The following is a 55,324-nucleotide window of genomic DNA, read 5'->3' on the forward strand; positions in this document are numbered from 1 at the left end:
GCTATAAGCAGTGCTGTTATGGAGGATGCGGAAATAAATGCAAGATTTTTCATTGGATATGTGTGTCGTGAAAATTTGTGTTTTTACTTTAAACTTCATCGCTTCCGCGCTTAACGCTTCGGCGCTTAAATACTCGTCGCATAATAATGCCGAATAATATTGGCAACCTCACTCCTGGCGCGCAGCCATCGCCGACGCAATCTCGATCGAACTCAGTTTCCAGCCCCACACGCCATGGCGCAGCAGGACCAGCGCGCCTTCCTGCGCATTGCCGTCCTTGGCGCGCACGACGAAGGTGTTCACGCCGGCATAGCCTGCGGAATACGCGGCTTTGTTCGCTGCGCCGTCGGCGGGCGCGTCCGCACGCGTATCCGTATCCGCCTGCGGGCTGACGGCGCTCTTGTTGACCAGCGCCACCACGCCGGCGGGCGAGACCATGGCGTCGACCATCTTGCCCAGCATGGCGCTGGCGATCGACTGGCCAAGGACGGCCAGCGGGTTGTCGCTGCCGGCGGTCGCCGCGATGCTGCGCGCCATGCTCGCCTCCAGTTGCGTCTTGACGCTGGCGCGCAGGGCGGGGAAGTCCACGTGTTCGGCCAGGGCTTCGGCGTTGCGCTCGGCCAGGGCGGTCTTGATCTGGTGCAAGGCATAGTAGGGCGACGCATAGGCGGTGGCGGCGACGGCAATGGCGGCCACGGTGGCGGCGAGGGTGATTTTCTTCAAGTGATGCCTGTAAGGTAGAAGGTGGAAAACGGATGCCACGCAGCGTATCCGCTAAATGGAAATACGGCAATCGTATTTTCTTGCCATTATTTCTCCGCATGCACTCGGGTCTTCCTTGGCGGGCCGCTATAGAGTGATGAGGGTGGGTGCTGTATAATGGGAGAAAAGTACCTAACTAGCTGTTTTAACTGAATAAAGACCCAATATCACATGCTCTCTACAGCAAATATTACGATGCAGTTTGGCGCCAAGCCATTGTTTGAGAATATCTCCGTCAAGTTCGGCGACGGCAACCGCTATGGCTTGATCGGCGCCAACGGCTGCGGCAAGTCGACGTTCATGAAGATCCTCGGCGGCGACCTGGACCCGTCGGGCGGCAACGTCATGCTCGACACCAACGAGCGCCTGGGCAAGCTGCGCCAGGATCAGTTCGCGTTTGAAGACATGCGCGTGCTCGACGTCGTCATGATGGGCCACACGGAAATGTGGGCCGCCATCCAGCAACGCGACGCCATCTACGCGAACCCGGAAGCGACGGACGACGACTACATGCAGGCCGCCGAACTGGAAGGCAAAGTGTCCGAATACGACGGCTACACGGCCGAATCGCGCGCCGGTGAACTGCTGCTGGGCGCCGGTGTCGCCATCGAGCTGCATCAAGGCCCGATGAGCAATGTCTCGCCAGGCTGGAAGCTGCGCGTGCTGCTGGCGCAAGCGCTGTTCTCGAATCCGGACATCCTGCTGCTCGACGAGCCGACGAATAACCTGGACATCAACACGATTCGCTGGCTGGAAGACGTGCTCAACGAGCGCAACTCCACCATGATCATCATTTCCCATGATCGCCACTTCCTGAACCAGGTCTGCACCCACGTGGCCGACATGGATTACGGCACCTTGAAGATTTATCCGGGCAACTACGACGAATACATGTTCGCCTCGACCCAGGCGCGCAACCAGCAGCTGGCCAACAACGCGAAAGCGAAAGACAAGGTTGCCGAGCTGCAGGAATTCGTGCGCCGCTTCGCCGCGAATAAATCCAAGGCCCGCCAGGCGACGTCGCGCGCCAAGCAGATCGAAAAGATCAAGGTCGACGACATCAAGCCATCGTCGCGCGCCTATCCCTTCGTGCGTTTCGACGGCGAAAAGAAATTGCACCGCCTGGCCGTGGAAGTCGAGAATATCTCGAAAGGTTTTGATCGCCAGCTGTTCAAGAACTTCAGCATCATGGTCGAAGCGGGCGAGCGCATCGCCATCATCGGCGCCAACGGCGCCGGCAAGACCACCATGCTGCGCTGCATCGCGGGCGACATCGCCGGCCTGCAGCCTGACCAGGGCCGCGTGAAGTGGGCGGAAAACGCCAACGTGGGCTACATGCCGCAAGATCCGACGGAAGATTTCGCCAAGGACACGAACCTGACCGACTGGATCGGCCAGTGGACGAAAGAGGGCGACGACGACCAGGCAGTGCGCTCCATCCTGGGCCGCTTGCTGTTCGGCGGCGACGATGTGAAAAAGGCCGTCAAGGTGCTGTCCGGTGGTGAAAAGGGCCGCATGATGTACGGCAAGCTGATGCTGGGTCGCCACAACGTGCTGATGCTCGATGAACCGACCAACCACATGGACATGGAATCGATCGAATCCTTGAACATCGCGCTGGAAAAATACGCGGGCACCCTGATCTTCGTGTCGCATGACCGCGAATTCGTGTCTTCGCTGGCCAACCGCATCATCGAGATCAAGGAAGATGAAGTGGTCGATTACCGCGGCAATTACGAGGATTACCTCAAGAGCCAGGGTATCGATTAATTGGTACGCTAACGTTGCGTCGGATTACGCGCTGTGCGCTAATCCGACCTACGTCAGGGTGAGTTACCCGGGGTGGTCGCGTAGGTCGGATTTGCGGGGCCGCCGAGGCGCAGCGTAATCCGACATGACAAGGCAAACCACCCAGCACCACACCGACGCGCCGCGGTCCATTCGTTCCGGCGCACCTGCTTCATTGCAATCGTGCCGGTCTATCCCGTTTTTGTTTGACACAGCCATGCAAACTTTAGCCATCAAATCCGTCGAGTACGAACACCCGCAAGACGGAGCCAGCTGCACTGCCCACGCCTGGGCACGCACGCCAGCGACGCCTTCCCCGGCTGAAAAAGCCGAACTGATCACGCGCATCAAGCGCCTGCTGATCGAGCGCGAAGCCGTGCTCGTTGCCCACTATTACGTAGATGCCGACCTGCAAGACCTGGCGGAAGCCACGGGCGGCTGCGTCTCCGACTCGCTGGAAATGGCCCGCTTCGGGCGCGACCATCCGGCCAAGACCCTGGTCGTGGCCGGCGTGCGCTTCATGGGCGAAACGGCGAAGATCCTCAGTCCCGAAAAAACCGTCCTGATGCCCGACCTCGACGCGACCTGTTCGCTCGATCTGGGCTGCCCGGTGGATGAATTCACGGCCTTCTGCGACGCCCATCCGGACCGCACGGTCGTGGTCTATGCCAACACCAGCGCGGCAGTCAAGGCGCGCGCGGACTGGATGGTGACCTCGTCGATCGGCCTCGACATCGTTGCCCACCTGCATGCGCAGGGCAAGAAAATCCTGTGGGCGCCCGACAAGCACCTGGGTTCCTACATCCAGAAGCAGACGGGCGCCGACATGCTGCTGTGGCAGGGCAGCTGCCTCGTGCACGACGAATTCAAGGGCATCGAACTCGATTTGCTCAAGGAAGAATACCCGCAAGCCAAGGTGCTCGTGCATCCGGAGTCGCCCGCCAACGTGGTGGCCCTGGCAGACATGGTCGGTTCCACGTCGCAAATGATCGCGGCAGCGCAAACCATGGACACGGATACTTTTATTGTCGCCACCGACAACGGCATCCTGCACAAGATGCGGGCGGCTGCGCCGGGCAAGCGTTTCATCGAAGCGCCCACGGCCGGCAACAGCGCCACCTGTAAAAGCTGCGCGCATTGCCCGTGGATGGCCATGAACGGCTTGCTGAACCTGGCGCAAACGTTGGAAAACATGCACAACGAAATCCACGTCGATCCCGCCGTCGGCCAGTTGGCCGTGCGTTCGATCAATCGCATGCTCGACTTCGCCGCCGCCAAGAAGGCGGGCCTCAAGCCGGGCGCGGACCTGGCTAAAGAAACCACATTGTTCCAAGGAATCGGTCCAGCATGAGTACCCTCGTTAATTCTTTCGCTCCCTTCGACCCGGCCCTGGCGCGCGCCTTCGAAGGCAATCTGCTGGCCGCCTTGCTGGAAGACGTGGGCCAGTGCGACCTGACGGGCGAGCTGGTGCCGCCCGACCACATCGTCACGGCCCGTGTCATCGTGCGCGAAGCGGCCGTGCTGTGCGGCGCGCCATGGTTCGAAGGCATCATGAAAAGCCTGGACCGCAGCATCGATATCGTCTGGCATTACGCCGAAGGCGACATGATGACGGCCGACAGCGTCGTCTGCACGATCCAGGCGCCGGCGCGCGCCTTGCTCACGGCCGAGCGCAGTGCCCTCAACTTCCTGCAACTGCTGTCGGCCGTGGCCACGGCCACGCGCCGCTATGTCGACGTGGTGGCCGGCACCAACGCGTCCATCCTGGACACGCGCAAGACCTTGCCTGGGCTGCGCCTGGCGCAAAAGTATGCGGTGCGCGTGGGCGGCGGCAAGAATCAGCGCCTGGCCCTGTACGACGGCATCCTGATCAAGGAAAACCATATCGCGGCGGCCGGCGGCGTCAGCCAGGCCCTGGAAAACGCGCGCAACCTCGACGCGGGCGTGCCCGTGCAGATCGAGGTGGAAACCCTGGCGCAATTGCAGGAAGCGCTCGATGCGGGCGCCGTCTCCGTCTTGCTCGATAACTTCAGCAACGACATGCTGCGCGAGGCCGTGGCATTGACGCATGGCCGCGCCTTGCTCGAAGCGTCGGGCGGCATCAATGCCGACACCGTGCGGGCCATTGCCGAAACGGGCGTGGACCGCATCTCGATCGGCAGCCTGACGAAGGACGTGCGGGCCACCGATTACTCCTTGCGCATCGTCGGCTGATGAGGAGAGCAGGGCGGCGCTTGCTGGCCTTGGCGCTGCTATGGCCGGCCCTAGTTGTGCCATCGCAGGCCCCAGCCCGGGAACTGCTGGCCGTGGGCGCGCAGTTCGAGCGCGTGTTCGAATACCAGGACGGCGGCGAGTATGGCGGCCTGGGCGCGGAACTGCTGCGCCTGATGGCGGCGCGCACGGGTAACACCGTGCGTTTCCGCATGGTGCCGTGGGCGCGCGCGCAAGCCATGCTGGTGCAGGGGCAGGCCGATATCCTGATCGGCCCCTACAAGACGCCCGAGCGCATCGCCAGCATGGCGTTTTCCGACAAGCCCTTCTATCAGGACCAGATGGTCTTTTATACGCGCCAGGACGCCAGCTTCGGCTGGGATGGCGACTACGCGGCGCTGAAGAACCGCCGGGTGGTGCTGCTCAATGGCTGGGCCTATGGCGCCGAGTGGGAACGCGTGCGGCCCGGTTTGCAGGTCAGCGTGGCCAACACGGTGGAAAATGGCTTGAAGATGCTGGTGCACAACCACGTCGACGTGTTCATCAGCAACCGCCGCAATACCGATCCCGTCGTCGCCCGTCTCGGCTATGGCCGCCAGGTGAAACCGCTGCCCAAGGTCATCGAAGTGCAGAATGGCTATTTCGCCTATCCCCGCTCGCCCGCGTTCGACAAGCTGCGCCTGCAGTTCGACCAGGAATTGAATAGCCTGATCGAGACGGGCGAACTGAAACGGCTGGGCAAACGCTACGACGTCGGCATACCCTGACACTGGCTATCTTTGCCGCGTTTGACGCGCCTCAAGCATGCTGCATGGCCGGGTTCTACCCTGAAAGCAGGCGGTGCCACACCGCCATCACGCCGAGGGGAATGCCATGGATACGCGGCGCATCAAGCAACTGATCTGCACCGTTTTCGCCATCTCGCTGGCCGCGGCCCTGTTTGCCTGCGGCGGCGGCCATCATCACCACCCACCGGCCGCGAGCGCCTATGCGGCCACCAGCCTGGTGTCGGACACGCCCGCCTTGCCGGCCGCGCACACGGACCCCAACCTCGTCAACGCCTGGGGCGTGGCCTTCAATCCACGCGGATTCGTCTGGGTGGCCGCGAATGGCACGGCGAAGTCCACCTTGTACGATGGCAATGGCGTGCCGCAATCGCTGGTGGTCAGCACGCCAGCAGGCCCGACGGGCATCGTATTCAACGGCACGCAAGACTTCAAACTGAGCCAGAACGGCGTGACGGCGCCCAGCCCGTTCATCTTCGCCAGTGAAAGCGGGACTATTTCCGCCTGGTCGCCCACGGTCAGCCCGACGACGGCCCTGGTCGTGTTCGACGGCAGCGCGGGCGGCAGCGTCTACAAGGGCCTGGCCATTTCACGCTATGCGGGCGCCAATTACCTGTATGCGGCCGATTTCCACAACGGTCGCGTCGACGTCTTCGATGCCAATTTCGCCAGGGTCGCCCTGCCTGGCGCATTCAGCGATCTCGGCTTGCCGGCCGGCTATGCGCCGTTCGGCATCCAGGCCATTGGCGAGCGCATCTATGTCGCGTACGCGAAGCGGGAAGCCAGCGGCGACGATGAAGAGGCCGGCGCCGGCCTCGGCATCGTGAATGTATATGATACGGGCGGCAACTTGCTCAAACGGCTGGTGAGCGGTGGCGCCCTGAATGCGCCCTGGGGCATGGCGCTGGCGCCCGCCGATTTCGGCACGGCAAGCAATATGTTGTTGATAGGGAATTTTGGCGATGGCAAGATCAATGCCTATGACCCCGACACGGGCACCGCCGCTGGTGCGCTGCGCAAGACCGATGGCACGCCGCTGGCGATCGATGGCTTGTGGGGCATCGCCTTCGGCAATGGCCTCAACAGCCAGCCCGTCAATACGCTGTTCTATGCGGCCGGGCCAGATGACGAGACGCATGGGCAATACGGGCGCATCGATTTGAAGTAGGTGGAACGTCCCCGTGCGCCCGCAAGGGCGGCACGGGGCTGGCCATGCTTACAGCTGGCGCGCCTCGAACGTGTTGCACTGGGCAATCTGGCCGCTTTCGATGCCCTTGCTGAACCAGCGCACGCGCTGTTCCGAGGTGCCATGCGTAAACGAGTCGGGCACGACATGGCCTTGCGACTGGCGCTGCAGCGCATCGTCGCCGATGGCCGTGGCCGCTTTCAGGGCCGCTTCCACGTCGCCCTGTTCCAGGATCTTGCGGTCCTGGTTCGCATGAAATGCCCACACGCCGGCAAAGCAGTCGGCCTGCAATTCCAGGCGCACGGACATGGCGTTGGCCTGGCGCTCCGATTGCGTGCGGCGCGCCTTGTCGACCTTCTCGGACAAGCCCAGCAGGTTCTGCACGTGGTGGCCCACTTCATGGGCGATCACATACGCTTCCGCGAATTCGCCCGAGACCTTGAAGCGCTGCTGCATCAGCTTGAAGAAATCGAGGTCCAGGTAGACTTTCTGGTCGCCGGGGCAATAGAAGGGCCCGCTGGCGCTCTGGCCCGTGCCGCAGGCCGTCGGCGTGCTGCCGGAAAACAGCACCAGCGTGGGCTTCACATAGCTGCCGCCTTCGGCCTTGAACAGGGCGCCCCATGTGTCTTCCGTATCGGCCAGCACGGTTTTCACGAAGCGGGCCATCTCGTCCGATTCGGGCGGCTGGCGCGCGGGGGACTGGCTTTGCTGGGTACTGATCTGGCCGCCGCCACCGCCGCTGAGCAGGTTGAGCAGGGTCAGGGGATTGACGCCCAGCACATACGAGCCGACGAGGGCGATGACGATGGTGCCGATGCCGATCGAGCGCCCGCCAAAACCGAAGCCGCCCCCACCGCCGCCCCCGCCGCCGTCTTCGCCACGGCGGTCTTCCACATTGTCGCTTTCGCGATTGCCTTCCCATTTCATGATATTTACTCCTGCTGTGCTTGTGCGATTGCGCTATACGGTTGATGGATGACGCCTGAATATGTTTCTTGCGACGAATCTTGTTATTATCGCAGTAAACAACGCCGCGACAGAGGCGACAATGTTACCCTTTGCAACTTTTCACCCACTCCACAACAGGTACACGCATGGCGCTTGCCAACGATACACGCATTTCGCCCACGGCGGTGGTCCAGGCCCAACTGGACGCCTACAATGCCCACGACGTGGCGGCCTTGCTGGCCATCTATGCTGATGACGCACAGCAATTCCAGCACCCCGATACCTTGCTGGCCACGGGCAGCGCGCAGATCGGCCCCCGCTTCACGGCCCGTTTCGCCGCCAGCCAGCCGCAGGCGCAGTTGCTCAACCGTATCGCCTGCGGCAAGCTGGTGATCGACCATGAAATCGTCCATGGCGACACGTCGGACGGTGTTTCCGCGCAGGAATTAGTGGCCACCTACGAGGTGGAGCAGGGACGCATCCGCCGTGCCTGGTTCAGCTTTGGCGCCTCGACCTGCCTGCGTGTGGCGTTGCCGGCCGACGTGCCTGCCATGAATGCGCTGATCGCCCGTTCCGGGGTGGCGCTGAGCGCGGGATTCTATACGTCGGAACAGGCCGAGGCCGTGACGCGCCACGTGTTCGGCGTCGATACGCAGCTCGTTGCCGACCGCACGTATTTCGTCATCGAACGCGATGGCGCCATGCTGGCCTGCGGCGGCTGGAGCCGGCGCGCCACCCTGTATGGCGCCGACCGCGCCAAGAGCGGGCCGGACCCGCTGCTCGACCCGGCCAGCCAGCCGGGCCGCATCCGCGCCTTCTTCGTGGAACCGGCCGCGGCGCGCCAGGGCCTGGGCAGCATGCTGATGCGCCATTGCGAACGGCAGGCGCGGGCCGCCGGTTTTACGGCACTGGAACTGGCCGCCACCTTGCCCGGTGTGCCGCTGTACCTGGCCAGCGGCTTTGCCGTGACGGAAGATTTTCACCTGGACTTGCCGGGCGAAATACAACTGCCGCTGGCGCGCATGCACAAGCGGCTGTAAGGCCGCCTACCAGGGCAGCGGCGCCTTTTCGCCATTGGCGTGCTCGCCGTAGTACAGCGACGGCAAAAAGCGCGACAGATAGGTAAATTCGCTGTAGCAATGGCGCAGCAAATTCAGGCCCAGCACGTCGGGCACGTCGCGCACGGGATTGAGGCTGTTGCGGCCCAGCAAGAAGCGGCTGCGCAGCACGCAGCCCGTCGGCGTGTCGCGCGTCAGGTGCAGCATTTCGCCATCGAGCGGATCGCCGTACGGGTCGAGCACGACGTAATCGCCAAAGCCGATGCGGGCGCAGACGGCGGCCGACAGGGCGCCGCTGTCCCTTGCCTGCTGCAGCTGCACCGGGTCAAAGACTTCCTTCGGATCATGGAACTTCAGCTTGGCTTTCACTGGCGGAATATCGCCCAGCGACTCCACCGCCTCGATCGAGGCGCCGTAATAGCTTTCTCCCTTTTTCCATGCATTGTTCCAGCCGTGATGGGCCACGTGGTCGTGCGGATGCCACCACTTGATGTGCTGCGTCGTCTCGAAAAATGTAAACCACCAGTCCAGCATGCGCCCGCTGCAGCCGTGCAGCTCGGTGCGCGCCGCTACCAGCAGGCAACCATCGTCGAGGCGCGTGATGCCCGTTTCCAGGTGCAGGGGAAACGGGTCGAGCAAGTCGCCCGTGCCGGTGATGCTCCATGGGAATGCATTGTGCGTGTAGCTCGTCATGTCGTTCTCCTTTGTTGGGGTGAGCCAATTATATATTAAAGAAACATGTAGCGTTTCCTAAATGTGTTTCAGTGTAAAATTGCCCATCGATCAAGCTTGGAGCCGGCATGCAGGAAGAAGAGAGCAAGGCAGAGAGCAAGGCTGTGCGTGGACGAGGCCGTCCGGCGCGTCCGCCCGAGGAGGCGCGCGATGCGGCCGTGCAGGCGGCCACCTGGCTGCTGCTGAATGAAGGTTATGCCGCCACGACCATGGAAGCGGTGGCGCGCCACGCGGGCATGGCCAAGAAGTCGCTGTATCAGTATGCGGCCAACCGCGAGGAACTCGTGGCGCTGGTGGTGCGCGGCTGGACGGACGCCTTTTTACCGGCGATGGCGCACGATGCGGCCGCGCCCGGTGAAGTGCTGCCATTACTAAAAGAGATATTGCAGGCGATGGCGGCGCGCGTGTTGACGGCGGACGCCGTGGGCCTGTTCCGCCTGCTGTGCACGGAGTTTCCCGCCCGCGCGGACTTGCTGGCCGTGTATCAGCGCAACGGCATCGAGCGGGGCACGGCCTTGCTGACCGAGTGGTTGCAGCGCCAAGCCGCGCGCGGCCACCTGGCGTTGCAGAATGGGCCAGAGTTGGCTGGCTTGCTGCTGGCGATGGTGATCGCCGAGCCGCTGCGGCAGATGGCGCTGGGCTTGCTGGCGCCCATGCCGGCCTGGGATGCGGCACCGCGCATCGACGCGGCGCTGCGATTGCTGGGCGGCCAGTCGTTCAAGGTGGCTGATGCTTCAGTGCTTCGCGGTAGCTGAGCGGCGATAGTTGCTGGCGGTGCGCGCAGGCAAACGCCGTCACGGCCTCGGGTGCGTGGCGCGCGTAATCGCGCAGGGCCCAGCCGATGGCCTTGCGGATGAAAAACTCGTCTTCGGGCGCCAGCGCCAGCGCCGCGCCGAACAGCCAGCCGGCATCCGTGTCGGCGCGCCAGCCCAGCTGGTGCAGCATGGCGATGCGGCGCAGCCAGAAATCCGCGTGCCGCAAGGCGCCATCCATGTGCGCGTGGCCATCGCCGCCGCGCTGGTGCTCCGCCTGCAGCACGTCGCCCACGATGCCCGCCATGCCGTCGACGCTGTCCCACCACGCGCGCTGGCGCGCCAGGCCGAGCAGGGCGGGGAGGTGTTCGGCGCCCAGTTGCCGCCGGTGCAAGGCCAGCATGTCGAGCGCCACGTGCTGGTACTCGCGCTCGGGCTGCTGCCACAGCAGTTGCGCATGTGCCAGCAGCGTATCGGCATCGATGCCCTTCAGGCCCGCCAGCAAGTCCCTGGCGGCCATCCGCCGCTGCGGCGCGGCCACGCCCAGGAATATGAACTGGTCGCGCATGTAGGCCTGCATGGGCGCCGCACGGCCCGGTTCGGCGGCCGCCTCCAGCGCGGCTTTCAATTCTGCATGTAGATTCATGGCATCTCCAGGCGTAAAAAAAGCGCTCCAGGGAGCGCTCTTGTCCAGCTAGCCAAACGGCTGATAGAAGCGTAGCGAGCGGCAGCGATTTGTGGCCGAGAAGCGCAACCGTACGAAGGTACGGTGAGCATCGCAGGCCGCAAAGCGCGACGCGCAGTAGCTTATATCAGGCGTTTTTATTGGATTTTGGCTTTTTTCATCAACTCATCGCGGTAGGCGGCGAGTTTTTTCTGTTGCAGCGACTCAGCTACCTGGCCCTTGACTTCTTCCAGTGCCGGCAGCTTCGTCGGACGGGTTTCTTCCAGCTTGATCACGTGGAAGCCGAATTGCGACTGCACGGGCGTTTGCGTGACCTGGCCTGGTTTCAGGGCCACCATGGCGTCGGAGAATGGCTTCACGTAGGAAGCCGGGCTGGCCCAGTCCAGGTCGCCGCCATTGGCTGCGGAACCGTCTTTCGATACTTTCGCCAGTTCTTCGAACTTGGCGCCGCCTTTCAGCTTGGCGATGATGTCTTTCGCTTCCGCTTCGGTGGCCACCAGGATGTGGCGTGCGTGGTATTCCTTGTCGCCGGCCTGGGCCTTGAACTTGTCGTACTCGGCCTTGATTTCAGCGTCCTTGACAGGGTTCTTCTTGACGTAGTCGGCCAGCAGGGCGTTAATGATGATGCTTTGACGGGCATTGTCGATCTGCGACTTGACTTCCGGACGCGTGCCGTAGCCTTGCTTGTCGGCTTCCTGGATCAGCACTTCGCGGCCGATCAGGTCTTTCTTGATGGCTTCGCGCAGTTGCGGCGAATCGGCTTGCTTGCCTTGGGCGACGACTTGCTTGACGACCTGGTCGACGCGCGACGATGGGATGGCCTTGCCATTCACGGTGGCGACGTTTTGTGCGAACGCAGGGATCGCGACGACGGCGACCAGGGCTAAGATCAGGCGGGCTGGCTTCAAAATCATGTTCATTCCTAATAAATATACTAAAAATCGATATGCGCGACTGTCGCGCAGTGCGCATTCAGGCGCAGAATACACGACCGGCGCCGAAAAGGGCGCCGGGGAGGTCAGTTCTTACTGAACTTTCGCTTTTTTGATCATTTCTTCCTGATACGCTTGCAATTTCTTTTGCTGCAGCGCTTCGGCGATCTGTGGCTTGACTTCTTCCAGGGTCGGCAGTTTTGCCGCGCGGGTGTCGTCCAGCTTGATCACGTGGAAACCGTTAGGCGTTTGCACCGGCGTTTCCGTGACCTGGCCTTTTTGCAGTTTCACGAAGGCGTCCGAGAACACTTTCGGGAACGACGATGGGGCTGCCCAGTCCAGGTCGCCGCCGTTGTCGGCCGAGCCCGCATCTTTCGATTGCTTGGCCAGGTCTTCGAACTTGGCGCCGCCTTTCAGCTTGGCGATGATGTCTTTCGCTTCCGCTTCGGTGGCCACCAGGATGTGGCGCACGTGGTATTCCTTGTCGCCCGTCTGCGCCACGAAGCGGTCGTACTCGGCCTTGATTTCAGCGTCGTTGACGGGGTTCTTTTTCAGGTAGTCGCCGACCAGGGCGTTGATGACGATGGCCTGGCGCGCGTTCTCGATTTGCTGCTTGACGGCTGCATCTTTACCGAAACCTTTGTTTTCCGCTTCTTGCATCAGCACTTCACGGCCGATCAAGTCCTTCTTGATCATTTCGCGCAATTGCGGCGAATCCGGTTGCTGGCCTTGGGCGACGACTTGCTTGACGACTGCATCAACGCGCGACGATGGGATAGGCTTGCCATTAACAACGGCAACATTTTGCGCAAAAACAGGTACCGCGACAACGGCGAGTAGTGCGATCAGCAAGCGGGCTGGCTTAAAAGTCATTATTAAATCCTGTTAGGGAAAGTTTCGTAAAAAACGCATGGGAAGAAATCCATCACATGGCTCGGGTACGCCAAAACGCCATCCTTACACTACTTCGGACGGCGCCAGGGCCACAATCGCCAATGCATGTATCTCATTATGCATCATATCGTGCACGGAATCATACACCAGTCGATGGCGCATGACGAGCCTGAGCCCCTCAAATCGGCTAGAAATAATGCGCAGATTGTAATGGCCTCCGCCCGAGGCGGCGCCCGCATGGCCCCGGTGGCGCGCCGAGTCGTCTTCCAGCACGCATTCCAGAGGGGAAAGTGCCGTTTCCAGGCGGGTACGGATGCGCTGCATGCGCGTTTCCGGCGAGGTATTCTCGGTGGTGGTATGCATCATGCGTCTTCCTTGATATGTTTGGCCAGGAACAGGGTTTGCGCCACGATGAAGGCAAAGAAGATGCCCGTCGCGCCAAACGCTTTAAAACTGACCCAGGCGGCCATGTCGCCCTTGTACAGCACGAAGGCGACAAACAGGTTCAGCGCGCCGATGGCGCCGAAGAAGATGATCCAGGCGGCCAGCAGCTGGTTCCATACGGCATCGGGCAATTGCACTTGCGCTTCCATGGTCTTGCGGATCAGGTTTTTCTTGAAACCCACGTGGGCGATCAGCAGGGCCAGGCCGGACAGCCAGTAGATCAGGGTCGGCTTCCATTTCAGGAAGAAATCGTCATGCAGGTAAATGCTGGCGCCGCCGAACACGACAAAGATGAACAGCGACAGCCACAGCATGCCGTCCACTTTGCGCCCGCGCAGCAGCAGATAGCTGACCTGGCAAGCGGTGGCGACGATGCCGACGAGGGTGGCGAGTATCCACGGCGCCTGGTCGGCCTTGATCAGGCCGCCTGACACGAAGCCGGACAAATATTGCTGCACGAAATCGTGCGTGGCCGCTTCATACATGCCGCCCAGTTTGAAGGCGGCGAAGAAGGCGATCAGGGGGAAGAGGTCGAATAGAAATTTCATGGCGAGACTTTACACTGGTCTTATTAAAATCATCTTAGGAATGGCTTAGGAGCAACCGAGTTGCTCCCAGGCGATCCCGTGTCTCACGGCTGCGGATCGAAGCGCAAGGAGGCCGAATTGATGCAATAGCGCAAACCGGTCGGCGGCGGGCCGTCCGGGAAGACGTGGCCCAAGTGGGCGTCGCAGACGGCGCAGACGATTTCCGTGCGCAGCATGCCGTGGCTGCGGTCGACGATTTCCGTGACATTCGCCGGGTCGAGCGCCTGGAAATAGCTGGGCCAGCCGCAGCCCGAGTCGAACTTGGTGTCCGACGCGAACAGGGGCGTGTTGCAGCAGACGCAGGTGTAGATGCCGTGTTCATGGTGGTCCCAGAACTTGCCCGTGAAGGCCCGTTCCGTGGCGGCGTGGCGCGTGACTTCGTATTGCATCGAATCGAGCATGGCGCGCCATTCGGCGTCGGTTTTCTTGACTTTATTCGTGGTCATAATGACTCCTTAGGATGAGCAGCTGACTTCAAGGTGGCTGGCCCAGTCGGGCGGCAGGGCCGCATAGTGCTGGTGTTCGGGCTGTTCGTCAAATGGCTTTTGCAAAACTTCCAGCAATGTCGCCACTTCCGTGTAGTCCTGCTGCTGGGCTTTCTCGATGGCCACTTGCGCCAGGTAGTTGCGCAGCACGTATTTCGGGTTGACGCCGTTCATGGCCGCTTGCCGTTCGGCATCGATGCTATTCTCAAGCAACAGGCGCGCCCGGTACGTCGCCGCCCACGCATCGAAGGCGGCGCGGTCGATGAACATGTCGCGCAGCATGGTGTCGTGTTCGGGCGCCGCCATCTGCAGTGTAGACAAGGCGCGGAAGAAATTCGTGAAATCCACATGATTGGCTTGCATCAGCGCAAACATGTTGTCGAACAGGGCCGTATCCTCGTCCTGGCTCGTTTGCAAGCCCAGCTTGGCGCGCAGCAAGCTATTCATCTTCTCGGCGAAGGCGGGTTGGTAGCTGTCCAGCGCCGCCTGCGCCAGTTCCACTTCGCCGATCAGCGGCAGCAGCGCCTGGCCCAGCGCATAGCAGTTCCAGTGGCCCACCTGCGGCTGGTTCGCATAGGAATAGCGGCCCTGCTGGTCCGTATGGTTGCAGATGTGTTCGGCGTCAAACGCTTCCATGAAGCCGAACGGGCCGTAATCGAGCGTCAGGCCCAGGATCGACATATTGTCTGTATTCATCACGCCATGCATGAAGCCGACGGCTTGCCATTGCGCGATCATGTGCGCCGTGCGCATGCAGACTTCGGCCAGCAAGGCCTGGTATGGATTTGCTGCGGCGCGCAAATCGGGATAGAAACCGTCGATGACGTAATCGGCGAGGATTTTCAGCTCGTCCGGCTTCTTGCGGTAAAACCAGTGCTCGAACGAGCCGAAGCGCACAAACGTGGGCGCCATGCGTGTGACGACGGCCGCCGTTTCCACCGTTTCGCGCATGATGCCTTGCTGCGAACCCATGATGGACAGCGCGCGCGAGGTGGGAATGCCCAGCGCCGCCATGGCTTCCGAGCACAGGAATTCGCGGATGGACGAGCGCAGCACGGCACGCCCGTCCCCCATGCGCGAATACGGCGTGGCGCCAGCACCTTTCAGCTGCAGTTCCATCGGACCGCTTGCCGTGGCGATATCGCCCAGCAGGATGGCGCGGCCGTCGCCCAGCTGGCCGGCCCAGACGCCGAACTGATGGCCCGAATACACGGCCGACAGGGGCTGCGAGCGCTCGGCCACGGCATTGCCGGCCAGCAGCGCCACGTAGTCGGGCTCGGCAAGGCGCGCCGCATCGAGGCCCACCAGGCTGGCAGCCGGCGCGCTGGCGGCGACAAAGTAGGGCGAGGGCAGGGGCGTAGGCATCAGGCGCGTATAGAACGCGGGCGGCAGGGCCGCAAAGCCGTTATCCAGTGGTAAGGTATGAGCGGTGATGGCAGTTCCATTCAAATAAGATGTGGCGGCGGGAAGCGCCAGCCTGGGGTGCGATTTTACCGCACGGCGCCAGGGCGTGCGGCGCTTGCCCATGCGGCTGGAAACGGAATCAAAAATTCCATGCTGCAATGCAATATCGAAATGCGTTGACGATTTCCGCACGACCGTACGAAACTAGGAAAAATCTTTAAATTCCAACAATAACCGAGTATCCACCCCAGGAGACACGATGTCGGCATTTCCCTTGAGTCCAGTGATGGGCCAGATGATGAATCAGCCCCTGCTGATTTCCAGCATTATCGAGTTTGCAGCGCGTCATTATGGCGGCAGCGAAATCATTTCGCGGCGGGTGGAAGGCGATATGCACCGCTACACCTACCGCGATTGCCACCAGCGCGCGCGCCGGCTGGCCAATGCCCTGCATGGCCTCGGCGTCGGCATGGGCGACCGGGTCGCCACCCTGGCCTGGAATGGTTATCGCCACCTGGAAGCCTACTATGCCGTGTCCGGCTCGGGTGCCGTCTTGCACACCATCAATCCGCGCCTGTTTCCCGACCAGATCGCCTATATTTCGAATCACGCGCAAGACCAGGTCTTGCTGTTCGACCTGACCTTCCTCCCCGTGGTGGAGAAAATCGCCGCCGACTGCACCTTTGTCCGCCATTTCGTGCTGATGTGCGATCGCGAGCGCATGCCCGCCAGCAGCACCATCCCCGACCTGCTGTGCTATGAAGACCTGATCGCCACGCATTCGGACGATTACGCATGGCCCTTGTTCGACGAGAACGCGGCCGCCACCCTGTGCTACACGTCGGGCACGACTGGCAATCCCAAGGGCGCCCTGTATTCGCACCGTTCGACCGTGCTGCACGCGTATGCGTCGGCCATGCCCAGCGCCCTGAACGTGCGCGCCTCGGACACGGTGCTGCCCGTCGTGCCCATGTTCCACGTGAATGCCTGGGGCTTGCCGTATTCCGTGCCCCTGTCCGGCGCGCGCATGGTGTTTCCCGGCGCGGCGCTGGACGGCAAGTCGCTGTACGAGCTGTTCGAGGCGGAAAAAGTGACGTTCTCGGCCGGCGTGCCCACTGTCTGGTTGGGTTTGCTGAACCATGCGCTGCAGAATGACTTGACATTCTCCACCTTCCGCCGCACCGTGATCGGCGGCGCGGCGTGCCCGCCGGCCATGATGGATACCCTGATCGACAAGTTCGACATCGAGGTCATCCACGCCTGGGGCATGACGGAAATGTCGCCGCTGGGCACGGCCGGTGGCTTGCAGACCAAGCACCTGGACTTGCCGAAGGACGAGCAGCGCAAGATCCTGCAAAAGCAGGGCCATGCCATCTACGGCGTGGACATGAAGATCGTCGACGACGATGGCAAGGAATTGCCGTGGGATGGCGTGGCGTACGGGCATCTGCTGGTGAAGGGGCCGTGGATCATCTCCTCGTACTACAAGAACGAGGGCGGCGAGGTGCTGCAGGATGGCTGGTTCCCCACGGGCGACGTGGCCACCATCGACGCGGACGGCTACATGCAGATCACGGACCGCAGCAAGGACGTGATCAAGTCGGGCGGCGAGTGGATCGGCACCATCGACCTGGAAAACCTGGCCATGGCGCACCCGGCCGTGCTGCAGGCGGCCTGCATCGGCGTGTTCCACCCGAAATGGGACGAGCGTCCCGTGCTGGTGGTGGTGCTGCGTCCCGGCATGGAGGTCACGCGCGACGCCTTGCTGCAGTTCTTTGAAGGCAAGATCGCCAAGTGGTGGACGCCCGACGACGTGCTGTTCATCGACGCCTTGCCCATGGGCGCCACGGGCAAGATCCAGAAGAACAAGCTGCGCGAGCAGTTCAAGGGGCACCGGCTGCCCGGGATGTAAGGCAAGCTAGGCCGCTTGCGGCAGCGCCGTCTCCAGTTTTTCCAGCAGATGATCGCACTGGAAGACGGACAGGGTCTGGCGCTGCGCATCCGTGCCGATGTCGATCATTTCATCCATTTCGCTGCGCAAGTCGTCGTGCGCGCCCGTGCGGATGATTTGCGGCGCCGCAAAGCGCTGGCTGTCGGAAATGGTCATGATGTTGTCGACGTGGTCGACGAGGAAGCCATAGCGCTCGGCACCCCGTTCCACGATCAAGATCTTGCCGCTGCTGGCGTCCGGCAAGGGCGGCATCGCGTACAGCTGGCGCAAGTCGATGATGCTGATCATTTGCTGGCGCAAGTTGAGCATGCCGCGCATGCAGGGCGGCATGCCCGGCGGCGTCGTGATGGCGTGGCTGAAATCGATGATTTCGCGCACTTGCCCGATTTCCACGGCGAAGCGGGTTTCCACCGTAAATGTGATGTAGACGCGGCGCTGCGCCTTGTGCGTGGCGGCGCCGGCCGTTTCCGTATCGACCGGGTACAGGCGCGCGTGGCCGTCGCGCATCTCGACGATCTCCGCTTGCGACAGGATTTCTTTGTGGTCGAGGAAAATGATGTCGCCCAGGCCCTCTTTCGTGATGCAGCCTGCAAACATGGCGGCGCGCGCCTTGCTCAGCAGGGGAATCGGCAGCACTTCGTCGCCAAAGAAATGCACGATGCTGTCGACGGAGTCGACGAGGAAGCCCACGGTCGTATCATTCAGGCGCACGACGATGACGCGCTGGTCCGGCGTGGTTTCCTTGGCCGCCGTGCCGGACCCTGCCGCTTGCAGCAGGGTGCCGAAGTCGACGACGGCCACCTGGTTGCCGCGAAAATGCATGCGGCCAAGGCACAGCGCGCTATTCAGCAGGGAGCTGTGCAGTTCCGGCACCTTGATGATTTCCTGGATGGCCAGCATTTCGAAGGCGAACGTGGCGCCGGCCGCATGGAAGCTGACACACTGGCGGCGTTCGCTTTGCGTATGGTAGCGAGCCGTGCTCAGCTTGGCGCCCGTCGCCTGCAGGGCCAGCACATGGGGCACGTTTTCGATGCGCAGCAGGGCGTGCGGGTCGAGTATCTGCAGCAGGCGCGCGCCGCCGTCGAGCAAAATCGTGCCGGCGATGACGGCGTGGCTGTCGCCGGCCGCATATTGCAGGGCGCTGCGCGCGCTGGCGGGCACGCGCAGGATTTCGCCCGTATCCTGGAAGACGATGCCGATCAGCACTTGCTGGAAATCGAGGATGGCGATCTTGTCGGTGGCGACGGCGCGCGGCGCATCGGCGCGGAACAAGCGGCCCAGGTTGACCACCGGAATGACGCTGCCGCGCAAGGTGAACATGCCTTCCAGATAGGCGGGCGACAAGGGCAGGGCCGTGACTTTCGCGGGATAATTGACGACTTCGCGGATGCAGCTGGCGGGCAGGGCGAACTCATCGTCGCCCAGGTGGAATGAACCGAACAGTTCGGTGGCCGTGTCGCTTGCGCCCTGCGCCTGCAAACCCGTCGCTTCATGCATATCCATATGCGCCTTCCTTGCGTGGAATCAATTCGGGTGGCGCCACCACATCGGTGACGGCGTAGCTGTGCCGGGCGCAATCGATCAGCAGCTGGCGCCCGTGGCGCCCGCCCAGCGCGCAAAAACTGACGTGCAAGCCGCACTGGTGCAGGTATTTTTGCGCCGCTTCCGCGTTTTGCCGGCCCACCTGCAGGCGACCATGGACGTGGGCGGGGCCGAACATGCTGGCGCCGCCCGCCAGCACCACCTCGATATCGGCGTAATCGGACTGGCGCACGCCCATCAGGCGCAGCAGCGAGGGCACAGCCTGGCTGACATAACGCGCGCCAAGGGCATGCTCGGCCCCGGGCGCCTCCGGCAGCAGGCAGTGGGCCAGGCCGCAGCAGGGGCCATTCTTCCAGATGAAGCCGATGCCGATGCAGGAGCCGAGCAGCGCTTGCAGCTGCTCGCCATGCGTGCCCACGCTAAGTTGCCCCATACCAACATGGTGCGGCGGCAGGCCATGTTCGATGATGATGCTCATGCGCTACCCGCCTTGTAAATCATGGGAAATTCGAATTGATAGCCGGTGCCGAGGCGGGCGATGGTTTCCGACTCGCCCAGGATCAGCCTGCCCTCATCCTTGAGGCTCAGGCGCGCCTGGCGCAGCACGGTTTCCTGGTGCTCGGCATCGAAATAAATCAGTACATTGCGCAGGAACACGAGGTCGAACTGCCGCGCCGGGCGCAGTGCTTCGAGCAAGTTATGCTGGGCAAAGCTCACGTGTTGCCGCAGCTCTTCGTTGACCTTGACGCCATACGGCGAGGGTGTGAAATATCTGCGCAGCAAGTCCGGGTGCGACAACCGGATGCGTTCGACGGAGCGCCCGCTGTACTGGCCGGCCCGCGCCGCACCGAGGATCTGCCGCGAAATGTCGCTGGCCAGGATCTGGTAGCGGAAAGCGGGCGTTTGCAGCCTGAATTGCTCGCACAGCATGGCGATCGAATACAGCTCCTCGCCGCTGGCGGCCGCGGCCGACCAGATGCTCAGGCAGCCATCGGGATGGGCGCGCGCCCAGGCGGGCAGGTAGCGGTCGCGGAAGTAATCCCAGACCTGCGGCGTGCGGAAGAACAGGGTATCGTTGGTGGTCACCAGGTCGATGAAATGGGCCACCTCGTCGCGGTCGCTGGCCACCCGGTCCAGATAAGCCTGGTAGCTGTGCAGGGACAGCGCCCGCAGCCGTGGCTGCAAGCGCCGTTCCAGCAAGACACTCTTGCGCGCGGTCATGGCGATGCCCGTATGCTGGCGCACCAGCGCGATCAGGTTCGTCAGCACTTCGGGCGTCAAGGTGGCCGCGTGGCTCATGGCCTACACCACGAAGCCGGAGACAGTCTGGTTCAGGCTGCCCGCGCGCTCGTTCAAGCCATCCGTCGAACGGGCGATGCTGTCGCAGTTGGCGGCCGACTTTTCCGTTTCCTCGGCGATGTACTGGATCGCCGTCGACACTTCGCGCGCCGTCAGCAGTTGCTCGTTGGCCGCCTTCGAGATATCGGAAATGGCCAGCGTGGTCTTGGCCACGCCCGAGACGATCTTGTCGAAGGCATCGCTGGCCTGGCGCGAAATCTCGCTGCCCGTCGAGACGCGCTTGACGGATTCGTTGATCAGCTTGGAGATTTCCTTGGTGGCTTGCGAGGAACGCTCGGCCAGCTTGCGCACCTCGTCGGCGACGACGGAAAAGCCCAGGCCGTGCTCGCCCGCGCGCGCCGCCTCGATGGCCGCATTGAAGGCCAGCATATTCGTCTGGTTGGCGATCTCGCTGATGACCTTGACGATTTCGCCGATGTCTTCCGACGAGCGGTTGATCAGGTCCATCGCCTCGATCGACTTGGCGACGGCGCGCGCGCCCGCTTCCGCTTCCTGCTGCGTGGCTTTTGCCAGGAAGTCGGCGTTCGAGGTGTTTTCCGCAATGGAATTGATGGAAAACGTCAAGCCGTCGATGGAAGCGTTCATTTCTTCCACCGTCGCGCCCAGGGCCTGCGTGCCCACGGCCACGCCCGTGGCCCGTTCCGCGATCGTGTGCGAGGCGTCGGCAAAGCCGTTCGCCGCCGACACCACGTTGCCGATCACGCCGCGCAAGTCGACGATCATCTTGCTGATGCCGCCGGCCAGCAGGTCGATCGGCTCGTCGCCTTCGGGCACGATATTGCAGGTCAGGTCGCCTTGCGCCGCGCGCGCCACCGAGCCGAGCAGGGCGTCGACCTTGCGGCTGTCGTTGGCGGCCTTGGCCTGGATGCTGTTTTCCAGGTTCACCTGGTCCGTGATGTCGATGGCGAACTTGACCACTTTATACGGCTTGCCGTTCAGGTCCAGGATGGGATTGTAGGTCGCCTGTATCCAGACCACCTTGCCATGGTTGCCCAGGCGCTTGTAGCGGCCCGCGTCGAATTCGCCCCGGTTGAGCTTTTGCCAGAATTTCTTGTACTCGGCGCTGCTGGCATACTCGGGTTCGCAGAACATGCGGTGGTGCTCGCCCTGGATATCGCTCAAGTCGTAGTCCATGACGGCGAGGAAATTGTCGTTCGCGTCCAGTACATTGCCCTGCATGTCGAATTCGATCACGGCCTGCGCCTTGCCGATGGCGCTGACCTTGCCTTCGTATTCGGCATTGCGCTTTTTCAGGGCCGTCACGTCGCTGGCGAACTTGACCACCTTGAAGGGCCGGCCTTCCGCGTCGAAAATGGGGTTGTACGAGGCATTGAGCCAGATTTCGCGGCCGTCCTTGGTGACGCGCTTGTATTCGCCCGAGTCGAACTGGCCTTGTCCCAGCTTCTGCCAGAACTGCGCGTATTCCTCGCTCTTGGCGTACTCGGGCAGGCAAAACATGCGGTGGTGCTTGCCCTTGATCTCGTCGAGCGTGTAGCCGACGGACTTGAGGAAATTGTCGTTGGCGTCGAGGATGGTGCCGTCGAGCCGGAACTCGATTACGGCCTGGGCCTTGCTGATGGCGTCGATCTTGCCTTCGTAATCGGCGTTGCGGCGCTTGCTGGCCGTGATGTCGGTGGCAAACTTGATGACTTTATACGGCTTGCCGTCCGCGTCGAGGATGGGGTTGTAGGACGCGTTGATCCACACTTCGCGCCCATCCTTGGCGCGGCGCTTGTACTCGCCATGGTCGAACTCGCCGCGTCCCAGCTTGGCCCAGAAGTCGGCGTATTCGGCCGTTTTCACATACTCGGGGTCGCAGAAGATGGCATGGTGCTTGCCTTGCACTTCGGCCAGGGTATAGCCGACGACGCGCAGGAAATTGTCATTCGCATGCAGGATGGTGCCGTCGAGTTCGAATTCGATGACGGCCTGGACACGGTTCAATGCAGTATTTATCGCTTGTAAGTCCAGATCCTGGGAGTGGCTGACATGGCTGGCTGCGTCCATAGTATTTCCTTCGGGGTGAGAAGAGGAATGGGAGCGATAGGCTGCTGTTATTATTTTTTCTGCTATTTATATCGGACAGGGATGTTATTGCAGCGGCCGGCCTCTGGTGATAATCGGTGAGAATGTGCGTGACGAACGGCCGCCAGTGTTTACCCTGCGGTTTGCCTTATAGTCGATAAATTGTAGAGTATTGATTTGAATCAATAATTTTATTATTCCCCAGCGTCCGGCGAAAAACAAGGGGCGGGAATAAATAATGTAAGAATTGTCGCAATTGGCTCATGCCGGCATATAAAAAATGCCTTCTTTCGCAGAATAAAACGCCGTTATTAATATTGCTGTTTTATTATTTAAATGAATATCCAAGTGATAGCTTCTACCGCAGCCTGCTGCTTGCAGCAGAATCTTTCCGCAAACGATGTTGTACCATGGCGTACCATGCTGGCGGCCGCGCGCACGCGACAAAAATAATACGAGCGTTCTTTTATGCGGTATAGTGAAGCTTCATCCCTTGCAACCACCTCATACGTTGAGCAAAACCAATAAGGAAGAGACATGAGTGCTGAATATCAAGTGAACGGCGCCGTTGCCGTCATTACCCTGGCCAATCCGCCCGTCAATGGCCTGGGCCTGGCGACGCGCACGGCCGCCGTGGCCGGCATCCGCCAGGCGCTGGCGGATGAGGCCGTCAAAGCCATCGTCATCACGGGCGCCGGCAAGGCATTCTCCGGCGGCGCCGATATCAAGGAATTCAATTCGCCCAAGGCGCTCACGGAACCGACCCTGCACACCTTGATCAACGTCGTCGAACAGTCGACCAAGCCCGTCGTGGCAGCCATCCACAGCGTCTGCATGGGCGGCGGCCTGGAGCTGGCGCTGGGCTGCAGCTACCGCGTGGCCGCGCCCGGCGCGCAGATGGCCTTGCCTGAAGTCAAGCTGGGCATCTTGCCGGGCGCGGGCGGCACGCAGCGCCTGCCCAGGGTGCTGGGCCTGGAAATGGCCCTCAACATGATCGTCTCGGGCACGCCCGTCGCGTCCGAAAAACTGGCTGGCACGGCCCTGTTCGATGAAGTCATCGCTCCCGGCGCCGACTTGCTGGCCGCCGCCGTGGCCTTCTCGACGAAGATAGCCGACGTGCGCCCGCTGCCGAAAGTGCGCGAGCGCAAGGTCGATTACCCGAACCATGAAGCGTTCCTGCAGTTTTCGCGCAATACCGTCAAAGCCATGTCCGGCCCGTTCCCTGCGCCGCTGAAATGCGTCGACGCCGTGGCGGCCGCCGTGACGATGAAATTCGACGACGGCTTGAAGTACGAGCGCGAGTTGTTCATGCAGCTGGTGCAGTCGCCGGAATCGAAAGCCCTGCGCCACGCCTTCTTTGCCGAAAGGGTCGCCAGCAAGGTGCCCGACGTGCCGTCCGACACGCCCGTGCGCGCGATCGCCAAGGCGGCCATCGTGGGCGCCGGCACCATGGGCGGCGGCATCGCCATGAATTTCGCCAACGCGGGCATCCCCGTGCTGCTGCTGGAAACGAAGCAGGAAGCGCTGGACAAGGGCTTGGCCACCATCCGCAAGAATTACGAAAATACGGTGAAGAAGGGCAAGCTGACGCAAGAGAAGGCCGAGCAGCGCATCGCGCTGGTCAGCGGCACGTTGGCGTATGCCGACATCGCGCAGGCGGACATCGTCATCGAAGCCGTCTTCGAAGAGCTGGGCGTGAAGGAAACCGTGTTCAAACAGCTCGACGCCGTCATGAAGCCAGGCGCCATCCTCGCCTCGAACACGTCCACTTTAGACCTGGATAAGATCGCCGCGTTCACGCAGCGTCCGCAAGACGTGATCGGCACGCATTTCTTCAGCCCCGCGAACGTCATGAAACTGCTGGAAATCGTTCGCGGCAAGGAAACGGGCAAGGACGTGCTGGCCACGGCGCTGGCGCTGTCGAAAAAGCTGAAGAAGACGGGTGTCGTCTCGGGCGTGTGCGACGGTTTCATCGGCAACCGCATGATCGAGCAGTACAGCCGCCAAGCCGGTTTCCTGCTGGAGGAAGGCTGCTTGCCGGAGCAGGTCGACAAGGCCGTCGAGAAGTTCGGTTTTGCCATGGGGCCGTTCCGTATGGGCGACCTGGCCGGCAACGACATCGGCTGGGCCATCCGCAAGCGCCGCTACGTGGAAAAGCCGGACGTCACGTATTCGAAGACGGCCGACCTGCTGTGCGAACTGGGACGCTACGGCCAGAAGACGGGCGCCGGCTGGTATGACTACAAGGCGGGCGACCGCAAGGCGTATCCGTCGGAACAGGTCAACGCGATGATCGTTCAGCATTGCGCCGACATCGGCGTGGCGCGGCGCAAGATCAGCGACCAGGAAATCGTCGAACGCCTCGTGTATGCGCTGGTCAACGAAGGCGCGCGCATCCTGGAAGAGGGCATCGCCCTGCGCGCCTCGGATATCGACATGGTGTATTTGACGGGCTACGGCTTCCCCCTGTTCCGCGGCGGCCCGATGTTCTACGCGGACACGGTGGGCTTGCCGAACGTGCTCGATACGATCAATGGCTACGCGAAAGGCCGCCACGGCGAAGCGTGGACGCCGGCGCCCCTGCTGGTGAAACTGGCGGGCGAGGGCAAGGGTTTCAATAGCTAAAACGGCGCTACCGTTGACGCCCGCTGTTGTCGGATTACGCGCGGCTTCGCCACGCTAATCCGACCTACTGAGTAAGTCGGCGTAGGTCGGATTAGCGGCGGCACGCCGCGTAATCCGACGCCGCCACGGACGCCAGCAAGTATGTTTACTTCTTCTTCGCCACCATCTTGACCGCCTCGTTGACGATGACGGGGTTGTCTTTCTGGATGTAGTAGCCGGCGCCCGTGATGCGCTCGATGGCCGGCGCGCCGGACAGGCGCTGCCAATCCTTTTCCTGCGCCCGCACGACGTTCTCGAACGAGCCCATTTCCTCGATGCCGAACTTGTCGCGCACCAGCAGCATGGCGGGCACGCGCAGCGGGCTGTTCATGTCGACGTGCTGCAGGCATTGCGTCTGGGCATCGAATTCGGTCGATTCCGTACTGTTGAACATGAGTTTGCGCCGCGTCTTCACGAGCATGGCGTAGGTGGACGCGTCCGTCTGCAGGCGGTTCCACTGCTGCGGGTGCGTGGGGTCGAGCAGGACCAGGCCGGCCACGTCCTGCGGGTACAGCCTGGCATACACATACTGGTACAGTCCGCCCAAGCCGTGGCCCACCAGCACATACGGCGGCTTCAGGCCCGCCTGCGCCAGCAGGGCGCGCTGCTGGGCGGCGATGGTGCAGGGATCGCGCGGCGTGGTGGTCTTCTGGCTGTCGCCGTAGCCGGGACGGTCGTAGACGAGCACGCGGTGCTGCCGGGCCACTTCGGGCACCACCTTGGCCCATACATCCTTGCCGTCGCCCATGGCCGACTGGAACACGACGGGCAATCCGCCCTGGCCGCTCAGGGTATACGCGATGCTGGCGTCGGGCAGGGCGGCCGTGGCCGGCACGCCTGGCGTGGCCGGGGTCGATGGCAACAGGGAGCAGCCGGAAAAACAGCCTGCCAGCAGCAAGCCGGCGCTGGAGAGGAGCATGGTGCGCGCGGGGCGGCCGACGAATAGATGATGCATGAATCTCCTTCTTGATGCGGGGACCGGGGACCAGTATGGCGTGCCAGCCATTATAGGCAAAACCATATAGAAGTGGAAATGCCGAACAGAAGCGGATTTCCCCGCCTGTCAGCCGGCGTCGGCCTGGTGGCAGACGGCTTCGATGCGGTTGCCGTCCGGATCGAACAGAAAGGCCGCGTAATAGCTGGCGTGGTAGTGGCGCAGGCCGGGCGCGCCCAGGTCGATGCCGCCATGCGCCAGGCCCGCGTGCCAGAACGCTTCCACGGCCGCGCGCGAGGGGGCCTTGAAGCAGCAGTGGCGGCGCGGCGCGTCGTCGGGGTGCGGGCCCAGGCGCACGGAAAAATAGCTGCGTTCGGGGTGCTCCGCATCGCTGCGCTGGCCATAGCCTATCCAGGCGTTGGCATGGTCGCTGCCCACCTTGGGCACGTCCAGCGCGGCGAAGATGGCGTCGTAGAAGCGCTCGGCGCGTTCCAGGTCGCTGACGGTGAGGGAGACGTGATCGAGCATGGGCACTCCGCTGTAAAAACAAGGACGGCCATAGCATAGCCCGGATCAGGGCGGCCGTGGGCGGGAGTGACCGAGTGACACCGGCGGCGGCCGACTGCCGGTTAAGGGCGGCTGGCGAGGCGCGCCACGATGCCGCGGCTCATCAGCTGCACGCGGGGCGCGAACAGCATCACGGCGCAGAAGGCCACGGGCCAGGCGGCCAGGAAGGCATGGCGCCAGCGGGGCAGGAAGTCCGCCTGCAGGCCGATATTGAGCCAGGTGACCCAGGCGCTCATCAGCAGGGTCATGACCAGCGACATCAGGAAGGCAAATACGCAGCGCAAACGCAGGGCATCGGACATGGGGCACTTTCGAAAAATGAAGGATATGGCAGCGTAACGACTTGCAGCAATCTATACTAGAGCCATATTTTTAATTTCAAATTCCGAAAATGCAATCATGCTTGACGAATCATGCTCGATGACCTAGCCCTGTTTGTCGCCATCGTGGAGGCGGGCAGCCTGCATGCGGCCGCCGTCAAGGAAGACTTGCCCGCCGCCACCGTCACGCGCCGGCTGCAGAAGCTGGAAAGCCAGCTGGGCTACCGTTTGCTGAACCGCAGCGCGCGCCGCCTGCAGCCGACGGCGGAAGGCTGGCAATACTACGAGCAGTGCCGTCCCCTGGTCCACGCCTTGCGGCAGGCGACGCAGCAGCTCGACGCCAGCCTGTCGGCCGTCTCGGGCAGCATCCGCGTGCTGGCGCCCGTCAACTTCGCCAGCGGCTTGCTGACGCCCGCCTGGGTCAGTTTCATGCAGAAATACCCGGACATCCGCCTGGAGCTGGAACTGTCGAATTTGCTGCAAGACCTGGTGGGCAGCGGCGCCGACCTGGCCATCCGCGTGGGCGCGCTCGACGATTCTTCGCTGATGCAGCGCCGTCTGGGCAGCGCCGCACTGGTGATGGTGGCCGCGCCCGGCTACCTGGCGCGCGCCGGCGTGCCGCGCGACTTGCAGGAACTGGAAAAGCACGAGCTGATCGTGGCCGAACCGCTGCGCAGCTGGCGCTTGCGGCGGCCCGGCGACGGCGCCGAAATGCTGATCGAACCGCAGGCGCGCCTGCGCGTCAATGAAATGCGCCTGGCCGTGGAAATGGCCGACGCGGGCATCGGCATCCTGCTGTGCCCGCTTTTGCAGTGCCGCGACGAGGTGGCGCGCGGTTCGCTGGTGCGCGTGCTGCCCGACTGGATGCCGCAGCCGCGCCACGTCTATGCCGTGTGGACGCAGCGGCGCTACCTGCCGGCCCGCGTGCGCGTGCTGCTCGAGCACCTGGCGGCGTTTGCGGCGGCCAATCCGCTGTTGAATGAGGGTGCCGGTGCCGATGAGGTGGCTGCACTGGCGCGCGGCGCGCCGGGAATCCTTTCTATTTAGTAATACCGAGCGCTTGTACTTTTCGCCAGGATCGCGTTAAGATAAAGCTGCACGCTTATCCGGCGGGCAATCTGGTGTTTTTTCGCGCAATCCGTCCCTATCCATGAGAGTAGCAATGAAATATCTGATCGTTCCCTTCTTGCTGGCGATGACCGGCTGCGAAGTACTGTATGACGCGAACCGGGACAAGATCGGCGAGTACTGCAATAGCCTGAACAATTTCGACGACCGCAATGCCTGCCGCAAGCGCAACCAGACCAGCTACCAGGAATACGTGCAGCAGCGCGACCAGGTAAAAAAGGGCAAGAGCGACAAATAAGCCTGCCGCCGCCTGCGCCGCATACGCTGCTTAAAAAACAAACGCCGCTGACCAGTCAGCGGCGTTTTGCTTTGCGGGCCCCGGCCTTGCGGCCAGGGCTTGCAACGGATCAATCGTCGGCGTAGATATTGTTGTCCTTGGTTTCCTTGACGAACAGGGTGCCGATCACGACAGTCGCCAGAGCGACGACGATCGGATACCACAGGCCGTAATAAATGTCGCCCTTGAAGGCCACCAGCGCGAAGGCCGTGGTCGGCAGCAAGCCGCCGAACCAGCCGTTACCGATATGGTAGGGCAGCGACATCGAGGTGTAACGGATACGCGTCGGGAACATTTCCACCAGCATGGCGGCGATCGGGCCATACACCATGGTCACGTACAGCACCAGGATGAACAGCAGCAAGACCACCATCGGCTTGTTGATCTGGTCCGGATCGGCTTTCGCAGGGTAGCCCGCTTCCTTGATGCCGGCACCCAGTTCTTTCTTCAGCGCCGCTTCGTGGGCCTTGCTTTCCGCATCGAAGTTCAGGCCATCGGCCGTCATGACGGCGTTAAACGACGTGAATTCCTTCGTGCCGATGCGTACCTTGGCGATTGAGCCGGCCGGTGCGTCTTCCTTCGTGTAGTTCACCGAGCTGTTCGACAGGAAGCCCGTGGCGATGTCGCACGACGATGGGAATTTCTTCGTGCCCGTCATGTTGAACTGGAAGTGGCAGGAAGCAGGATCGGCGACCACCACCACTGGCGAGTTCTTCAGTGCCGCTTCCAGCTGGGGATTGGCGAAGTGGGTCAGGCCGTTGAAGATCGGGAAATAGGTGGCCGCGGCGATCAGGCAGCCGCCGAGGATGATGTACTTGCGGCCGATGCGGTCGGACAGGCTGCCGAAGAACAGGAAGAATGGCGTGGCCAGCAGCAGGGCGATGGCGACGAGCACGTTGGCCGTGGCCAGGTCCACTTTCAGGGTCTGGATCATGAAGAACAGGGCATAGAACTGGCCCGTGTACCAGACGACGGCCTGGCCGGCGGTCAGGCCGATCAGGGCCAGGATGACGATCTTCAGGTTTTTCCACTTGCCGAACGCTTCCGTCAGCGGGGCTTTCGAAGTCTTGCCCTCGGCCTTCATCTTGGCAAACGCCGGCGATTCATTCATGGCCAGGCGGATCCACACGGAAATACCCAGCAGGATCACGGAGACCAGGAAGGGAATGCGCCAGCCCCAGGCCTCGAAATCCTTCTCGCCGGTCGCCAGGCGGGTGCCCAGGATGACCATCAGCGACAGGAAGAAGCCCAAGGTTGCCGTCGTCTGTATCCACGCCGTGAACGCGCCGCGCTTGCCTTCAGGGGCGTGCTCTGCCACGTAGGTGGCTGCGCCGCCGTATTCGCCGCCCAGCGCCAGGCCTTGCAGGATGCGCAGGATGACGAGGATGATCGGCGCGGCGATGCCGATGGACGCATGGCCCGGCAGCAAGCCGACGATGAAGGTGGAGCCGCCCATGATCAGAATCGTGATCAGGAAGGTGTACTTGCGGCCGATCATGTCGCCCAGGCGGCCGAAGACCAGCGCGCCGAACGGACGCACGATGAAGCCGGCGGCAAAGGCCAGCAGCGCGAAAATGAAGGTGGTGGTGGGGTCGCCGATGAAGAATTGCTTGGCGATGATGGATGCTAGCGAACCGTACAGGTAAAAATCGTACCATTCAAAAACGGTGCCCAAGGAGGACGCAAAGATGACCTTGCGTTCCTCGGGCGTGATCGGCGTACCCTTGGTGGAAATTTTCCGTACGTCGGCCGGGCCGGATGATGATGCCATGGTTTGTCTCCCTATGTTTTATAGTGAACTGGTGCCGAGGTCTTTTTGACCATTCTTGCAACAGCTTGGGGCGAGTGTGTTCTCCGAACCTTACGTCATGCTTGCTTGAAACTTACACCAAGCTTACAAATTGCCGGCCATCCGAATTTTGCGAACGACCGTACTTAAATGTGCTATTCTGCTTACAAGCTACCATCATTGACCACATAACATTCCCACAAGGAGACACAGCATGAATGAAGCCGTCATCGTATCGACCGCCCGCACGGGCCTGGCCAAGTCCTGGAAGGGCGCGTTCAACATGACGCATGGCGCCACCCTGGGCGGCCATGTGCTGGCGGCCGCCGTCGAGCGGGCGCGCATCGAGGCGGAGGAAGTGGAAGACGTGCTGGTCGGCTGCGCTTTCCCCGAGGGCGCCACGGGCGGCAATATCGCGCGCCAGGTGGCCTTGCGCGGCGGTTGCCCCGTCACCACGGCGGGCATGACCGTCAACCGCTTCTGTTCCTCGGGCTTGCAGGCGATCGCCCTGGCGGCGCAGCGCATCATCGCCGGTGAAGGCGATATCTATGCGGCGGGCGGGGTGGAGTCGATTTCCTGCGTGCAAAATGAAATGAATACGCATATGTACCGCGAGGTCTGGCTGCAGCAGCACAAGCCGGAAGTGTACTGGCCCATGCTGCAGACGGCGGAAACCGTGGCCAAGCGCTACCAGATCTCGCGCGAGCGCCAGGATGTGTATGGCGCGCAAAGCCAGCAGCGCGCCGCCGCGGCCCAGGCCGCCGGCCTGTTCGATGCGGAAATCGTGCCGATGACCACCATCATGGGCGTGGCCGACAAGGCCAGCGGCATGCTGGTGTCGCGCGAAGTGACGATTTCCAGCGACGAAGGCATCCGCGCGGACACGACCTACGACGGCGTGGCGAAGATCCGCCCGGCCATTCCGGGCGGCGTCATCAGCGCCGGCAACGCCAGCCAGTTCTCCGACGGCGCGGCTATGGCCATCGTCATGAACGCGAAGGTGGCCGAAGCGAAAGGCTTGCAACCGCTGGGCATCTTCCGCGGCTTTGCCGTGGCCGGCTGCGAACCCGATGAAATGGGCATCGGCCCCGTGTTTGCCATTCCGAAACTGCTGAAAAAGGCGGGCTTGACGGTGGCCGACATCGGCCTGTGGGAACTCAATGAAGCGTTCGCCGTGCAAGTGCTGTATTGCGCCGACACCCTGGGCATCCCCATGGACCGCCTGAACGTGAACGGTGGCGCGATTGCCGTCGGCCACCCGTACGGCGTGTCGGGCGCGCGTCTGACGGGCCACGCCTTGATCGAAGGCAAGCGCCGCGGCGTCAAATATGTGGTGGTAACGATGTGCATCGGCGGCGGCCAGGGCGCGGCCGGTCTGTTCGAAGTGCTGTGATGTAGATACAACCCAGTCCGCGGGCGGCTTCCAGGGCCGCCCGTTTTCTTTTGCAGCTCACTTTCTGCAAGGCACGCCGATAGCGGTTACAGTAATGCTTCATTAATAAACAACCAGCCTGCCACCATGATCAAGCACATCGTTTTCTGGAAACTCAAAGACCACGCCGAAGGCGCCGACCGCGCCACGAATGCCCTGAAACTGAAAGCCCTGCTCGATTCCTGTTCGGATCTAGTGCCCGGCATCGTGACATTCGAGGCCGCCGTGGCCCAGCCGGGCCTGGAAGCCACCTACGACATCGTGCTGTACAGCGAGTTTGCCAGCCGCGCAGCGCTCGATGCCTACCAGAACCATCCCGAGCACGTGAAGATCAAGCCGTTTTTTGGGGCGGTGCGGGAAGCCAGACAATGTATGGATTACGAAGTGTGAAAACCCGTTAACCCCAAACGAAGGGCTGGGGTCAGACCCTCAGGGTCTGACCCCGGTATTTGCTCTGGGGTTTAGATTGTTCGTCCAACAAGGAGCATTCATGACCACCTACCAACGCATCGTCCTCGCCTCGCGCCCCACGGGAGAAGTGCAGCCGGATAACTTCCGCCTGGAAATCAAGGAAATTCCCGCCATCACGGATGGCCAGCTGCTGGTGCGCAACCAGTTCCTGTCGCTCGATCCCTACATGCGCGGGCGCATGAGCACGAATAAAAGCTATGCGGCGCCGCAGGCGCTCGATGAAACCATGATAGGCGGCACGGTGGGCGTGGTGCTGGAATCGAGGCATCCGAAGTTCGCCGCAGGCGACATGGTGGTGGGGACACTGGGCTGGACGGAAGTGGCCGTATCGGACGGCACCATGCTGCGCAAGGTCGATACGACGCACATCCCCGCGTCCGCCTACCTGGGCGCCGTCGGCATGCCGGGCATGACGGCCTGGTATGGCTTGAACGAAATCATGGCGCCGAAAGCGGGCGAAACGGTGGTCGTGTCGGCCGCCAGCGGCGCCGTCGGCAGCGTCGTGGGCCAGCTGGCGAAACTCAAGGGTTGCAGGGTCGTCGGCATCGCGGGCGGGGCGGAGAAATGCGCGTATGTCGTCGATGAGCTGGGTTTCGATGCCTGCGTCGACTACAAGGCGGGCAATCTGGCGGCCGACCTGGTGGCGGCCACGCCGGACGGCATCGACGCCATCTTTGAAAACGTGGGCGGCGCCGTGTTCGACGCGGCCCTGGCCCGCACCAACGCGTTTGGCCGCGTGGCCGTGTGCGGCTGGATCGCCGGTTACAACGGCGAGCCGACGCCGCTCGACAATGCGCGCTTCATCCTCACCAACCGCCTGACCGTGCGCGGTTTCATCGTCTCGGAGCAGCCGGAATTCTGGCCGCAAGGCCTGGCGGAACTGGGTACCCTGGTGGCGACGGGCAAGCTGAAATTCCGCGAATCCGTGGCCGAGGGCCTGGCCAACGCGCCGGAAGCCTTCATCGGCCTGTTGAAAGGCCGTAACTTCGGCAAGCAGCTGGTCAAGCTCGGCTGATCTCTGTCTGGAAAGGCGGGCCGTGCGACAATAACGGCCTGTCTTTTTCTTCATTACACCATGACCAAGCACACCATCCGCCTCGGCGACTGGGCCACCCTCGGCCCCCATGCCACCGCCATCCGTTTTGAAGTCTTCGTCGATGAACAGAAAGTGCCGGCCGAGATCGAACTCGACGACATGGACGCCGTCTGCCTGCACGCCGTCGCCTATGACGACGCGGGCAACGCCGTCGGCACGGGCCGGCTATTGCCGGACGGCCACATCGGCCGCATGGCCGTGCGCCAGGCGGGCCGCGGCACGGGCGTGGGCGGCGCCATTTTGACCTTGCTGATGGACAAGGCGCGCGAACGCGGCGACCTGGCGGTGGTGCTGAACGCGCAGACCGTGGCCGCGCCATTCTATGCGCGCCACGGTTTCGTGCAGCAGGGGGAGGTGTTTGAAGAGGCGGGGATTGCGCATGTGGAGATGCGGCTGGCGTTCTAGGATGTTGTCGGATTACGGCCTGCGGCCTAATCCGACCTACGCCGGCTATGGCAGGTCGGGTTAGCGCAAAGCGCGTAACCCGACACCACCAGCACCATCAGTTCTGCGCGTGCGACTGACGCCATTTGTCCAGGATCACGGCCAGCACGATCACGACACCCTTGGCCACATACTGCCAGAACGACGACAATCCCAGGATCGTCAAGCCGTTGTTCATCACGCCGATGATCAGGGCGCCGATGACGGTGCCCCACACGGAACCGACGCCGCCCATCAGGCTCGTGCCGCCGAGCACGACGGCCGCGATGGCGTCCAGTTCATAACCGGTACCCCAGTTGCCGTTGGCCGCGTACAGGCGGCTGGCCGACATGGCGCCGCCCAGGCCCGCGAACAGGCCGCTGATGGTGTAGACAAACATCAGCACGAGACCGACCTTGATGCCCGTCAAACGTGCCGCCTGGATATTGCCGCCCACGGCGTAGATATGCAGGCCCAGGGTGGTCTTGCGCAAAATAAACCAGGTCAGCAAGACGACGGCGGCGGCCAGCCAGATCAGCCAGGGCACGGCCAGGAAGCTGCCGTTGCCCATCCATTCGAAGCTGGGGATTTCCGTGTTCAGCACGCTGGTGCCGTCGGCCAGCAAATAGGCCGCGCCGCGCAGGGCCGTCATGGTGCCCAGGGTCACGACGAACGGATTGAGGCCGACGAGGGCGACGAGCACGCCGTTCAGTGCGCCCAGCAGCAGGCCGACGATGAGGAAGGTGGGGATCGAGAAGCCGGCGAACTGGGCCGATAAGGACATCAGCATGCCTGCCACGGCCGAGACGGCCAGCACGGAGCCGACGGACAGGTCGATGCCGCTGGTCAGAATGACGAAGGTCATGCCGGAGGCCAGCACGATATTGATCGACACCTGGCGGAAGATGTTCATGGTGTTGTTGCTGGTCATGAAGGTCGACGTGCCGTCGGCCGAGAAATACACGGTCAGGCCGTACATGGCCAGGTACAGCACGACCAGCACGGGCAGCATGCCCAGGCGGCGCATCAGGTTCGAGGCATTGAAGGGTTCGGCGGCGCGCGGGGCGCCGCGGGTGGTACTCGTTGTCATGGTCTATCTCCTGAATGATTATTCTTATGCCGCTTCCAGTTGGGTAGCGTAAGCAAGGATGTTTTCCTGCGTGATATCGTCGCCCGTCACTTCGCCCGTCAGGCGTCCTTCGCACATCACCATCACGCGGTCGCAGATGCCGACCAGCTCGGCCAGTTCGCTGGAAATGCACAGCACGGCCGTGCCCGCATCTGCCAGCTGGTGGATGATCTTGTAAATTTCGCTCTTTGCGCCCACGTCCACGCCCCGCGTCGGTTCGTCGAGGATGAGGACTTTCGGGGCGATGGCCAGCCAGCGCGCCAGCAGGACTTTCTGCTGGTTGCCGCCGGAGAGTCCCCCCACGATGCCTTCCGGGCCCGAGACCTTGACGTTCAGGTTGGCAATCGCCTCGCGCGTGAGCTGCGTCAGGGCGCCACGGTTGACCACGCCAGCCGTCGCATGCTTGGACAGGATATTCATCGACATGTTTTCCATGGCCGATAATTGCATGAACAAGCCCAGGCTCTTGCGGTCTTCCGGCAAATAGCCGATGCCATGGCGGATGGCCGCCAGCGGCCGCTGGATGTGCACTTCCTGGCCGTCGAGCCACACTTGCCCCGATTGCTTCCTGTCGGCGCCAAAGATCAGGCGCGCCAGTTCCGTGCGGCCCGCGCCGACGAGGCCGGCAAGTCCCGTCACTTCGCCCGCATGCAGGGCGAACGAGGCGGGCTTGACCTTGCCGCCGCCCACGTTTTCCACGCGCAGGCGCTCGGCGCCCCGCGTGCTGCGGCGCTGGTGCGAATAGAAGTCGTCGGCGGGGCGGCCCACCATCATTTGCACGACTTTCTTTTGATCCAGCTCATCCTTGCCCAGTTCGCCCACATAGGCGCCGTCGCGCAGCACCGTGATGCGGCGCGCCAGGCGTTCCACCTCGGCCATGCGATGGCTGATGTAGAGCACGGCCAGGCCCTTGTCGCGCTGTTCTTCGATGATGCGGAACAATTGTTCGGTTTCCCGGTCGGACAGGGCGGCAGTGGGCTCGTCCATGATCAGGATGCGGCTTTCGTGCACGAGGGCGCGGGCGATTTCCACCTGCTGCTGCTCGGCGATCGACAGGCTCGATACCATGGTGTCCGCATCGAAACGGGAACCGAGGTCGGCCAGGATGGCGTTCGTGCGCGCGCGCATCTCGCCGCCCTTGACTGTCCAGAACGGTCCTTGCGGTTCGCTGCCCATGAAGACGTTCTGCGCCACCGTCATGTTCTTGGCCACGCTCAGTTCCTGGTAGATCAGATTGATGCCCAGCGCGCGGGCCTCGCCCGGGTTGCGGATGCGAATTGGCTTGCCGTCGAGAATGATTTCACCGGCGTCCGGCGTGTACACGCCCGACAGGATCTTCATCAGGGTGCTCTTGCCGGCGCCGTTTTCGCCCATCACGGCATGGATTTCGCCGCTGCGCACCGTCAGGTGCACGCCGCGCAGCGCGCGCGTGGCGCCGAAGCGCTTCTCGATGCCGCGCATTTCAAAAATAATATCGTCGCTCATGGGAATATCCTTGCTGGTGAAACTGGCGCCGCCCGCGAACTGGCCGGCGGCGCCACGTGGTTCAGGTCAGGCAGATCAGTTCTTTACCCAGCCGGTGTAGGTGGCGACGTTTTCCTTGGTGATGGCCGGGGTCGGCAACAGCACCATGGTCTGTTTCGGCGTGCGGCCGTTCATGATGTCGTAGCCCATCTGCACGGCATCGGTGGCCATGCGGTACGGGTTTTGCGCCGAGGTGGCGGCAAACAGGCCGGCCTTGTTTTTCAGGGCGTTTTGGCCATCGGGCGCGCCATCGACGGCCGTGATCAGTTTGACGTCCGTGCGCTTCGATTGCTTGATCGCCAGTTCGGCGCCGATGCCGGTCGGATCGTTGATGGCGAACACGCCGTCGATCTTCGGATGGGCCGTCAGCAGGTTCGACATCACGGTCATGCCGCCGTCGCGGCTGCCGCCCGCGTTCTGGTTGTCGGACAGGATTTTTATGTCCTTGAAGGCGGCCAGGGTCTTCTTGCAGCCGTTGACGCGGTCGATCACGGACGTGACGGGCGGACCGTTGAGGATCACCACATTGCCCTTGCCGCCGATCTGCTTGGCCAGGTAGGCGCACGAGACGTCGCCGGCCATGGTGTTGTCGGACATCACGGTGGCCGAAGCGCCGACGGCGCCTACGTCGACGGCGATCACGACCACGCCCGCATTGCGCGCTTTCTTGATGGCCGGGGCGATGCCCTTCGAGTCGACGGCGTTCAGGATGATGATGTCGGTCTTGTTGGCGATAAAGTTCTCGATCTGGTCCACCTGGGTGTTCAGGTCATACTTGCTGGAAACAGTCGTGACTTTCACGCCGGGCCCGCCCAGCTTTTTCGCGCTTTCTTCCGCGCCGCGGCCGATGGCGACAAAAAACGGGTTGGCCAGGTCGCCCACGCTCACGCCGATGGATTTCAGCGGTTTGTCGGCGGCGAAGGCGCCGCAGGCGGCGGACAGCAGCAGGGTGGCGGTAATGACTTTTTTCATGAGGATCTCCAAGGGTTTTTATTGTAAAAACAAACGGTGCTACGGGTAAAAAACTGGGTGCAAACTTACTGGCTGCGCAATTTCTCGATCATGGCATCCAGCTTGCCCGCATCGACGGCAAAGCCGCGGATGCCTTCGGCCAGCTTCTCGGTGGCCATCGCATCGTCGTTCAGGGCGTAGCGGAAGGCGGCTTCGTCATACGTGACGGCCGGCTGCGCCGCGCCCAGGTCGGCGCCCAGCGCGCGCTCGAACGGGGCGTCAAGCGCTTCGAGTTTCGCCAGCAGATCCGGGCTGATGGTCAGCAAGTCGCAGCCGGACAGGGCCGTGATCTGCCCCACATTGCGGAAGCTGGCGCCCATCACTTGCGTGGCGATGCCATGTTGCTTGTAGTAATTAAAGATGCGCGTGACCGATTGCACGCCCGGATCGTTGGACAGGCTGCGCGCCGCTTCGTCCCATGCCGCGCCCAGCGATTTTTTATGCCAGTCGTAGATGCGGCCCACGAACGGCGAAATCAGGCGCACCTTCGCGTCGGCGCAGGCGACGGCCTGGCAAAACGCGAACAGCAGGGTCAGGTTGCAAAAGATGCCGTCTTTTTCCAGCTCGCGCGCGGCCTGGATGCCTTCCCAGGTGGCGGCGACCTTGATCAGCACGCGCTCGCGGCCAATGCCGGCTTGCTCGTACAGCGCGATCAGGCGGCGTCCGCGGGCCACGGTGGCGTCGCGGTCAAAGCTCAAACGGGCATCGACTTCCGTCGACACGCGGCCCGGCACCACTTTCAGGATTTCCAGGCCGAAACGCACCAGCACCTGGTCGACGATATCGTCCAGCGACGCGGTTTTGTGCGCGGCAACTGTGCTTTCCAGCAAGGGCGCGTAATCGGGCTGCAGCACGGCCTTCAAGATCAGCGACGGGTTGGTGGTGGCGTCTTGCGGCGCGAAACGGGCCAGTTGCAAAAAGTCGCCCGTGTCGGCGACGACGGTGCTGGTTTGCTTCAATTGTTGCAGCTGATTCATTGCTATTCCTTATCACTGAGTTGGTGCAGGGCTTGCACGGCGGGAAACAGGCTACGGTAGCGGCCGTAGCGGATGCTCAAGGCTGCGCTGTGCGCGGCATCGGGCAGGAAAGTATTTTTGATAGGCAAGCCCTGCGTCAGCAGGCTGGCGTCGCCGATGGCGGCAAAGCCCAGCTTGGCCGCACCGAGGCTGGCCGACAGCTCGCTGTTGTGCAAGGTGCGCATTTCGCGTCCCAGCACATTGGCCAGCAGCTGCGCCCAGTACTGGCTGCGCGCGCCGCCGCCCACCAGCATGCAGTGCGGCACGACGGCACCCGTCGAGGTGACGGCTGCCATGGCGTCGCGCAAGGCAAACGCCACGCCTTCGAGCACGGCGTAGCCGAGCTGCGCCGGCGTGCTGTCGTGGCCCAGCTGCAGGAAGGCGCCGCGCACCTGCGGGTCGTTGTGCGGCGTGCGCTCGCCCGACAGGTAGGGCAGGAACAGGGGGGCGGATGGCGCGATGGGCGCGTCGAGCGGCAGGGCGCTTTCCACCAGGGCCAGCAGGGCTGCCTCGTCGGGCTGGCCCAGCACGCCAGTGGCCCAGCGCAGGCAGCTGGCGCCCGACAGGATCGCGCCCATCGCATACCAGCGGCCGGGCAGGGCGTGGCAAAAGCTGTGCACGCCGCCGGCAGGGTTGCCCAGGGGCGCTTCGGTCACACTGACGATGGCGGCGCTGGTGCCCAGCGAAATGAAACTGTCGCCGCCGTTGACGGCACCGATGCCCACGGCCGAGACGGGATTATCTCCGCCGCCGCCCGCCACCACCACGTCCATGGGCAAGCCCAGCTTGTCGGCGATGGCGGCCGGCACGGTGCCCGTGGCCGCGTCGCCTTCGGCCAGCGCCGGCATCTGTTCCGCACGCAAACCGCAGGCGGCCAGCATGGGGGCGTACCAGGCGCGAGCGGCCTCGTCCAGCCACAGGGTGCCGGCCGCGTCGGACATGTCCGTCAGCTTGATCCCCGTCAAGCGCAGGCGCAGATAGTCTTTCGGCGACAGCAGGCAGGCGATGGCGGTAAAGGCGTCAGGCTCGTGCGTTTGCAGCCACAGCAGTTTTGGCGCCGTCAGGCCCGCCATGGGCAGGCTGCCCGTCACGTCCGCGTAGGCGGGATAGTCGCGCGCCAGGCTGGCCGCTTCGGCTTCGGCGCGCGCATCGTTCCACAGGATGGCGGGGCGGATCACGTTATCGTGACTATCGAGCAGCACGGCGCCATGCATCTGGCCGGACAGGCCGATGCAGGCGATCTGCGCATAGTCCTGTGGCCAGCCGGCGCGCAGCTGCGCCAGGGCGTTGACGCAGGCGGCCCACCAGTCCTGCGGCGACTGTTCGGACCAGCCCGGCTGCGGGCGGCTGGTATCGATGCGCACGGAGGCCTGGCCGCGCACGGCGCCGGTGCCGTCCATCAGCACGGTTTTCAGTTCGGAGGTACCGAGGTCGATACCGAGGGAAATCGCTGGATGCATGTTGATTTATGGTGAAAGGTCAGGGGCAGCCGCAGGAATTGCGCACGCGCAAGGTCGGCGACAAACGCTGCACGTGCTGGGCGCGGCCCGGGTTGGCGATACGGTCGATCAGCAGGTCGACGGCCATGGCGCCCAGCTCTTCGAGCGGCTGCGCCATCACGGTCAGGCGGGGGCTGAAGTAATCGGCCCAGTCGAAATCATCGAAGCCGGCCAGCGCCACGTCTTGCGGCACCGCAATGTGGGCGTCGCGCAAGGCGTGCATGGTGCCGATGGTCATCAGGTTATTCCCGGCCACGATGGCCGTCGGACGCTGCGGCAGCGCAAGCAGTTCCCGCGTGGCCGCGCCGCTGCGCTCCAGGTTGGAGTCGCCCGAGCGCAGCAGGTCCGGGTCGAAGGCGATATCGGCGCGCTGCAGGGCCAGGCGGTAGCCTTCGATACGCTCGTGCGTCGTCGACAGGCCGGGCGCGCCGCTGATGAAGCCGATGCGGCGGTGGCCGTGGGCCGCGATCAGATGGCTGACCAGTTCTGCCGTCGCCTCGATGTTTTCCACGCCCACCTGGTCGAACGGCTGCGGCGACATGCGGTCGACCAGCACGGAAGCGATCTTGTTGCTGGTCAAGTAGTCGAGCGTGCGGTTGTGCGCGTCGCCCGAGGGCGCCAGCACGATGCCGTCGACCCGGCGCTGGTGCAAGTTCTGCACCACCTTGAGTTCCTGTTCGGGATCGTCATGCGTATCGGAAAACAGCATCATCAAGCCGTGGCGCGTGCAAGCCGCCTCGATGGCGCGCACGGTTTCGCTGAAGTAATGATTGGTGAAGGCGGAAATGGCCACGCCGATGGTGCCCGACGAGGAACCGGCCAGTGCGCGCGCCAGCATGTTCGGCACATAGCCGATCTGCTGCATGGCCGCGTTGACGGCGGCGACGGTTTTCGGACTGACCTTGCGGGTGCCGTTGAGTACGTGCGAAACGGTCGACAGCGATACGTCCGCCGCGCGCGCTACATCTTCCATGGTGGCCATGGTGTCTCCTGATGGTTTTATTCTTATTGTGTGCTGCGATAGTGTGCGGCTGTGTCGCCGCGTTGGAATCTATCGTAAACAAAAGAAAGCGCTTGCGCAAGCGCTTTCTTTTTTGTGCGAATGGGTGGTGGGTGGGTTTTCGATGAGGATAGGGGAAGCTTGCGTAGGTCGGATTAGCGCGCCGGAGGCGCGCGTAATCCGACAGCGGGGACGGCGGTGATGCCGGTGTGGTGGTGTCGGCTTACGCGCTTGCGCGCTAACCCGACCTACTGGATCACCAGCTCATGCAGTTCGCCGGGCGAATCCGCGAACAGTTTGACGACGGTGGACGTGCGCGTGCCGTAGCCCGGCGTTTCGATGCAGACGGCGGACAGCACGCGCTCGAGGTCGAGCGGCACGCCCGTGTCGGGCAAGCGGAAGTCCGGGGCGCGCGTGGTGTCGGCCAGCATGTCGAAGTAGGCCTCGTCGGGCGCGCCCTGGCACAGCAGGCTGGCAAACTGGGCCTTGGTCTTCAGGACCTTCGGCCACGGCGCGTCCAGCAGGGCGTTCGACAGGCCGTAGATGCCCGGTTCCAGGGGTTGGCCATTGCGCGCATCGCCATCGCCCCGGTTGGAAAACCAGATCAGGGTAGTGGCGTCGCCCAGCACCAGGTTGAAACCGTTGTAGGCTTTGCATCCGGGGCGGATCTGCGCGATATAGTCCTGCGGCGACATGCTGCCCGCCAGGTAGTCGGCCACCAGGGCGCCGCGCGAGGGAGCGTCGGGATTGCGGTCTTGCGGGCTGCGGATGTTCGTGATGGCGGCAAAGCGCGAGCTGCCGCTGCCGGCCTGGGTGATGCCCATCCAGCTGCCGCCCGCCTGCAGGTCGCGGCCTGCATACACTTGCGGGTGTTCCGGCCAGGCCCCGGCGGGGGCGCTGGCGCGTTCATAGAATTCGTCGCGGTTGGCGGCGGCAATCAGCGGGATGTGCGGATTGACTTTCCAGGCAAAAACGATCAGGCACATGGGGGCAAATCCATGAACACTTCCGTATGGCGCGCGCCTGCCGTCAGGGACAGCAAGCCCGCCTCGTCGGCGGCCGCGGCCAGTTGTTCGGCAAAACCTTCGCCGACGACGGGGTAGATTTCCATCCACGTCTGCAAGCCATCCTTGGCCTCGGGGCGGCGCTTGAGTTGCGGCGCCACGCCGGACGCGGCCGCCAGTTTCGCCTGCAAGGCGCGCACCCGGGCTTCCAGCGCCTGGGCGTGCTCTTCCTTGACCTGATAATAAATGTACAAATCTTTCATGGCATTCTCACAAGTCGAGTGCGTCGAGCACGTAAGGCATGGGCAGGAACTGCACGTGACCACCCTGGACCGAGCCGTAGCGCACGGCGCCGGCGGCGCTTGAACCTTCTTCGATTGCCCCCAGCTTCATTTCGACGAGGGCGTCGATGCCGCCCACGCCGTTCGGCGCCGCGTTGACGACCATGCCGCAAGGCTGCTCGGGGTCGCTGACGGCAAACAGTTCGCCGCCGGCCACGACGGATGCATCGGCGATGCTGACGAGGGTGGTGCGGCGCTTGAGCTTGCCCAGGTACTGGCTGCGCGCGACGATTTCCTGGCCCGGGTAGCAGCCTTTCTTGAAATTGACGCCGCCCAGCAGCTCGAAGTTGACCATCTGCGGCACGAATTGCTCTTGCGTGGCGGCCGTGATCTGCGGGATGCCCGCGTGGATGTCGGACAATTGCCAGGCGTCATTGCCGCCCTTGGCCAGCTGTTGCGTCAATTGCGGCCACACGTCGCGCGCCGTGGCGGCCGACGTCAGCCATTCATAGCGGGCGCTGCCAAAGGCATCGGCCACGCGCAGCAGGGTGCCCAGCGCGTGCTCGACCTTGCTGAACGGCGCGGCGGGCAGAGTGGAAAACAGTGCGGACAGGGCCGCGCCGGCTTGCTTGCCGCCGAGGCCCAGCATGACCTGGTTCGCTTCATCAAGGGATGCATCGTGCAGTTTGGCCTTGGCGCGCAGCACGAACATCTGCAGGCGCTTCTGGATGGCCGGCTGTATGGCGCGCGGCAATTGCAGATAAATGGTGGTGGCGTTGCGCCACATCAGGAAACTGGCCAGCAGGCGGCCCTTCGGCGTGCAGTAGCCGGCCAGGCGTACTTGCTCCTGGTTCAGATGTTCCACGTCATTGGTCAACTGGCCGTGCAGGAAACTGGCCGCATCGTCGCCGTTCAAGCCGATCAAGCCCTGGTCCGTGATGGCCGCGACAAAACCTTCTTGCAGCTGGGGCACGGTCAGGGATGAGCCGAAATCGGCGATGGGGGAGACGCCGGTGGCAAGTGCGGTGCCGTCAGGCGCGCCATCGGTGGCGGCGGGGCGGGCGCCTTGGGCAGTTAAAAATTGATTCCAGTTATTCATAATTTCCATTAGATCAGCGATTAAGCATTATCATTACGGGTTCATTATAGTGATGTCGCGCAGATTGCGTCGGCAGCGGCAAGATTGCCAGTGTTGGCGCCGCTTTGCGCGCACTTGCTTCACAAATGAACGATCATAACAAGCGCGCGTTGCCCGCCAGCGAGCGCATCACAAGAATCGGAACAATGGCTTTCTTTAAAAAACTTGTAGTCAGTTCAGTCATCGCCGCCATCGGCGTGGGCGGTACTTTTGTGTATTGGGCGCAGCAGCCCATCACCACGGACGGCGAAGCGATCCCGTTTACGATCAGCCCGGGCAGCGGCGCGCATGCGGCCGGCCAGCAGATCGCGGACGCGGGCGTGCCCATCGTGCCCATCCTGTTCAACATGCTGGCGCGCATCGAAGGCAAGACCTCGAAGATCAAGGCCGGCTCCTACGAGCTGAAACCGGGCACGACGCCGCAGCGTCTGATCACGCAGCTGGCCCGCGGCGAGTTCGCGCAGGAATCCTTGACCATCATCGAAGGCTGGACTTTCAAGCAGATGCGCGCGGCCATGGCGAATCATCCCGGCCTCAAGCACGATACCGCGGGCCTGTCCGACAAGGAACTGATGGCGAAGATCAGCCCGGAATACGTGTTGCCGGAAGGCCTGTTCTTCCCCGATACCTATCTGTTCGCCAAGGGCGCCAGCGAAATGCAGATTTTCAGGCAGGCGCACACGGCCATGATCGGCCGGCTGTCCGAAGCGTGGGACAAGCGCGATCCGGCCTTGCCATATAAAAACCCGTACGAGGCGCTGATCATGGCGTCCATCGTGGAAAAGGAAACGGGGCAAAAGTCCGAGCGGGCCATGATCGCCGGCGTGTTCGTCAACCGCCTCAAGACGGGCATGCTGCTGCAGACGGACCCGACCGTAATCTATGGCATGGGCGATAACTACCAGGGCAAGATCCGCAAACGCGACCTGGAAGCGGACACCCCGTACAATACCTACACGCGCGGCGGCTTGCCGCCCACGCCGATCGCCCTGGCCGGCGCGCAATCGCTGACGGCGGCCCTGGCGCCGGCCCGCACGCAGGCCCTGTATTTCGTCGCGCGCGGCGACGGCACCAGCCAGTTCTCGGCCAACTTGCCCGACCATAACCGCGCCGTGAACCAGTACCAGCGCTAATTCCTTATCAGATCAAGAGTTTCATGACACAACACTATCAACCCCGCTTCATCACCTTCGAAGGCATCGATGGCGCGGGCAAGTCGACGCATATCGGCTTTGTTACCGATTACCTGCGGCAGCGGGGCGTGACCCTCGTCTCGTCGCGCGAACCGGGCGGCACCAGCCTGGGCGAAAAGCTGCGCGAACTGCTGCTGCATGAAAAGATGCACCTGGAAACGGAAGCCCTGCTGATGTTCGCCAGCCGCCGCGAACACATCGCGCAAGTCATCGCGCCCGCCCTGGAACGGGGCGAGTGGGTCATTTCCGACCGCTTTACGGATGCCAGTTTCGCCTACCAGGGCGGCGGGCGCGGCATGGACTTGCGCAAGATGGAGCAGCTGGAAGCGTGGGTGCATCCGCATCTGCAGCCGGACATCACGTTCCTGTTCGACGTGCCGCTGGCCGTGGCTAGAGCCCGCCTGGACGCCACGCGCGCACTGGATAAATTCGAGCAAGAGCGGGCGGACTTCTTTGCCGCCACGCGCAATGAGTATCTGCGCCGGGCGGCCCAGTTCCCGCAGCGTTTCCGCATCATCGATTCCACGCAAAGCATTGCCGACATCCAGGTTCAGCTGGCAAAACTGCTTGATGAATTGCTTGAACAAAGTGTTGCAACACGTTGATTGACAAAGAATAATATGACCAGTTCTCTCTATCCGTGGCAACAGGACGCCTGGCAGCAGTTGCAAGCCTTGCGCCCGCGCATGCCGCACGCCATTTTGTTCCATGGCGCGCAAGGCATCGGCAAGGCCGACTTCATCGAGCATTTCGCGCAAGCGCTGCTGTGCGAAGACGTGCGCGCCGACGGCCATGCCTGCGGCGCCTGCGCCTCGTGCGGCTGGTTTAGCCAGGGCAACCATCCCGATTACCGCCGCGTGCGTCCGGAAGCGCTGGAAGACGAGGTGGCCGACGATGGCGAAGAGGGCGAAGGCGCGAAGAAAAGCGCCAAGAGCAAGACGCCGTCGAAAGACATCAAGATCGAGCAGATCCGCAACCTGGCGGACTTCATGAACATTTCCACGCACCGGCAAGGCTTGCGCGTGGTGGTACTGTATCCGGCCGAGGCGCTCAACACGCCCGCCTCGAACGCCTTGCTGAAAACGCTGGAAGAGCCGCCGCCGGGCACCCTGTTCCTGCTGGCATCGAACAGTCTGGACCGCCTGCTGCCGACCATCCTGTCGCGCTGTCGCAAGTTTGCCTTGCCCATGCCCAGCCACGAGCAGGCTTTGACCTGGCTCAAGGCCCAGGGCTTGAGCGATGCGGACAGCTGGCTGCGCGAGCAGGGCGGCGCGCCGCTGGCCGCGCTGGCCCAGTCCGAGTCGGGCGGCCGCGAGGAAACGGAACAGTTGCTGCAGGTACTGGCCAATCCCGGCGTGGAAGCGGCCCTGAAGGCGGCCGACAAATTACAGAAGGCGCCACTGGCGCCGCTGGTGGCGTCCCTGCAGCGCTGGCTGTACGACGTGTTTTCCGTCAAGTTGTCCGGCACCATCCGCTACTACCCGCGCCACCGGCGCGAACTGGAAGCGCTGGCAGGGCGCATCAACGTCAGCCGCCTGATGGCCGCCATCAAGTCGGCCAACGAACGCCGGGCGATTGCCGAGCATCCCCTGTCGCCCAAGCTGTTCCTCGAAGACATGTTGCTCGACTACGCATTCAGTTGCCAATAAAATCAAGTACTTGGATTGTAAAGTTAATGTAAATTATCTCTGCGCCGTTTGCCACGCCGGCAAGCCGGTGTTACAGTCAAGGCACTGGACAGCAACGGAGGCGTGCATGCAACGGGTCACTGGCATCGGCGGCATCTTTTTCCACGCGCAAGACCCGGCGGCGCTGCGCGCCTGGTACCAGCGCCACCTGGGCCTGGACGTGCAGCCCTGGGGCGGCGCCGCCTTCACCTGGACGGACGCCGCTGGCCAGCCCACGGCCGGCACCACCATCTGGTCCGTGGCGGCCAAAGACAGCGAGCAGTTCGCGCCCGGCAAGGCGTCCTTCATGGTCAATTACCGGGTCGACGACCTGGATGCGCTGCTGCAAGCCTTGCGTGACGAAGGCTGTAACGTGCTGGACAAGGCGCCCGACTCGGCATACGGCCAGTTCGGCTGGGTCATCGATCCCGAGGGCAACAAGGTGGAACTGTGGCAGCCGCCCGAAGGGCAATAGGCAATGCAGGCGCCAGATCAGCGATAATACGGGTTCGGCTAACCATTTCATTTATTTATGCGCGACATTATTGCTGGATTCCTACGTTTCCAAAAAGAGGTTTTTCCTGAGCGCCGCGAGCTGTTCAAGACCTTGGCCACGGGACAAACTCCCAAGGCCCTGTTCATTTCCTGCTCGGACAGCCGCATGGTGCCCGAACTGGTGACGCAGCGCGAACCAGGCGAACTCTTCGTGATCCGTAACGCGGGCAACATCGTGCCCTCGTACGGACCCGAGCCGGGCGGCGTCAGCGCCACGGTGGAGTTTGCCGTGTCTGCCCTGAACGTGACCGACATCGTCATTTGCGGCCATTCTGATTGCGGCGCGATGAAGGCGATCGCCACCTGCGCCTGCCTCGATCACATGCCGGCCGTGCGCAGCTGGCTGCACCATGCGGACGCGGCGCGCATAATCAACGAATCGGTCGAGCATCCGACGGAGCAGTCGCGCATCGACGGCATGGTGCGCGCCAACGTGGTGGCGCAGCTGAATAACCTGCGCACCCATCCCTCGGTGGCGCTGGCCATGGCGCAACATCGGCTGACCTTGCATGGCTGGGTGTACGACATCGAGAACGGCTCGCTCGACGCGCTCGACGAGTCGACCGGCAACTTCGTTCCGCTGGCGGAACATCCTGCCTCGCAGATGTAATCGGCTGCCAGCATCCGAACCGCCCCGGCAGGGGATGCGCGCCGCCGCCGTTGCCCTGCCGGTTTTTGCTCCCTCCGGTACAATCCCGCCTTATGTATATCGATTCCCATTGCCATATCAATTTCCCCGAGCTGGCCGCTCGCATGCCCGAGATCCTCGCCAAGATGGCCGAGAACAAGGTGACGCACGCCCTGTGCGTGTCCGTCGACCTGCCGGACTTTCCGCAGGTGCTGGCCCTGGCCGAGCGGTATCCGCATATCTTTGCCTCCGTCGGCGTGCATCCCGATTATGAAGACACGCCTGAACCGTCCGTGGAAGACCTGGTGCGTCTGGCCGATCACCCGAAGATCATCGCCATCGGCGAGACGGGCCTCGACTATTTCCGCCTGACGGGCGACCTGGAGTGGCAGCGCGAGCGTTTCAGGACCCACATCAAAGCTTCAAGAATCACCCGTAAACCCTTGATTATCCACACAAGAGCGGCCAGCGAAGACACGATCCGCATCATGCGCGAAGAGGGCGCGGGCGTGGCCGACGGCGGCGTGGCCGGCGTCATGCATTGCTTTACGGAATCGCTGGAAGTGGCGCGCGCCGCCATCGATATGGGTTTCTATATTTCGTTTTCCGGCATCGTCACGTTCAAGAGCGCCAAGGATTTGCAGGCGGTGGCGCTGGAAGTGCCGCTCGAGCGCATCTTGATCGAAACGGATTCGCCGTACCTGGCGCCCGTGCCGTTCCGCGGCCGCATGAACGAACCGGGCTATGTGGCCCACGTGGCGGAATACCTGTCGATCCTGAAAGGCATTCCCCTGGAACAGGTGGCACGCCAGACGACGGAAAATTTCTTCAAGTTATTCAATCAGTTGCCATAACTTCTTAAGGTAAAACATGATGAAAAAACTCGCGCTGGCGATGTTGCTGTGCTGCGCCGCCGCCAGCCAGGCGGCGCCGGAACCCGATGCGTTCTTCCGCGCCGTGTCCGTCAACAACGCCAGCGGCGTGCGCAGCATGCTGATTGAGGGCATGAATCCGAACCAGCCTGACGCGCAGCGCGGCGATATTCCCCTCGTGCTGGCCTTGCGCGACGATGCGGACCGGGTTTTCCAGGTGCTGCTCGACGCGCCGGGCATCGACATCGAGGCCCGTTCGGCCAACGGCAACACGGCGTTGATGATGGCCGCCTACAAGCACAAGCTGGACGCGGTGAACGCCTTGCTGGCCAAGGGTGCCAAGGTCAACCAGAGCGGCTGGACGGCGCTCCATTATGCGGCCTCGGCCGGCGACCTGCCCATCATGAAGATTTTTCTGGACCGCGACGCCGTCGTCGATGCGCGCGCGCCCGCCAACGTCACGCCGCTGATGTTTGCCGCCCGCGAAGGACAGGAGGGCGCCGTCAAGCTGCTGCTGTCCTGGGGCGCGGACGCCAGCCTGAAGAGCGACCATGGCTGGACGGCCGCACAGTTCGCCCAGGCGGGCGACAAGCCGGGTGTGGTGGCCATCATCGAAGCGGCACAGAAGGCGCGCGCAGCGCGCAAGTGATCGTTCTAGTAATATTTTCCATGCCAGCGCTGAAACTGGCATGGAATTGCCTCTCACCTCAGCCCTTTGTTCTCCCTGGCGATTAACGATAATGATCGTGTCGCATTAATCAGGAGATTGTTCGCATGGGCCATCCCACCACCGTCAGGCGCCGGCTGTATTGTCGCCGCCCCGCGCGCAGCCCGTGCGATATCACTGCTTTCTGGAATGACAAAACCGATCGGCCATCGGAGCCAGACTCCAAGAGGACAGACATGCTGAATGAACGAGAAATCGAGAGTTGTTACCTGGGGCAATTTATCCCCGTCCATTACCATCACAATATGTTGATGGACCAGAACCGCATGCACGGGTTCAAGTCGGCGATCGATTATGCGGTGAAACCCGGGATGAAGGTGCTGGAGCTGGGCGGCGGCACGGGCGTGCTGTCGTGGTTCGCGGCCGCGCGCGCCGACAAGGTCTGGTGCGTGGAGTTCAATCCGGACATGGTCAAGGAAGCGCGCAAGATGCTGGCGCTCAACCCGAACGGTGAAAAGGTGGAAGTCGTCCACGCGGACGCCTTTGAATATCTGCCGCCCGAGCCTGTCGACGTGGTCATCTGCGAAATGATCCATGTAGGCATGCTGCGCGAAAAGCAGGTGGAAGTGATCGAGTCGTTCAAGCGCCGCTACCTGGCCCGCTTCGGCGGCCCGCTGCCGATCTTCCTGCCCGAGGCCGTCATCATGGCCGTGCAGCCGATGCAGCAGGAATACGATTTCGAGGGTTTTTACGCGCCCATCGTGCAATTTCAGGAAACCACGGCCATCCATCCGGGCGTGCTGGAACTGGCGCCGCCGTCCGTCTACAGCATCATCGACTTCAGCCAGCCGACGGATAGCGTGTTCGGCTTCGACGGCAAGTTCGTCGTCGAGCGCAGCGGCACCCTGAACGCCTTGCGTTTCGTCACCAAGAACATCCTGGCCGTGGTGCCCGAGCGCTCGACCACCATCGACTGGCTGAATCACTACATGTGCCTGCCGCTGGCCGCGCCGCTGGCCGTGAAGGCGGGCGACGTGCTGCAGGTGAGCTTCCAGTACCGCGCGGGCGGTTCGATTCCTTCGCTGGAAACGTCGGTCCGCGCGCAGGTGATCTATGACGTGAATCTGCAGCCAGTCACGCAGAACCCCGTCTACGCCTGACCAGCTGACCAACCCTGCTGCGCGTCGCGATTTGCGGCCTGCGATGCTCACCGTACTAAAGTACGGTTGCGCTTCTTAGCCACAACTCACTGCCGCTCGCGACGGTTTTGTCAGCCGTTCGAAACCAAATTTGGGCAACGCCGCAGCGATTTCATCCTGCGGCGTTTGTCCATTCAGGGTATATTCCGTCTTTTACCACTGGACAGCTTTATTATCATGGAACAGATCGATCAGCGTTACCTCGTGCAACAGAATAAAATCAGCGACGGCGAGACCAAGCCGCCCGTGTTTGCCAAGGTAATGCGCAGCAAGGAAGGCGTGTTTGAAGGCGTGTCCTTCATCAAGTCGAAGGACAAGGCTTCCATCCTGACCATCGAAGAGGCCAACCAGGCCATCAAATGGGCCGCCAGCAAGAAGCCGAACGCGCACGAATACATCACGAAAGTGATTTGCGTCGGCCAATAAGCCTCCGTTCATTCCCGTTTTTGCACCGTTCATCCCCGCATTGTGCCGTTCATCGCATGGCCGTTGCCGCCGCGGCGGCGCTTGATTACAGTGCCGTCACGGTAGCGGGGCAAGCACGGCTTGCTCCGCACATTTCATTCTAGGGGGAAACGCGATGCTGGGATTCGTGCTGTGGCTGCTGCTCTTGCTGGTGTGCTGGCCCCTGGCCTTGCTGGCCCTCGTGCTGTATCCGCTGGCCTGGCTGCTGTTGCTGCCGTTCCGTTTGATCGGCATCGGCGTGGAAGGCGTGTTCGAATTGCTGCGCGCCATCGTCATGCTGCCGGCCCGCGTGCTGGGCGGCGGGCGGCACTGAACTGGATTTCCCATAAAAAAATGGCGCCGTCGGCGCCATTTTTTTATGCATGTACCGTTTACACCGCTTACAGGTCGACCATGAAACCGGCGCCGATCGATTTCTGCGAATAGTTATAGTCGATCAGGCTCTGGCCATAGCCGGAGAACAGCTGCAGATAGCCTTTCAGGTTGGCCTTCAATGGGAAAGCCCAGCTTGCCTGCATGGAGCCATGCTTCTTGCTGAAATTGCGGCGCGCCGTGACGGCGTATTCATGGCCCTTGTTGCGGTAGCTTACGCGCAAGTCGCCATGCCCCATGTAATCGGTGATGTCGATATTGTCATTGTCGGTCTTGCCATTGTCGAGGCGGTGCCAGATGCGCGTCGTGACGGCCAGGTTGTCTTTTTCCATGCCCAGCTCGGCATACACGCGGTTCCAGCTGCGCGACAGGGTCGACGTCTGGCCATTCGACTGGTGCACCAGGCCCAGGTTCAGGTAGTTGAATTCCACGCCCGCGAAATTCTTGTTGATCGGCAAGATCAGCATCAGCTCCGGCTGGTAATTGGTCTCGCGGAAGGGGCTCGAAGCCTTGCGGTTATACGCCTGCCAGAAACTTTGCTGCGTATAGCCGAACCACATGTCGATGGGCGTGCCGGCGATGTCTTCCAGCAGCTTCATCTTGAAACTCAGCTGGAACGTCAATTCCACGTGCTGGCTCTTGATGCCGCCCGGCGTGAAATCCTGGAACGGTTCGTCGTTCGAGGCGTCGCTGTAGTTGGCCAGCAGCAAATAAGTGTCGCGGTGCGGGCGGAAGTTGAACAGGCCCCGCTTCGAGGCATCGTTGAGTTCCCACGATTGCTGGGTGCGCGAAATCGGTGCTTCCGGCGGCGCCGCGCCAGCCTGCGCGATGGCGGGGATGGCGGCGTTGACGGCGTCCGGCGTGGCCACGCCCGGCGGGCTGACGGGCGTGATGGGGGCGACCTCGGCGGCCGCTGCCAGGGTGACGGCAGCCGTGGCAGGGTCACCGCCGGCGGCGATGGTGGCTTTTTCCGCCGCCTTGGCCAGAGTGTCGAAGCAGCCCAGGCGGGCGCTGGCGTCACCAAGCACGGCGCAACGCTGCATTTGCTGTTCCAGTTCGCCGGCCATGGCCAGCGCCGGCGACGCCAGCAGGGAGGAGAGGATTATTTTTCTTAGTTGGATGGTCATAGGCTGAGTGGGGCATGTCATTCGGTGCGCACCTGGGCTGCATGCCGGCGGCGTCGCCTTGCACGATAAATCACCGTGCGTCTTGATCCTGATTAATCTTTGTTGGATTAATAGTTTTGAAAGTATAGCGGAATACCTCGATTGCCCCGTGCGCCAGCCGTGCGCGGGGGTAACAGTGTTGTACGCATGGTAAAAACCGGTCACCCGAGCCGCGCAAATCGATGTCTGCTACACTGGAAAACCGGCGCAAACACAGTCGTGCCGGGCTAGCCATGGAGATTGTGATGACCCGCAAAACACCTATCGAGCGCTACCGCAACATCGGCATCAGCGCCCATATCGACGCCGGCAAGACCACCACCACCGAGCGCATCCTGTTTTATACGGGGGTCAATCACAAGATCGGCGAAGTACACAATGGCGCCGCCACCATGGACTGGATGGAGCAGGAGCAGGAACGGGGCATCACCATCACCTCGGCCGCCACCACGGCGTTCTGGAAAGGCATGGCCGGCAACTTCCCCGAACACCGCATCAACATCATCGACACGCCCGGCCACGTGGATTTCACGATCGAGGTGGAGCGCTCGATGCGCGTGCTCGACGGCGCCGTGATGGTCTACGATGCCGTCGGCGGCGTGCAGCCGCAATCGGAAACCGTCTGGCGGCAAGCCAATAAATACCACGTGCCGCGCATCGCCTTCATCAACAAGATGGACCGGGTGGGCGCGGATTTCCTGCGCGTGCGCAAGCAGATCGGCGAGCGCCTGAAAGGCGTGGCCGTGCCCATCCAGCTGCCCATCGGCGCCGAAGAGCATTTCACGGGTGTCATCGACCTGCTGAAGATGCGCGCCATCACCTGGGACGACGCCAGCCAGGGCGTGCAGTTCAGCTATGGCGAGATTCCCGCCGAGCTGCTGGCGCAGGCGCAGGAATGGCACGAGCACCTGGTCGAACACGCGGCCGAGGCCACCACCGAGATGACGGAACGCTACCTGAATGGCGACACGTTCACCGAAGCGGAGCTCAAGCAGGCCTTGCGCGCGCGCACCATCCGCAACGAAATCGTGCCCATGCTGTGCGGCAGCGCCTTTAAAAACAAGGGCGTGCAGGCGATGCTGGACGCCGTCATCGAATACCTGCCGTCGCCGCTGGAAGTGCCGCCCATCATGGGCCACGACGAGCACGACAACGAAGTGGAGCGCCATCCGGCCGACGACGAGCATTTCTCCGCGCTGGCCTTCAAGATCATGACGGACCCGTTCGTGGGACAACTGACTTTCTTCCGCGTGTATTCCGGCGTGGTCAATTCGGGCGACATGGTCTACAACCCCACCAAGAGCGCGCGCGAGCGCTTGGGGCGCATTTTGCAGATGCATGCGAACGAGCGCAAGGAAATCAAGGAAGTGTATGCGGGCGACATCGCCGCCGCCGTGGGCCTGAAGGCCGTCACCACGGGCGACACCCTGTGCGCCATCGACCACGTCATCGTGCTGGAAAAGATGATCTTCCCGGAACCCGTGATTTCCCAGGCGGTCGAACCGAAGACCAAGCCGGACCAGGAAAAGATGGGCATCGCCCTGAACCGCCTGGCGCAGGAAGATCCGTCGTTCAGGGTGCATACGGACGAGGAATCGGGCCAGACCATCATGTCGGGCATGGGAGAATTGCATCTGGAAATCCTGGTCGATCGCATGCGGCGCGAATTCGGCGTGGAAGCGAACGTGGGCAAGCCCCAGGTGGCGTACCGCGAAACCATCACGCGCACGGTGGAAGACGTCGAGGGCAAGTTCGTCAAGCAGTCGGGCGGACGGGGTCAGTACGGCCACGTGGTGCTGAAACTCGAACCGCTGGAGCCGGGCACGGGCTACCAGTTCGTCGACGCCATCAAGGGCGGCGTGGTGCCGCGCGAATTCATCCCCGCCGTCGACAAGGGCATCATCGAAACCCTGAAGGCGGGCGTGCTGGCCGGCTATCCGGTCGTCGACGTCAAGGCGACATTGACGTTCGGCTCCTACCACGACGTCGATTCCAACGAAAACGCGTTCCGCATGGCCGGCTCCATCGCCTTCAAGGATGGCATGCGCAAGGCGTCGCCCGTGCTGCTGGAACCGATGATGCAGGTGGAGGCGGAAACGCCGGAAGAATTCATGGGCAACGTCATGGGCGATTTGACGGCCCGGCGCGGCATGGTGCAGGGTGTCGACGACATTCCCGGCGGCGCGGGGCGCATCGTCAAGGCGCTGGTGCCGCTGGCCGAGATGTTCGGCTATTCCACCACCCTGCGCTCATTGACCCAGGGCAGGGCCACGTACACGATGGAATTCAAGCATTATGCGGCCGTGCCCAAGCACATATTGGACCAGGTGGCGGCGGCCGGTAAAGCCAGGTAGGTCGGATTAGCGGGGCAACGCCCCGCGTAATCCGACACCACCAACGGCCGTGCCAACAATGTTGTCGGCTTACGCGCGTTGCGCTAAGCCGACCTACGCATCAATTCAGAAGATTCTGCGCAATGATGGCATCGGCCATTTTCTCCGCCTCGCCCACGGGCTGCTCCAACACCTTGGTCGTGTAGACGGTGGACGCCACCATCGGCTGGTCCAGGGTCGCCCCTTCGCCATGGCTGGTGTCGACCGACACCGTCGTCGACAGGCCGATGCGCAGCGGGTGGGCGGCCAGTTCCTTCGGATCGAGCGTGATGCGCACGGGCACGCGTTGCACCACCTTGATCCAGTTGCCCGTGGCATTTTGCGCCGGGAGCAGGGAAAACGCGCTGCCCGTGCCGGCCGACATGCCCAGCACCTTGCCGTGGTAGACCACCTTGCTGCCGTACAAATCCGTTTCGATGGCGGCCGCCTGTCCCACGCGGATATTGCGCAATTCCGATTCCTTGAAGTTCGCATCGACCCATAACTGGTCCAGCGGCACGATGGACATCAGGGGCGTGCCCGGCGTCACGTGCGAGCCCAGCTGCACGCTGCGCTTGGCGACATAGCCCGAGACGGGGGCGACCACGGCGTTGCGGCGCACGGCCAGCCACGCCTGCAGCACGTCGCCCCTGGCCGCCAGCACGGCCGGATGGCTGGCCAGGTTGACGCCGGCCACGCCCGATTTGGCGGACTCGGCCTGGCGCTGCGCCACCGTCAAGGCCGCTTTGGCGTCGTCGACGGCCTGTTTCGCATGAACAAGGTCTTCGCCCGAGATCGTGTGGTCCAGCGCCAAGGGTGCGCGGCGGGCCAGGTTGCCCTGCGCCGTGGCCAGGGCCAGGCGGCGCTGTTCGATGACGGCGTCGTACTGCGCCACGCTGGCATAGCGCTCACGCTCCTGGCGCACGATGTTGCCC

The 55,324-nt window shown here is 62.7% G+C and carries 55 protein-coding genes (1 of these 55 cut by a window edge); 26 read left to right on the forward strand and 29 right to left on the reverse strand.

Going from position 1 to position 55,324, the window contains the following annotated elements; translation table 11 throughout:
• Nucleotides 1-168 precede the first annotated feature (168 nt).
• Nucleotides 169-723, reverse strand: a complete 555-nt coding sequence (locus AC0V2Y_RS25440; protein ID WP_475414331.1) for a DUF2939 domain-containing protein — start codon at nt 721-723, stop codon at nt 169-171.
• Nucleotides 724-933: 210 nt separating this feature from the next.
• Between AC0V2Y_RS25440 and AC0V2Y_RS25445 the strand changes: the two genes are divergently transcribed.
• The 5 genes from AC0V2Y_RS25445 (at nt 934) to AC0V2Y_RS25465 (ending at nt 6,714) form a co-directional block, all read left to right on the forward strand.
• On the forward strand, nt 934-2,532 hold the full coding sequence (locus AC0V2Y_RS25445) for an ABC-F family ATPase (RefSeq protein ID WP_131686473.1): 1,599 nt from the start codon (nt 934-936) through the stop codon (nt 2,530-2,532).
• A gap of 235 nt (nt 2,533-2,767) precedes the next feature.
• Complete coding sequence (gene nadA / locus AC0V2Y_RS25450; protein ID WP_034756048.1) at nt 2,768-3,901, forward strand: quinolinate synthase NadA; 1,134 nt, start codon at nt 2,768-2,770, stop codon at nt 3,899-3,901.
• Nucleotides 3,898-4,764, forward strand: a complete 867-nt coding sequence (gene nadC, locus AC0V2Y_RS25455) for a carboxylating nicotinate-nucleotide diphosphorylase (RefSeq protein ID WP_475414332.1) — start codon at nt 3,898-3,900, stop codon at nt 4,762-4,764. Before nadA ends, nadC begins: the two co-directional genes overlap by 4 nt.
• A 56-nt stretch (nt 4,765-4,820) precedes the next feature.
• Nucleotides 4,821-5,528 (forward strand): substrate-binding periplasmic protein, encoded by a 708-nt coding sequence (locus tag AC0V2Y_RS25460; protein WP_475414333.1) that lies wholly within the window; start codon nt 4,821-4,823, stop codon nt 5,526-5,528.
• Between the two features lie 106 nt (nt 5,529-5,634).
• Entirely contained in the window at nt 5,635-6,714 is a 1,080-nt protein-coding gene (locus AC0V2Y_RS25465; RefSeq protein WP_475414334.1) for a TIGR03118 family protein, read from the forward strand.
• Nucleotides 6,715-6,762: 48 nt separating this feature from the next.
• Here the strand turns inward: AC0V2Y_RS25465 and ypfJ are convergent, their stop codons facing one another.
• Nucleotides 6,763-7,659, reverse strand: coding sequence for a KPN_02809 family neutral zinc metallopeptidase (gene ypfJ / locus AC0V2Y_RS25470; RefSeq protein WP_475414335.1), 897 nt, complete (start codon nt 7,657-7,659; stop codon nt 6,763-6,765).
• Nucleotides 7,660-7,826: 167 nt separating this feature from the next.
• On the opposite strand from ypfJ, the gene AC0V2Y_RS25475 reads away from it, so the two are divergent.
• The gene (locus AC0V2Y_RS25475) at nt 7,827-8,720 is read left to right on the forward strand and encodes a GNAT family N-acetyltransferase (RefSeq protein ID WP_475414336.1); all 894 of its coding nucleotides are present in this window, start codon (nt 7,827-7,829) and stop codon (nt 8,718-8,720) included.
• 6 nt (nt 8,721-8,726) lie between these two features.
• Here AC0V2Y_RS25475 and AC0V2Y_RS25480 read toward each other — a convergent pair whose 3' ends face one another.
• The gene (locus tag AC0V2Y_RS25480; RefSeq protein WP_475414337.1) at nt 8,727-9,431 is read right to left on the reverse strand and encodes a DAPG hydrolase family protein; all 705 of its coding nucleotides are present in this window, start codon (nt 9,429-9,431) and stop codon (nt 8,727-8,729) included.
• A gap of 107 nt (nt 9,432-9,538) precedes the next feature.
• Between AC0V2Y_RS25480 and AC0V2Y_RS25485 the strand changes: the two genes are divergently transcribed.
• Nucleotides 9,539-10,225, forward strand: a complete 687-nt coding sequence (locus tag AC0V2Y_RS25485) for a TetR/AcrR family transcriptional regulator (RefSeq protein WP_475414338.1) — start codon at nt 9,539-9,541, stop codon at nt 10,223-10,225.
• On the opposite strand, the gene AC0V2Y_RS25490 is transcribed toward AC0V2Y_RS25485, so the two are convergent.
• The 7 genes from AC0V2Y_RS25490 to AC0V2Y_RS25520 all read right to left on the reverse strand — a co-directional run bounded on the left by AC0V2Y_RS25490 (nt 10,188) and on the right by AC0V2Y_RS25520 (nt 15,614).
• Nucleotides 10,188-10,868 carry a DNA alkylation repair protein gene (locus AC0V2Y_RS25490; protein WP_475414339.1) on the reverse strand — a complete coding sequence of 227 codons (681 nt, stop codon included), beginning with the start codon at nt 10,866-10,868 and terminating at the stop codon, nt 10,188-10,190. The two genes, AC0V2Y_RS25485 and AC0V2Y_RS25490, sit on opposite strands and share 38 nt — an antisense overlap.
• Nucleotides 10,869-11,044: 176 nt before the next feature.
• On the reverse strand, nt 11,045-11,821 hold the full coding sequence (locus tag AC0V2Y_RS25495; RefSeq protein ID WP_034756072.1) for a peptidylprolyl isomerase: 777 nt from the start codon (nt 11,819-11,821) through the stop codon (nt 11,045-11,047).
• A 111-nt stretch (nt 11,822-11,932) separates the two neighbouring features.
• Nucleotides 11,933-12,712, reverse strand: a complete 780-nt coding sequence (locus AC0V2Y_RS25500) for a peptidylprolyl isomerase (protein ID WP_475414340.1) — start codon at nt 12,710-12,712, stop codon at nt 11,933-11,935.
• Between the two features lie 84 nt (nt 12,713-12,796).
• A complete protein-coding gene (locus tag AC0V2Y_RS25505) occupies nt 12,797-13,099 on the reverse strand; it encodes a BolA family protein (RefSeq protein WP_475414341.1) in 303 nt (100 codons plus the stop codon).
• The gene (locus AC0V2Y_RS25510; protein ID WP_046682773.1) at nt 13,096-13,725 is read right to left on the reverse strand and encodes a septation protein A; all 630 of its coding nucleotides are present in this window, start codon (nt 13,723-13,725) and stop codon (nt 13,096-13,098) included. Before AC0V2Y_RS25510 ends, AC0V2Y_RS25505 begins: the two co-directional genes overlap by 4 nt.
• An 83-nt stretch (nt 13,726-13,808) precedes the next feature.
• The gene (gene msrB, locus AC0V2Y_RS25515) at nt 13,809-14,210 is read right to left on the reverse strand and encodes a peptide-methionine (R)-S-oxide reductase MsrB (RefSeq protein ID WP_034784618.1); all 402 of its coding nucleotides are present in this window, start codon (nt 14,208-14,210) and stop codon (nt 13,809-13,811) included.
• A 9-nt stretch (nt 14,211-14,219) separates the two neighbouring features.
• Nucleotides 14,220-15,614 (reverse strand): protein adenylyltransferase SelO, encoded by a 1,395-nt coding sequence (locus AC0V2Y_RS25520; RefSeq protein WP_475414342.1) that lies wholly within the window; start codon nt 15,612-15,614, stop codon nt 14,220-14,222.
• A 298-nt stretch (nt 15,615-15,912) separates the two neighbouring features.
• On the opposite strand from AC0V2Y_RS25520, the gene AC0V2Y_RS25525 reads away from it, so the two are divergent.
• Nucleotides 15,913-17,565, forward strand: a complete 1,653-nt coding sequence (locus tag AC0V2Y_RS25525; RefSeq protein ID WP_475414343.1) for a 3-(methylthio)propionyl-CoA ligase — start codon at nt 15,913-15,915, stop codon at nt 17,563-17,565.
• 6 nt (nt 17,566-17,571) lie between these two features.
• On the opposite strand, the gene AC0V2Y_RS25530 is transcribed toward AC0V2Y_RS25525, so the two are convergent.
• From AC0V2Y_RS25530 to AC0V2Y_RS25545, 4 genes are read right to left on the reverse strand one after another with little or no spacing between them, the layout of a single operon-like run.
• Nucleotides 17,572-19,107, reverse strand: coding sequence for a chemotaxis protein CheW (locus AC0V2Y_RS25530; RefSeq protein ID WP_475414344.1), 1,536 nt, complete (start codon nt 19,105-19,107; stop codon nt 17,572-17,574).
• Nucleotides 19,094-19,624 carry a chemotaxis protein CheD gene (locus tag AC0V2Y_RS25535; protein WP_475414345.1) on the reverse strand — a complete coding sequence of 177 codons (531 nt, stop codon included), beginning with the start codon at nt 19,622-19,624 and terminating at the stop codon, nt 19,094-19,096. Before AC0V2Y_RS25535 ends, AC0V2Y_RS25530 begins: the two co-directional genes overlap by 14 nt.
• On the reverse strand, nt 19,621-20,445 hold the full coding sequence (locus tag AC0V2Y_RS25540) for a CheR family methyltransferase (protein ID WP_475414346.1): 825 nt from the start codon (nt 20,443-20,445) through the stop codon (nt 19,621-19,623). The genes AC0V2Y_RS25535 and AC0V2Y_RS25540 overlap by 4 nt, the downstream gene beginning before the upstream one ends.
• A gap of 3 nt (nt 20,446-20,448) precedes the next feature.
• Entirely contained in the window at nt 20,449-22,449 is a 2,001-nt protein-coding gene (locus tag AC0V2Y_RS25545; protein WP_475414347.1) for a methyl-accepting chemotaxis protein, read from the reverse strand.
• Between the two features lie 618 nt (nt 22,450-23,067).
• Between AC0V2Y_RS25545 and AC0V2Y_RS25550 the strand changes: the two genes are divergently transcribed.
• A complete protein-coding gene (locus AC0V2Y_RS25550) occupies nt 23,068-25,155 on the forward strand; it encodes a 3-hydroxyacyl-CoA dehydrogenase NAD-binding domain-containing protein (protein ID WP_475414348.1) in 2,088 nt (695 codons plus the stop codon).
• 145 nt (nt 25,156-25,300) lie between these two features.
• Here the strand turns inward: AC0V2Y_RS25550 and AC0V2Y_RS25555 are convergent, their stop codons facing one another.
• The 3 genes from AC0V2Y_RS25555 to AC0V2Y_RS25565 form a co-directional block, all read right to left on the reverse strand.
• Entirely contained in the window at nt 25,301-26,149 is an 849-nt protein-coding gene (locus AC0V2Y_RS25555; protein ID WP_475414349.1) for an alpha/beta fold hydrolase, read from the reverse strand.
• Nucleotides 26,150-26,257: 108 nt separating this feature from the next.
• The gene (locus tag AC0V2Y_RS25560) at nt 26,258-26,656 is read right to left on the reverse strand and encodes a VOC family protein (RefSeq protein ID WP_475414350.1); all 399 of its coding nucleotides are present in this window, start codon (nt 26,654-26,656) and stop codon (nt 26,258-26,260) included.
• A gap of 101 nt (nt 26,657-26,757) precedes the next feature.
• Nucleotides 26,758-26,997 carry a DUF2798 domain-containing protein gene (locus AC0V2Y_RS25565; protein WP_475414351.1) on the reverse strand — a complete coding sequence of 80 codons (240 nt, stop codon included), beginning with the start codon at nt 26,995-26,997 and terminating at the stop codon, nt 26,758-26,760.
• 111 nt (nt 26,998-27,108) lie between these two features.
• Between AC0V2Y_RS25565 and AC0V2Y_RS25570 the strand changes: the two genes are divergently transcribed.
• Complete coding sequence (locus tag AC0V2Y_RS25570) at nt 27,109-28,062, forward strand: LysR family transcriptional regulator (RefSeq protein WP_475414352.1); 954 nt, start codon at nt 27,109-27,111, stop codon at nt 28,060-28,062.
• A 115-nt stretch (nt 28,063-28,177) separates the two neighbouring features.
• On the forward strand, nt 28,178-28,381 hold the full coding sequence (locus AC0V2Y_RS25575) for a hypothetical protein (RefSeq protein WP_475414353.1): 204 nt from the start codon (nt 28,178-28,180) through the stop codon (nt 28,379-28,381).
• Nucleotides 28,382-28,490: 109 nt separating this feature from the next.
• On the opposite strand, the gene AC0V2Y_RS25580 is transcribed toward AC0V2Y_RS25575, so the two are convergent.
• The gene (locus tag AC0V2Y_RS25580; RefSeq protein WP_475414354.1) at nt 28,491-30,191 is read right to left on the reverse strand and encodes an MFS transporter; all 1,701 of its coding nucleotides are present in this window, start codon (nt 30,189-30,191) and stop codon (nt 28,491-28,493) included.
• Between the two features lie 232 nt (nt 30,192-30,423).
• On the opposite strand from AC0V2Y_RS25580, the gene AC0V2Y_RS25585 reads away from it, so the two are divergent.
• The 4 genes from AC0V2Y_RS25585 (at nt 30,424) to AC0V2Y_RS25600 (ending at nt 33,613) form a co-directional block, all read left to right on the forward strand.
• Nucleotides 30,424-31,602 (forward strand): acetyl-CoA C-acyltransferase, encoded by a 1,179-nt coding sequence (locus tag AC0V2Y_RS25585; protein WP_475414355.1) that lies wholly within the window; start codon nt 30,424-30,426, stop codon nt 31,600-31,602.
• A 126-nt stretch (nt 31,603-31,728) separates the two neighbouring features.
• Nucleotides 31,729-32,031, forward strand: a complete 303-nt coding sequence (locus AC0V2Y_RS25590; protein WP_475414356.1) for a Dabb family protein — start codon at nt 31,729-31,731, stop codon at nt 32,029-32,031.
• A gap of 100 nt (nt 32,032-32,131) precedes the next feature.
• Nucleotides 32,132-33,127 carry an NADP-dependent oxidoreductase gene (locus AC0V2Y_RS25595; RefSeq protein WP_475414357.1) on the forward strand — a complete coding sequence of 332 codons (996 nt, stop codon included), beginning with the start codon at nt 32,132-32,134 and terminating at the stop codon, nt 33,125-33,127.
• 60 nt (nt 33,128-33,187) lie between these two features.
• Entirely contained in the window at nt 33,188-33,613 is a 426-nt protein-coding gene (locus AC0V2Y_RS25600) for a GNAT family N-acetyltransferase (protein ID WP_475414358.1), read from the forward strand.
• Between the two features lie 97 nt (nt 33,614-33,710).
• On the opposite strand, the gene AC0V2Y_RS25605 is transcribed toward AC0V2Y_RS25600, so the two are convergent.
• From AC0V2Y_RS25605 to ygfZ, 9 genes are all read right to left on the reverse strand, one after another.
• On the reverse strand, nt 33,711-34,721 hold the full coding sequence (locus AC0V2Y_RS25605; protein WP_475414359.1) for an ABC transporter permease subunit: 1,011 nt from the start codon (nt 34,719-34,721) through the stop codon (nt 33,711-33,713).
• A gap of 24 nt (nt 34,722-34,745) precedes the next feature.
• Nucleotides 34,746-36,245, reverse strand: a complete 1,500-nt coding sequence (locus tag AC0V2Y_RS25610; protein ID WP_475414360.1) for a sugar ABC transporter ATP-binding protein — start codon at nt 36,243-36,245, stop codon at nt 34,746-34,748.
• A 75-nt stretch (nt 36,246-36,320) separates the two neighbouring features.
• Nucleotides 36,321-37,256, reverse strand: coding sequence for an ABC transporter substrate-binding protein (locus AC0V2Y_RS25615; protein ID WP_121669532.1), 936 nt, complete (start codon nt 37,254-37,256; stop codon nt 36,321-36,323).
• A 65-nt stretch (nt 37,257-37,321) separates the two neighbouring features.
• Nucleotides 37,322-38,272 (reverse strand): transaldolase, encoded by a 951-nt coding sequence (tal, locus tag AC0V2Y_RS25620; protein WP_475414361.1) that lies wholly within the window; start codon nt 38,270-38,272, stop codon nt 37,322-37,324.
• 2 nt (nt 38,273-38,274) lie between these two features.
• Entirely contained in the window at nt 38,275-39,759 is a 1,485-nt protein-coding gene (xylB, locus tag AC0V2Y_RS25625; protein ID WP_475414381.1) for a xylulokinase, read from the reverse strand.
• A gap of 31 nt (nt 39,760-39,790) precedes the next feature.
• Nucleotides 39,791-40,792 (reverse strand): LacI family DNA-binding transcriptional regulator, encoded by a 1,002-nt coding sequence (locus AC0V2Y_RS25630; protein ID WP_475414362.1) that lies wholly within the window; start codon nt 40,790-40,792, stop codon nt 39,791-39,793.
• Between the two features lie 266 nt (nt 40,793-41,058).
• The gene (locus tag AC0V2Y_RS25635; RefSeq protein ID WP_475414363.1) at nt 41,059-41,796 is read right to left on the reverse strand and encodes an NRDE family protein; all 738 of its coding nucleotides are present in this window, start codon (nt 41,794-41,796) and stop codon (nt 41,059-41,061) included.
• Nucleotides 41,787-42,077 carry a DUF4936 family protein gene (locus tag AC0V2Y_RS25640; protein WP_475414364.1) on the reverse strand — a complete coding sequence of 97 codons (291 nt, stop codon included), beginning with the start codon at nt 42,075-42,077 and terminating at the stop codon, nt 41,787-41,789. The genes AC0V2Y_RS25635 and AC0V2Y_RS25640 overlap by 10 nt, the downstream gene beginning before the upstream one ends.
• Before the next feature lie 7 nt (nt 42,078-42,084).
• The gene (gene ygfZ, locus AC0V2Y_RS25645; protein ID WP_475414365.1) at nt 42,085-43,203 is read right to left on the reverse strand and encodes a CAF17-like 4Fe-4S cluster assembly/insertion protein YgfZ; all 1,119 of its coding nucleotides are present in this window, start codon (nt 43,201-43,203) and stop codon (nt 42,085-42,087) included.
• A gap of 176 nt (nt 43,204-43,379) precedes the next feature.
• On the opposite strand from ygfZ, the gene mltG reads away from it, so the two are divergent.
• From mltG to AC0V2Y_RS25695, 10 genes are all read left to right on the forward strand, one after another.
• Nucleotides 43,380-44,366: an endolytic transglycosylase MltG gene (mltG, locus tag AC0V2Y_RS25650; protein ID WP_475414366.1), complete on the forward strand. Its 987-nt coding sequence runs from the start codon at nt 43,380-43,382 to the stop codon at nt 44,364-44,366.
• 23 nt (nt 44,367-44,389) lie between these two features.
• Entirely contained in the window at nt 44,390-45,031 is a 642-nt protein-coding gene (gene tmk / locus AC0V2Y_RS25655) for a dTMP kinase (RefSeq protein ID WP_475414367.1), read from the forward strand.
• 15 nt (nt 45,032-45,046) lie between these two features.
• Nucleotides 45,047-46,075: a DNA polymerase III subunit delta' gene (locus AC0V2Y_RS25660; protein WP_475414368.1), complete on the forward strand. Its 1,029-nt coding sequence runs from the start codon at nt 45,047-45,049 to the stop codon at nt 46,073-46,075.
• A gap of 106 nt (nt 46,076-46,181) precedes the next feature.
• Nucleotides 46,182-46,568, forward strand: coding sequence for a VOC family protein (locus tag AC0V2Y_RS25665; protein WP_475414369.1), 387 nt, complete (start codon nt 46,182-46,184; stop codon nt 46,566-46,568).
• A 57-nt stretch (nt 46,569-46,625) separates the two neighbouring features.
• On the forward strand, nt 46,626-47,258 hold the full coding sequence (locus AC0V2Y_RS25670; RefSeq protein WP_475414370.1) for a carbonic anhydrase: 633 nt from the start codon (nt 46,626-46,628) through the stop codon (nt 47,256-47,258).
• A gap of 92 nt (nt 47,259-47,350) precedes the next feature.
• The gene (locus AC0V2Y_RS25675) at nt 47,351-48,130 is read left to right on the forward strand and encodes a TatD family hydrolase (protein WP_475414371.1); all 780 of its coding nucleotides are present in this window, start codon (nt 47,351-47,353) and stop codon (nt 48,128-48,130) included.
• A 16-nt stretch (nt 48,131-48,146) separates the two neighbouring features.
• Complete coding sequence (locus AC0V2Y_RS25680) at nt 48,147-48,797, forward strand: ankyrin repeat domain-containing protein (protein WP_475414372.1); 651 nt, start codon at nt 48,147-48,149, stop codon at nt 48,795-48,797.
• Nucleotides 48,798-49,051: 254 nt separating this feature from the next.
• A complete protein-coding gene (locus AC0V2Y_RS25685; RefSeq protein WP_475414373.1) occupies nt 49,052-49,975 on the forward strand; it encodes a class I SAM-dependent methyltransferase in 924 nt (307 codons plus the stop codon).
• Nucleotides 49,976-50,191: 216 nt separating this feature from the next.
• Nucleotides 50,192-50,440 carry a hypothetical protein gene (locus tag AC0V2Y_RS25690; protein ID WP_070218342.1) on the forward strand — a complete coding sequence of 83 codons (249 nt, stop codon included), beginning with the start codon at nt 50,192-50,194 and terminating at the stop codon, nt 50,438-50,440.
• Nucleotides 50,441-50,594: 154 nt separating this feature from the next.
• A complete protein-coding gene (locus AC0V2Y_RS25695; protein ID WP_070218341.1) occupies nt 50,595-50,792 on the forward strand; it encodes a hypothetical protein in 198 nt (65 codons plus the stop codon).
• 67 nt (nt 50,793-50,859) lie between these two features.
• On the opposite strand, the gene AC0V2Y_RS25700 is transcribed toward AC0V2Y_RS25695, so the two are convergent.
• Nucleotides 50,860-51,978 (reverse strand): phospholipase A, encoded by a 1,119-nt coding sequence (locus tag AC0V2Y_RS25700; RefSeq protein ID WP_475414374.1) that lies wholly within the window; start codon nt 51,976-51,978, stop codon nt 50,860-50,862.
• Between the two features lie 284 nt (nt 51,979-52,262).
• On the opposite strand from AC0V2Y_RS25700, the gene fusA reads away from it, so the two are divergent.
• Nucleotides 52,263-54,371 carry an elongation factor G gene (gene fusA, locus AC0V2Y_RS25705; RefSeq protein ID WP_475414375.1) on the forward strand — a complete coding sequence of 703 codons (2,109 nt, stop codon included), beginning with the start codon at nt 52,263-52,265 and terminating at the stop codon, nt 54,369-54,371.
• A 100-nt stretch (nt 54,372-54,471) separates the two neighbouring features.
• Here the strand turns inward: fusA and AC0V2Y_RS25710 are convergent, their stop codons facing one another.
• Nucleotides 54,472-55,324, reverse strand: the 3' portion of a protein-coding gene (locus tag AC0V2Y_RS25710; RefSeq protein WP_475414376.1) for an EmrA/EmrK family multidrug efflux transporter periplasmic adaptor subunit. It continues 317 nt past the right edge of the window; 853 of the gene's 1,170 nt are visible here — the last part of the coding sequence; its start codon lies beyond the right edge, outside the window — the gene reads right to left on this strand; its stop codon occupies nt 54,472-54,474.

The sequence above is a fragment of the Janthinobacterium sp. BHSEK genome (assembly GCF_056174685.1).

What these genes read in the sequence shown, in the direction of transcription:
- AC0V2Y_RS25445 (WP_131686473.1), top strand. Translation starts at nt 934, where the DNA reads ATGCTCTCTACAGCAAATATTACGATGCAGTTTGGCGCCAAGCCATTG.
- nadA (WP_034756048.1), top strand. Translation starts at nt 2,768, where the DNA reads ATGCAAACTTTAGCCATCAAATCCGTCGAGTACGAACACCCGCAAGAC.
- nadC (WP_475414332.1), top strand. Translation starts at nt 3,898, where the DNA reads ATGAGTACCCTCGTTAATTCTTTCGCTCCCTTCGACCCGGCCCTGGCG.
- AC0V2Y_RS25465 (WP_475414334.1), top strand. Translation starts at nt 5,635, where the DNA reads ATGGATACGCGGCGCATCAAGCAACTGATCTGCACCGTTTTCGCCATC.
- ypfJ (WP_475414335.1), bottom strand. Translation starts at nt 7,659, where the DNA reads ATGAAATGGGAAGGCAATCGCGAAAGCGACAATGTGGAAGACCGCCGT.
- AC0V2Y_RS25475 (WP_475414336.1), top strand. Translation starts at nt 7,827, where the DNA reads ATGGCGCTTGCCAACGATACACGCATTTCGCCCACGGCGGTGGTCCAG.
- AC0V2Y_RS25480 (WP_475414337.1), bottom strand. Translation starts at nt 9,431, where the DNA reads ATGACGAGCTACACGCACAATGCATTCCCATGGAGCATCACCGGCACG.
- AC0V2Y_RS25485 (WP_475414338.1), top strand. Translation starts at nt 9,539, where the DNA reads ATGCAGGAAGAAGAGAGCAAGGCAGAGAGCAAGGCTGTGCGTGGACGA.
- AC0V2Y_RS25490 (WP_475414339.1), bottom strand. Translation starts at nt 10,868, where the DNA reads ATGAATCTACATGCAGAATTGAAAGCCGCGCTGGAGGCGGCCGCCGAA.
- AC0V2Y_RS25495 (WP_034756072.1), bottom strand. Translation starts at nt 11,821, where the DNA reads ATGATTTTGAAGCCAGCCCGCCTGATCTTAGCCCTGGTCGCCGTCGTC.
- AC0V2Y_RS25500 (WP_475414340.1), bottom strand. Translation starts at nt 12,712, where the DNA reads ATGACTTTTAAGCCAGCCCGCTTGCTGATCGCACTACTCGCCGTTGTC.
- AC0V2Y_RS25505 (WP_475414341.1), bottom strand. Translation starts at nt 13,099, where the DNA reads ATGATGCATACCACCACCGAGAATACCTCGCCGGAAACGCGCATGCAG.
- AC0V2Y_RS25510 (WP_046682773.1), bottom strand. Translation starts at nt 13,725, where the DNA reads ATGAAATTTCTATTCGACCTCTTCCCCCTGATCGCCTTCTTCGCCGCC.
- msrB (WP_034784618.1), bottom strand. Translation starts at nt 14,210, where the DNA reads ATGACCACGAATAAAGTCAAGAAAACCGACGCCGAATGGCGCGCCATG.
- AC0V2Y_RS25520 (WP_475414342.1), bottom strand. Translation starts at nt 15,614, where the DNA reads ATGCCTACGCCCCTGCCCTCGCCCTACTTTGTCGCCGCCAGCGCGCCG.
- AC0V2Y_RS25525 (WP_475414343.1), top strand. Translation starts at nt 15,913, where the DNA reads ATGTCGGCATTTCCCTTGAGTCCAGTGATGGGCCAGATGATGAATCAG.
- AC0V2Y_RS25530 (WP_475414344.1), bottom strand. Translation starts at nt 19,107, where the DNA reads ATGGATATGCATGAAGCGACGGGTTTGCAGGCGCAGGGCGCAAGCGAC.
- AC0V2Y_RS25535 (WP_475414345.1), bottom strand. Translation starts at nt 19,624, where the DNA reads ATGAGCATCATCATCGAACATGGCCTGCCGCCGCACCATGTTGGTATG.
- AC0V2Y_RS25540 (WP_475414346.1), bottom strand. Translation starts at nt 20,445, where the DNA reads ATGAGCCACGCGGCCACCTTGACGCCCGAAGTGCTGACGAACCTGATC.
- AC0V2Y_RS25550 (WP_475414348.1), top strand. Translation starts at nt 23,068, where the DNA reads ATGAGTGCTGAATATCAAGTGAACGGCGCCGTTGCCGTCATTACCCTG.
- AC0V2Y_RS25555 (WP_475414349.1), bottom strand. Translation starts at nt 26,149, where the DNA reads ATGCATCATCTATTCGTCGGCCGCCCCGCGCGCACCATGCTCCTCTCC.
- AC0V2Y_RS25560 (WP_475414350.1), bottom strand. Translation starts at nt 26,656, where the DNA reads ATGCTCGATCACGTCTCCCTCACCGTCAGCGACCTGGAACGCGCCGAG.
- AC0V2Y_RS25565 (WP_475414351.1), bottom strand. Translation starts at nt 26,997, where the DNA reads ATGTCCGATGCCCTGCGTTTGCGCTGCGTATTTGCCTTCCTGATGTCG.
- AC0V2Y_RS25570 (WP_475414352.1), top strand. Translation starts at nt 27,109, where the DNA reads ATGCTCGATGACCTAGCCCTGTTTGTCGCCATCGTGGAGGCGGGCAGC.
- AC0V2Y_RS25575 (WP_475414353.1), top strand. Translation starts at nt 28,178, where the DNA reads ATGAAATATCTGATCGTTCCCTTCTTGCTGGCGATGACCGGCTGCGAA.
- AC0V2Y_RS25580 (WP_475414354.1), bottom strand. Translation starts at nt 30,191, where the DNA reads ATGGCATCATCATCCGGCCCGGCCGACGTACGGAAAATTTCCACCAAG.
- AC0V2Y_RS25585 (WP_475414355.1), top strand. Translation starts at nt 30,424, where the DNA reads ATGAATGAAGCCGTCATCGTATCGACCGCCCGCACGGGCCTGGCCAAG.
- AC0V2Y_RS25590 (WP_475414356.1), top strand. Translation starts at nt 31,729, where the DNA reads ATGATCAAGCACATCGTTTTCTGGAAACTCAAAGACCACGCCGAAGGC.
- AC0V2Y_RS25595 (WP_475414357.1), top strand. Translation starts at nt 32,132, where the DNA reads ATGACCACCTACCAACGCATCGTCCTCGCCTCGCGCCCCACGGGAGAA.
- AC0V2Y_RS25600 (WP_475414358.1), top strand. Translation starts at nt 33,188, where the DNA reads ATGACCAAGCACACCATCCGCCTCGGCGACTGGGCCACCCTCGGCCCC.
- AC0V2Y_RS25605 (WP_475414359.1), bottom strand. Translation starts at nt 34,721, where the DNA reads ATGACAACGAGTACCACCCGCGGCGCCCCGCGCGCCGCCGAACCCTTC.
- AC0V2Y_RS25610 (WP_475414360.1), bottom strand. Translation starts at nt 36,245, where the DNA reads ATGAGCGACGATATTATTTTTGAAATGCGCGGCATCGAGAAGCGCTTC.
- AC0V2Y_RS25615 (WP_121669532.1), bottom strand. Translation starts at nt 37,256, where the DNA reads ATGAAAAAAGTCATTACCGCCACCCTGCTGCTGTCCGCCGCCTGCGGC.
- tal (WP_475414361.1), bottom strand. Translation starts at nt 38,272, where the DNA reads ATGAATCAGCTGCAACAATTGAAGCAAACCAGCACCGTCGTCGCCGAC.
- AC0V2Y_RS25630 (WP_475414362.1), bottom strand. Translation starts at nt 40,792, where the DNA reads ATGGCCACCATGGAAGATGTAGCGCGCGCGGCGGACGTATCGCTGTCG.
- AC0V2Y_RS25635 (WP_475414363.1), bottom strand. Translation starts at nt 41,796, where the DNA reads ATGTGCCTGATCGTTTTTGCCTGGAAAGTCAATCCGCACATCCCGCTG.
- AC0V2Y_RS25640 (WP_475414364.1), bottom strand. Translation starts at nt 42,077, where the DNA reads ATGAAAGATTTGTACATTTATTATCAGGTCAAGGAAGAGCACGCCCAG.
- ygfZ (WP_475414365.1), bottom strand. Translation starts at nt 43,203, where the DNA reads ATGGAAATTATGAATAACTGGAATCAATTTTTAACTGCCCAAGGCGCC.
- mltG (WP_475414366.1), top strand. Translation starts at nt 43,380, where the DNA reads ATGGCTTTCTTTAAAAAACTTGTAGTCAGTTCAGTCATCGCCGCCATC.
- tmk (WP_475414367.1), top strand. Translation starts at nt 44,390, where the DNA reads ATGACACAACACTATCAACCCCGCTTCATCACCTTCGAAGGCATCGAT.
- AC0V2Y_RS25660 (WP_475414368.1), top strand. Translation starts at nt 45,047, where the DNA reads ATGACCAGTTCTCTCTATCCGTGGCAACAGGACGCCTGGCAGCAGTTG.
- AC0V2Y_RS25665 (WP_475414369.1), top strand. Translation starts at nt 46,182, where the DNA reads ATGCAACGGGTCACTGGCATCGGCGGCATCTTTTTCCACGCGCAAGAC.
- AC0V2Y_RS25670 (WP_475414370.1), top strand. Translation starts at nt 46,626, where the DNA reads ATGCGCGACATTATTGCTGGATTCCTACGTTTCCAAAAAGAGGTTTTT.
- AC0V2Y_RS25675 (WP_475414371.1), top strand. Translation starts at nt 47,351, where the DNA reads ATGTATATCGATTCCCATTGCCATATCAATTTCCCCGAGCTGGCCGCT.
- AC0V2Y_RS25680 (WP_475414372.1), top strand. Translation starts at nt 48,147, where the DNA reads ATGATGAAAAAACTCGCGCTGGCGATGTTGCTGTGCTGCGCCGCCGCC.
- AC0V2Y_RS25685 (WP_475414373.1), top strand. Translation starts at nt 49,052, where the DNA reads ATGCTGAATGAACGAGAAATCGAGAGTTGTTACCTGGGGCAATTTATC.
- AC0V2Y_RS25690 (WP_070218342.1), top strand. Translation starts at nt 50,192, where the DNA reads ATGGAACAGATCGATCAGCGTTACCTCGTGCAACAGAATAAAATCAGC.
- AC0V2Y_RS25695 (WP_070218341.1), top strand. Translation starts at nt 50,595, where the DNA reads ATGCTGGGATTCGTGCTGTGGCTGCTGCTCTTGCTGGTGTGCTGGCCC.
- AC0V2Y_RS25700 (WP_475414374.1), bottom strand. Translation starts at nt 51,978, where the DNA reads ATGACCATCCAACTAAGAAAAATAATCCTCTCCTCCCTGCTGGCGTCG.
- fusA (WP_475414375.1), top strand. Translation starts at nt 52,263, where the DNA reads ATGACCCGCAAAACACCTATCGAGCGCTACCGCAACATCGGCATCAGC.